Genomic DNA, 56,691 nt, shown 5'->3' with positions numbered 1-56,691 from the left:
CTTCGGTATACAGGGTTGGCGACTCTTCAGCGGCCGACAGCACGTACTCCTGGACGGTCTTCTGCTTGGCCTGCGGGTACTTGGCCAGGTAGCTTTCCGGGAACGCCGGGGCCTTCAGGCTGGAGCCGGCCTTGATCAGTGCGGCGACGCAGTCCGGGTTGTCCGAGCGGGCGGCTTCTTCCAGCGGCGTACCAACCGGGAAGGTGCCGTGCTGCTCGTGGTAGGCATCGATCGAGCTGCCTTTTTTCAGCAGCAGGGCGATGCGCTGGGCGGCTTGCGGGTCGGGCTGGCCGTTCATTTCAAAGGCGCGTTCGCAAACATGGTGCAGCGGCGTCGAGCCGGTCTGGGTGACCTGGTACGGATTGGCGCCGGCAGCGACCAGCAGCTTGATCACCTCCAGGTTCGAGGCACCCGGCCCGGTCAATGGGGTAAAGCCGTTCGGCCGGACGGCCTTGGCATCGGCGCCGGAATCCAGCAGCAGCTTGATCAGTTCGGGTGAGCCCTTGCGTGCTGCGGTGTTCAGCGGCGTGGCGGAATCGCCCTGGGCTAGCACGTTGACGTTGGCGCCGGCCTTGATCAGGCCCTTGACCATGCGCAGGTCAGCCTCGGAGGCCTTCGACTGTTCGGCCTGGTTGAGGACGAACAGCAGCAGGGTTTCGCCGTTTTCCTGGATTGGCGTGTTGACGTCACCGATCTTTGGCAGGAACAGCTCGAACGGCGCGACGATCTTGTAAGAGGCGGCCAGGAACATCGGCTGGCCTTTCGGGTCGGCACCCTGGTCGAGCAGGCCCTGGATCTTGGCCAGGCGCGCCGGGGTTTCGTCGTACTTGTACTCGCCAACTTCGTTGTACAGCTTCTGCGACAGCTCGGCGGCGTCGGCGAAGGCGGCAGCAGGCAGGGCGCAGGCGGCCAGGGCCAGGCCGAGAGCAGCGGTTTTGCGGGCAAAATTGATGCGCGACATCAACAGAATCCTTTCTTGAGGGGGATATACGGGCGCGCATCATCGCAAAATGGCTATTGTTTTGCCATCAGGCGGAGCCTTAGATCAGTTGCTTTGCAACCGGTCGCCGCGGGCGAAACGCCAGGTACGGATGATCTCCAGCCGGTCGATATCGGCCAGGTCGCCGGTGAACGGCGCGAACGGCGCAGCCAGGCGCACGATGCGCTGGGCAGCCTGGTCGAGCAGGGGCTGGCCGGAGGACTCCAGCACCAGCACTTCATACAGCGAGCCGTCGCGGTTGATCGACACCATCAGCCGCAAGCTGCCGTAGATCTGCTGGCGCCGGGCTTCGTCGGGGTAGTTGAGGTTGCCGATGCGCTCGACCTTCTTGCGCCACTCGTCCTTGTACCAGGCGCCCTTGTCGCGCATGGTCGAGGCGGCGTTGAGGCGGTGGATGCGCGGACGCTTGGCATACAACTGCTGCTCATGGGACAGCTCGGCCTCGAGGCTGGCGATCTGGCTGGACAGCTGTGAGCTGTCAAAATCCGGGGTCGCAGTCTGGGGTTTGGGCTGCGGCTTGGTTTCCTTGGGCCGGGTCTCGACTTTTTCCGGCTTCGGTGCCTTGGTCGCTACCACGGCTTTAGGCGGCGTCGGTTGCGGCTGCACTTCAGGCTTGGCTGCCGGAGGCGGTGTGACCTTGTTGATCTTGCTGTCCTGGAAGGGCGCCACTTCGGTGGTTTTCGGCACCGCTTTCTTGTCCAGGGTGCCACTGCCTTGCTGGTTGTCCTGGGCCAGGTAGTCAGCCTTCTGCGGCGCTTTTTCGCTCTTGAAGGTGGCCAGGGTAATTTCCATGGTCCGGCGGATTTCTTCGGGCTTGGCGAAGGTGAAACCGACGCCGAGGATCAGCACCAGGTGCAGCAGCGCCGCCAGGAACAGGGTAAAGCCCAGGCGATCCACCGGGCGTACGCGGGGTGGAGAGAAGTCGGCAGGGATGTCAGCAGGAAGCGTCATCAGGTATCCAGCAACTGCAAAAACCGGGGAAAACCGGCAGAGCAGGTGCCCAGGTCATAAAAAAACGACTGGCATGATACCCCACTCTGCGCGGTTGCTCCGCGTCGGCTGTCAGCGCGCCTTGAGCTTGCGATCAATGGCATCCATCAACTGCACGCCGATCTGGGTGCCGAAGGCATTGTCGATCTCGCGGATGCAGGTCGGGCTGGTGACGTTGATTTCGGTCAGGTGCTCGCCGATCACGTCCAGGCCGACGAACAGCAGGCCCTTCTCGCGCAGGGTCGGGCCGACCTGTTCGGCGATCCAGCGGTCGCGGTCGGTCAGCGGGCGGGCTTCGCCACGGCCGCCGGCGGCGAGGTTGCCACGGGTTTCGCCCGAAGCCGGGATGCGCGCCAGGCAGTAAGGCACCGGCTCGCCGTCGATCATCAGGATGCGCTTGTCGCCGTCCTTGATGGCCGGCAGGTAGCCTTGCGCCATGATTTGCTGGGTGCCGTTGCCGGTCAGGGTCTCGAGGATTACCGAGAGGTTCGGATCGCCCGGTCGATGGCGGAAGATCGAGGTGCCGCCCATGCCGTCCAGCGGCTTGAGGATGGTGTCGCCCTGCTGGTTGACGAATTCACGCAGGATGTCGGCGCGGCGGCTGACCAGGGTCGGCGGCGTGCACTGCGGGAACAGCGTGGCGAAGAGTTTTTCGTTGCAGTCGCGCAGGCTCTGCGGACGGTTGACCACCAGCACGCCGGCGGCTTCGGCCTGTTCCAGCAAGTAGGTGCTGTAGACGAATTCCATGTCGAACGGCGGATCCTTGCGCATCAGGATCACGTCCAGCTCGCTCAGGGCGCTGTCTTGTTCGGCTTCCAGCTCGAACCAGTGCTCCGGGTCGGCGAAGACTTTCAGCGGGCGCATGCGCGCGCGGGCTTGGCCGGCGCCCTGGTAGAGGTCCTGCTGCTCCATGTAGAACAGCGACCAGCCGCGCTCCTGGGCGGCCAGCAACATGGCCAGCGAACTATCCTTTTTATAGGAAATGCGCGCAATGGGGTCCATGACAATCCCGAGGCGAACGCTCATGGGCTAAATCCTCTCAGCGGCAATGGGCCGCATTGGCTCGAACGAAAAGTGGCGTCAGGGTGGCGCTCACAGCGCTGGCGGTCAAGGGAAAAACGCATCCTGGGCGGTGCTGCGGCGGGCGTCGGCGCGGGCCGATGGAATGCACCCCCCAGAGTGTGCTAAAAAGGCCTGGCACGTGGCCTGCACGGCCGTCTCCAGCTGCAAGCCACAAGGCATAAGCCACAAGAAAAAGCACGCCGCGTTCACCCTGCTTTTTCTTGCCGCTTGAAACTTGTAGCCTGCCGCTCATAGCGAGCAGCGATGGTAGAGCAATTATGGAACAGCCCGGCGCGGCATTGAAGGTGATGGTGATCGACGACTCCAAGACGATTCGCCGCACCGCCCAGATATTGCTCAGCGAAGCAGGATGTGAGGTCATCACGGCCATCGACGGTTTCGATGCCCTGGCCAAGATCATCGACCACCAGCCGCAGATCATTTTCGTCGACGTGCTGATGCCGCGTCTGGACGGCTACCAGACCTGCGCCCTGATCAAGCAGAACAGCACCTTCAAGGACACGCCGGTGATTCTCCTGTCGTCCCGCGATGGCCTGTTCGACAAGGCCCGTGGCCGCGTCGTCGGATCTGATCAATTTTTGACCAAGCCTTTCAGCAAGGAAGAACTGCTGGACGCAATCAAGGCCCATGTGCCCGGATTCGCCGCAGAAGAACAACACGCACCCTGACGCTGCGCCGCCGCAGGCGTCTATTCCTTCATGGGGAACAGCATGGCCCGAGTTCTGATCGTCGACGATTCGCCGACCGAAATGTACAAACTGACCGGTATGCTCGAAAAACACGGGCATGAAGTGCTCAAGGCCGAAAACGGCGCCGATGGCGTGGCCCTGGCCCGCCACGAAAAGCCCGATGCGGTACTGATGGACATCGTCATGCCCGGGGTCAACGGCTTCCAGGCCACTCGCCAGTTGAGCAAAGACCCGGAAACCGCGCACATCCCGGTGATCATCGTCACCACCAAGGACCAGGAGACCGACAAGGTCTGGGGCCAGCGCCAGGGCGCCAAGGACTACCTGACCAAGCCGGTGGACGAAGACACCCTGATCAAGAAACTCAACGACGTGCTCAAAGGTTGACCACCCGGCCCATGGGCGAGTCGCTGACGGCCTTCGAGCTGCTGCTGGACATCGACCGGCGCTGCCGGCTGCTGGCCGCCGACCTGCCGTTGCAGGAAACCCGCCTGCAGAGCTGGAGCGGCATCGGCTTTCGCATCGCCGAGCAATGGTTCGTCGCGCCCATGGGCGAAGTCGCCGAAGTGCTGCACGAGCCGCGCCTGAGCCGCATCCCCGGGGTCAAGCCGTGGGTCAGCGGGGTGGCCAACCTGCGTGGCCGGCTGCTGCCGGTGATGGACCTCTGCGGCTTTTTCGGCCTGGGCCTGTCGGCCCCGCGCAAGCAGCGGCGGGTGCTGGTGCTTGACCACGACGAGCTGTTTGCCGGCTTGCTGGTCGATGAAGTGCTGGGCTTGCAGCATTTTCCGCTGCACAGCCTCGACCTGTCGCCGCCAACGCCGTTGCTCAGCGCTGCCGCGCCCTTTGTTCAGGGGCATTTTCAGCGTGAGCGCAGCTGGGCGATCTTCAGCCCCTTCGCCCTGGCCCAGGCGCCGGGTTTCCTCGACGTCGCGCTGTAAAGGAATGCCACCTCCGTGACCACGACCAAGACGGCTCCATCGACCCAGGGTTCCCGCAGCAGCGCGCAGATCGCGGCGCTGTTCGTGGTGCTGATCCTGTCGATCATCCTGCTGTTCGCCAACTTCGCCTACCTCAACACCCAGGCCAACTACGACAAGCAGTACATCGGCCATGCCGGTGAACTGCGGGTGCTGTCCCAGCGCATCGCCAAGAACGCCACTGAAGCGGCGGCCGGCAAGGCCGTGGCTTTCCGCCTGTTGAGCGAGGCGCGCAACGACTTCGAGCAGCGCTGGGGCTACCTGAAAAAAGGCGATGCCAGCACCGGCCTGCCCGCCGCGCCGCCGGCGGTGCGCAAGGAAATGGACGCCGTGCTGCGCGACTGGGAAAACCTGCGCAAGAACAGCGACGCGATTCTTGCCAGTGAGCAGACCGTGCTGTCGTTGCACCAGGTCGCCGCGACCCTGGCTGAAACCGTGCCGCAGTTGCAGGTGGAGTACGAGAAGGTCGTCGAGATTCTGCTGCAGAGCGGCGCCCCGGCCAGTCAGGTCGCCGTGGCCCAGCGTCAGTCGCTGCTGGCCGAACGTATTCTCGGCTCGGTCAACACCGTACTGGCCGGGGATGAGACCGCCGTGCAGGCCGCGGATGCCTTCGGCCGCGACGCCAGCCGTTTTGGCCAGGTGCTCGAAGCCATGCTTGGCGGTAACGAGGCGATCCAGGTTACCCGCGTGCAGGACCCGGACGCCCGCGCGCGGCTGGCCGAGATCGCCGAGCTGTTTCAGTTCGTCGCCGGCTCCGTGGACGAAATCCTCGAAACCTCGCCTGAACTGTTCCGTGTGCGCGAAGCCGCCGGGAGCATCTTCGGCCTGTCGCAAACCCTGCTCGATGAAGCCTCGCGCCTGGCCACCGGTTTCGAGAACCTGGCCAACGGCCGAACCCTGGATACTGTCGGCGGCTACGTGCTGGGCTTGCTGGCGCTGGCCTCGATCATCCTTATCGGCCTGGTGATGGTGCGTACCACGCACCGGCAACTGCGCGAAACCGGCGAAAAGAATGAACGCAACCAGCAGGCAATCATGCGCCTGCTCGACGAAATCGAAGACCTCGCCGATGGCGACCTGACCGTGACGGTCTCGGTGACCGAGGACTTCACCGGCGCCATCGCCGATTCGATCAATTATTCCATTGACCAACTGCGCGACCTGGTGGCGACCATCAACCTCAGCGCCGAGGAAGTCGCCGCCGCCGTGCAGGACACCCAGAACACCGCGCGTCAGCTGGCCAAGGCCTCCGAGCACCAGGCCCAGCAGATCAGCGATGCCTCGGTGGCGGTGGGCGACATGGCCGAGTCCATCGACCGGGTGTCTACCCACGCCTATGAGTCGGCGAAGGTGGCCGAGCGTTCGGTCGCTATCGCCAACAAGGGCAACGAGGTGGTGCACAACACCATCAACGGCATGGACAACATCCGCGAACAAATCCAGGACACCGCCAAACGGATCAAGCGCCTGGGCGAGTCGTCCCAGGAGATCGGCGATATCGTCAGCCTGATCGACGACATTGCTGATCAGACCAACATCCTTGCCCTCAACGCGGCGATCCAGGCCTCGCTGGCCGGGGAAGCCGGGCGCGGCTTTGCCGTGGTTGCCGACGAAGTACAACGCTTGGCCGAGCGCTCGTCGTCGGCCACGCGCCAGATCGAAGCGCTGGTGCGCACCATCCAGGCCGACACCAACGAGGCGGTGATCTCCATGGAGCAGACCACTGCCGAAGTGGTGCGCGGTGCGCGTCTGGCCCAGGATGCCGGGGTCGCCCTGGCCGAAATCGAAGGCGTGTCGCAGACCCTCGCCGACCTGATTCACAGCATCTCCGATGCCGCCCAGCTGCAGACCTCTTCGGCCGGGCAGATCTCGCATACCATGGCGGTGATCCAGCAGATCACCTCGCAAACCTCGGCCGGCTCTACCGCCACCGCCGAGAGCATCGGCAACCTGGCGCGCATGGCCAGTGAAATGCGCCGCTCGGTGTCCGGCTTTACCCTGCCGCCGACGTCGCCGCGTTGAGGGCATCATGGTGATGGGAGCAGTTATGGCGGATCGGCACGATACGGTGGCGCTGGCCTGGGTCAAAGGGGCGATTGCCGATTGCCTGGGCCAGGCGCGCCTGACCCTTGAACACTTCGCCGCCGAGCCCGGGGACGAAGCCGTGCTCGACGGTTTCGTCGAACAGCTGCATCAGGTGCGTGGCTGCCTGCTGATGCTCGAACTCAGCGGCGCGGCCCTGCTCGCCGAAGAAATGGAACAACTGGGCCTGGCCTTGCGTCAGGGCCGCGCCAGCCAGCGCGGTGAAGCGCTGGGCGCGCTGTTTCGCGGCCTGGAGCAGCTGCCGCTGTACCTTGAGCGCCTGCGCAGCGCCCGCCGCGACCTGCCGCTGGTGGTGCTGCCGGTGCTCAACCAGTTGCGCGCCGAGCGCGGCGCCCAGGCCCTGGCGCAGGACAGCCTGCTAGCCAGCAGCCCCGCCGACGCCGAGGAGCTGGCCAACCTCGACCTGTACCTGGGCACCTGGCGCGATCGCCTGCAGGCCGGACCTGACCGCGATGCCTTGCGCTCCGTTGTCGCCGCCCTGTGCGAAGACCTCAAGCGGGTCAAGGAGCGCCTCGACCAGTTCGTGCGCGGGGATCGCCAGCAACTGGATGAACTGGAGCCGCTGCTGGCGCCGTTACGGCAGATCGCCGATACCCTGGCAGTGCTCGGCTTTGGTCAGCCGCGGCGGGTGATCATCGATCAGGTGCTGGTGCTGCAAAGCCTGGCCCAGGGCCAACGTGAGCCGGCCGATGCGTTGTTGATGGATACTGCCGGCGCGCTGCTGTATGTCGAGGCAACCCTGGCCGGGATGGTCGGGCCGCTGGAGCAGAACAGCCAGAGTCCGCTACCGGGCACCGATCTGGCCGAGATTCGCCAGCTGGTGCTGGAAGAAACCTTTGCCGTGATGCAGCAGGTCAAGGACCTGATCGGCGATTGCCTCGACGCCGGCTGGCAGCCCCAGCGCCTGCAGCCGCTGCCGGGCTTGCTGCAACAGGTTCGTGGCGCCCTGGCGATGCTGATGCTGCCGCGCGCAGCGGCGTTGATCGGTCATTGCGGCGACTATGTGCATGAGCAACTGCTGGGCAGTGAAACCCTGACAGATCCTGCTGCCCTGACCGAACTGGCCGAGGCCCTGAGCGCCTGCGAGTGCTACCTGCAATGGCTGATTGCCGACCCCCAGGCCAATCCCTCGCGGTTCCTCGAGGCGGCTCAGCACAGCCTTGCTGCCTTGGGTTATCGCCTTGAGCCAGAACCTGCGGCGCTGGTAGTGCCTGCTGTAGTGGCGCCCGAAGAAACGCCGATCGATGACGAGTTGCGCGAGATATTCCTTGAAGAAGCCAACGAGCTGTTGCCGTTGCTCGATGAAATGTGGGCGCGCTGGCAAGCCGACGGCGCCGATCGCGACGCCCTGATCGAACTGCGCCGGGGCCTGCACACCCTCAAGGGCAGTGGGCGCATGGTTCGAGCGCAGGTCCTGGCAGAGCTGGCCTGGGCGGCAGAGCATTTTCTCAATCGAGTGCTGGAAGGCCGGGTAGAGATTGGTGATGCACCGCTGGCGGCGTTGCAGCAGGCCCTGAACAAGCTGCCAGCACTGCTCGGTGAGTTCGCCCAGGCCCTGGCGCCGGCCCATCCCGAGGTCGAACAACTGGCCGCGCACCTGCACGCACTGGCCATGAACGATCCGCACAGCGAGACCGAGGCCGACGAAGCCATCGACCCGCAACTGCTGGAGATATTCCGCAACGAGGCCCTGGGGCACCTGGACAGCCTCGAAGCCTTCTTGCACGAGGCCGACAAGCACCTGCCGCTGCCGGTCAGCGACACCCTGCAGCGTGCCCTGCACACGCTCAAGGGCAGTGCGGCGATGGCCGGGGTAGTGCCGATTGCCGAGCTGGCCGGTGCCCTGGACTTGCTCGCGCGTGAGTTCAAGGCTCATCAGCTGGCCTTCGATCTGGAGGAAATCTACCTCCTGGAAACTGCAGAGCCGCTGCTGCGCCGTGGCGTGCAGCAGTTATCAAGCACGCCGCTGGCAGCGATAGCCGGGGCGGCGATGCTGATTGACGATGTTCACCAGGTGGTCGATGCACGCCTGCAAGCGTTGCTCGATGCGCCGAGCCAGGGCCTGCGGGTCAAGCGCGACCCGCAACTGATTGCCAGCTTCCTGGCCCAGGGCATGGACATCCTGCTCGACGCCGAGTCGTTGCTGCTGCGCTGGCAGGAGCACCCGGGCGAGCGCCAGGAACTCAATGCCCTGCTCGATGAACTGACCACCCTCGGCCAGAGCGCGCACCTGGCCGACCTGTGGCAGGTGGATGAACTGTGTGAGGCCCTGCTCGATCTTTATGGGGCAGTGGAAGAAAGCAGCCTGGCGGTCAGCCCGCGATTCTTTAACGAGGCCCAGAGCGCACATGAAGCGCTGATCGACATGCTCGACCAGATCGCCGCCGGCCAGGAAGTCGACCCGCGCCCGGAACGTCTGCAGGCCCTGCGTGAACTGCTCGACGAAGGCCTCGACCCGTCGGCCATGGGCCTGGTCAGCAGCCAGGGCGGAGCCGTCACCGAGCTTGCCAGCGCCACCGCCGAACTGGCGGCCCAGGCTCCGGACTTAGCCATGGTCGAGCTGTTCCTCGATGAAGCCAGCGACATTCTCGACAGCGCCGACCAGGCCCTGGCGCGCTGGCTGCTGGATACCGACAACGCCTCGGCACTGTCGTCACTGGCCCGTGACCTGCAGACCCTCAAGGGCGGCGCGCAGATGGCTGCCATGGGTGCGTTCGAAGTGCTGGCGCAGGAGCTTGAACTGCTTTACGAGGGCCTGGTGGACCGACGCTTCAGCGCCGGTGCCGAGCTGTTTGCCCTGCTCAAGCGCAGCCATCAGCAATTGGCGCAGATGCTCGAACAATTGCAGCAAGGCCAGGTGCCCGCCGCCCAGGTCGAGCTGCTGGCGGCGCTGTGCGAGTTTCGTCATGACGCACCGCCGCCAACGCCAGTGGACAAGCCAGTCGAAGCGCAGCAGGACGCTGGCGACAAAGAGTTGCTGGAGATCTTCCTCGAAGAAAGCCTCGACCTGGTCGAAAGCTCCAGTGCGGCCTTGCTGCGCTGGCAGGCCGAGCCGCGCAATGGCGTCGAGGTGGAAAACCTGCTGCGTGACCTGCACACCCTCAAGGGTGGTGCGCGAATGGTCGAGATCGCCCCGATCGGCGACCTGGCCCACGAACTGGAATTTCTCTACGAGCTGCTCGCCGCCGGCCAGTTGCAGCCCAGCCCGGCGCTGTTCAGCCTGCTGCAGAACTGCCATGACCGCCTGGCCCACATGCTCGACGCCGTGCGCCTGCAACAGCCGCTGCACGCGGCCACGGCGCTGATCGACTACATCCGCAATTTCAGCAGCGCAGCACTGGCCGACACCGCCGCCAGCCAGGCGCACCCGGACACGGCACCGCCGGAGCTGCCGGTGACCGCGCCTGAACGTGGCGCTGGCGATATGGTCAAGGTGGCCTCGGAACTGCTCGATGATCTGGGCAACCTGGCCGGGGAGAACTCGATCATCCGTGGCCGCATCGAGCAGCAGGTCAACGATGCGCAAGTGGCCCTTAACGAGATGGAAACTACCCTGGAGCGCATGCGCGACCAGTTGCGCCGCCTGGATACCGAAACCCAGGGGCGCATCCTCAGCCGCCAGGCCGATGGCGACGGCCAGGCCTACGACGACTTCGACCCGCTGGAGATGGACCGCCATTCGCAACTGCAGCAGTTGTCGCGGGCGCTGTTCGAGTCGGCCTCCGACCTGCTTGACCTCAAGGAAACCTTGAGCGTACGCGCCCATGACGCGCAGAGCCTGTTGCAGCAGCAGGCGCGGGTCAACAGCGAACTGCAGGAAGGCCTGATGCGCACGCGCATGGTGCCGTTCGAGCGCCTGGTGCCGCGTTTGCAGCGGGTGGTGCGGCAGGTGTCCAGCGAGCTTGGCAAGCAGGTCGAACTGGTGATCGGCAATGCCGAGGGCGAGATGGACCGCAGTGTGCTGGAACGCATGATGGCGCCGCTTGAGCATATGCTGCGCAACGCCGTCGACCATGGCCTGGAGTCGCGTGAGGCGCGCCTGGCGGCCGGGAAGCCGGAGCAGGGGCTGATCTCGCTGAACCTGCTGCATGAGGGCGCCGATATCGTCATCGAGATGACCGACGACGGTGCCGGGGTGCCGCTGGAGGCCGTGCGGCGCAAGGCGATCAAACGCGGCCTGCTCGACCCTGCCGCCGTGCTCAGCGACCACGAGATCATGCAGTTCATCCTCCAGCCGGGGTTTTCCACTGCCGAGAAGATCACCCAGATTTCCGGGCGCGGCCTGGGCATGGACGTGGTCCATGAAGAGGTCAAGCAGCTTGGCGGTTCGATGATGATCGAGTCGAACCCGGGCAAGGGCGCGCGCTTCCTGATTCGCCTGCCGTTCACCGTGTCGATCAACCGGGGCTTGATGGTTCACTACGGTGACGAGCAGTACGCGATTCCGCTGAACACCATCGAAGGTATTGTCCGCGTGCCACCGGCTGAACTGGAAGCGTGTTACCAGCTCGACCCGCCGCACTACCAGTACGCTGGACACCGCTATGAGCTGCGCTACCTGGGCGAATTGCTGCAGGGCGCGACGCAACCAAAACTTTTGGGCCAGAGCCTGCCGCTGCCGGTGTTGCTGGTGCATTCCCATGATCAGCAATATGCCGTGCAGGTCGATGGCCTGGCGGCCAGCCGCGAGATCGTGGTCAAGAGCCTTGGGCCGCAGTTTGCTGCGGTCCAGGGGTTGTCCGGGGCGACTTTGCTGGGTGATGGCCGGGTGGTGCTGATTCTCGACTTGCTCGGTCAGTTACGCGGTTTGCAGCAGCAGTTGGTCCTGCACCACCGTGGCAGCGATGGTCAGCGTCGGGAAAACCTCGGCAGCGTGCCGGCGAGGCCGCTGCTGGTGATGGTGGTGGATGATTCGGTCACCGTGCGCAAGGTTACCGGGCGCCTGCTCGAACGCCACGGCATGAACGTGCTGACCGCCAAGGACGGGGTCGACGCCATGGCCCTGCTGCAGGAGCATCGTCCGGACATTCTCCTGCTGGACATCGAGATGCCGCGCATGGACGGCTTTGAAGTCGCCACGCAGATTCGCCACGATCCCAAGCTCAAGGACTTGCCGATCATCATGATCACTTCGCGTACCGGCCAGAAACACCGCGACCGGGCCATGGCCATTGGCGTCAACGACTACCTGGGCAAACCCTATCAGGAATCGGTACTGCTGCAGAGCATTGCCCAATGGAGTCGCCGCGATGCTTGAGCAGCCCGCCCGGCATAACCGGCGCAGCAGCCTGACCGGCTTGCTGTTGTCCTTGAGCGACCGCTGTCTGGTGCTGCCCAATGTTGCCGTAGCCGAGCTGATCGGCTTTCAGCCCGGCAGCCCGGCGCTGGAGCCGCCTGAGTGGTTGCTTGGCTGGATCGACTGGCGTGGCCAGCGCTTGCCGCTGCTCAGCTTCGAGTCGGCCTGCGGTGGTCAGCTACAGGTTGGCGAACGGGCGCGGATCGTCGTGCTCAATGCTCTGGGCAGCAGCCCGTTGCGCTTTGTTGCCTTGCTGGTGCAGGGCATCCCGCGTTCGTGCAAGCTCGACAGCCAGCTCAATTATGTCGATGTACCGCTGGCAAGCCTGGAACTGGCGGCGGTGCAGGTAGGCGAGCAGGTGGCGCGGGTGCCGGACTTGCCCGCACTGGAGCAATTGTTGGTGGACGCAGGGGTGGTTTGAAACATTTGCCTGTGTAGGATGGAAGGCCTGTTTCTGGTCAGGAGGATCCTGCTGCATGTATCACGGTGAACGTTTCAATGCCTGGACCCATCTGGTCGGTGCCGTGCTGGCCTGCATCGGCGCCATCTGGTTGCTGGTGCTGGCAAGCCTGCAAGGCGACCCCTGGAAGATTGTCAGCCTGGCGATCTATGGCTTTACCCTGCTGTTGCTCTACAGCATCTCGACGCTTTATCACAGCGTACGCGGCAAGGCCAAAGTGATCATGCGCAAGCTCGATCACCTGTCGATCTACCTGTTGATTGCCGGCAGCTATACGCCGTTCTGCCTGGTCAGCCTGCGCGGCCCCTGGGGCTGGAGCCTGTTCGGGGTGGTCTGGGGGCTGGCGGTTATCGGCATGCTGCAAGAGATCAAGCCGCGCTCCGAAGCGCGGGTCCTGTCGATCATCATTTATGCACTGATGGGCTGGATCGTGCTGGTGGCGGTCAAGCCGCTGCTGGCCAGCCTCGGCGCCGCAGGCTTTGCCTGGCTGGCGGCCGGTGGTGCGTTCTACACCATCGGCATCATCTTCTTCGCCTACGACAGCCGCTTTCGCCATTGGCATGGCATCTGGCACCTGTTCGTGATTGCCGGCAGCCTGCTGCACTTCATCGCGGTGTTTTTCTACGTACTCTAGAAGTCGCCCCACAGCTGCTGGGCGACGGCCAGGGCCACCACCGGCGCGGTTTCGGTGCGCAGTACCCGCGGGCCCAGGCGCGCGGCATGGAAGCCGGCAGCCTTGGCCTGTTCGACTTCCGCTTCGCTGAGGCCACCCTCGGGGCCGATCAGAAAGGCCAGGGTGGCCGGCTGCTGATGGCTGACCATCGGTTCTGCGACCGGATGCAGGACCAGCTTGAGGTCCTGGTCGCAGGCCTTGAGCCAGTCGGCGAGCAGTTGCGGCGTGTGGATGATGGGCACGCTGGAGCGCCCGCACTGCTCGCAGGCGCTGATTGCCACCTGGCGCCAGTGAGCCAGGCGCTTGTCGGCGCGTTCATCCTTCAGGCGCACTTCGCAGCGCTCGCTGACGATCGGGGTGATGGCGCTGACGCCCAGCTCGGTGGCCTTCTGGATTGCCCAGTCCATGCGCTCGCCACGGGACAGGCCCTGGCCGAGGTGAACCTGCAGGCTTGAGTCGGCTTGCCCGGCGAAGGCTTCGTCGAGCTGCACACGCACGGATTTCTTGCCGACCTCGAGCAGGTGGCCGCGAAACTCCTGGCCACTGCCATCGAACAGTTGCACGGCGTCGCCGACGGCCATGCGCAGCACGCGGCCGATGTAGTGGGCCTGGGCTTCGGGCAGGTCGTGGGCGCCGAGGCTCAGGGGGGCGTCGATGAAGAAGCGGGACAGTCTCATGTACTAACTCTAGAAAATAGGTGGGCAGTTCGGGCGCCATCGCTGGCAAGCCAGCTCCCACAGGATCGGTGAACTCTGTGGGAGCTGGCTTGCCAGCGATGCTTTTTTCTAGCCCGGATCGCGGAAGTCGGGATGGAAATCAGCCGGCACCGCCACACTGACGCTGCTGCTGGTGGCAATGTCGATGCCCTCGGTGGCCACCTCGGCGAGGAAGTCGATCTGCTCCGGGGTGATCACGTACGGCGGCAGGAAGTACACCACGCTGCCCAGCGGGCGCAGCAGGGCGCCACGGCCCAAGGCGTGCTCGAAGACCTTCAGGCCACGGCGTTCCTGCCACGGGTAGGCGGTTTTGCTGGCCTTGTCCTGAACCATCTCGATGGCCAGGGCCATGCCGGTCTGGCGCACTTCGGCGACATGCGGGTGGTCGACCAGGTGCGCGGTGGCGGATGCCATGCGCTGCGAGAGGGCCTTGTTGGCCTCGATGACATTGTCCTGCGCGAAGATATCCAGGGTCGCCAGTGCCGCAGCGCAGGCCAGCGGGTTGCCGGTGTAGCTGTGCGAGTGGAGGAAGGCGCGCAGGGTCGGGTAATCGTCGTAGAAGGCGCTGTACACCTCGTTGGTGGTCAGGCAGGCGGCCAGCGGCAGGTAGCCGCCGGTCAGGGCCTTGGACAGGCACAGGAAGTCCGGGCGGATGCCGGCCTGTTCGCAGGCGAACATCGTCCCGGTGCGGCCAAAGCCCACGGCGATTTCGTCGTGGATCAGGTGCACGCCATAGCGGTCACAGGCCTCGCGCAGCAGCTTGAGGTACACCGGGTGGTACATGCGCATGCCGCCAGCGCCCTGGATCAACGGCTCGACGATGACCGCCGCGACCGTGGCGTGGTGTTCGGCCAGGGTCTGTTCCATGGCCGCGAACAGGTTGCGTGAGTGTTCCTCCCAGCCCATGCCTTCGGGGCGCAGGTAGCAGTCCGGGCTCGGCACCTTGATGGTGTCGAGCAGCAGTGCCTTGTAGGTCTCGGTGAACAGTGGCACATCGCCGACCGACATCGCCGCGATGGTTTCGCCGTGGTAGCTGTTGCTCAGGGTGACGAAGCGCTTTTTCTCCGGCTGACCCTTGTTCAGCCAGTAGTGGAAGCTCATTTTCAGCGCCACTTCGATGCAGGACGAACCGTTATCGGCGTAGAACACCCGATCCAGGCCTTCAGGGGTGATCTGCACCAGACGCTCGGACAACTCGATCACCGGCTGATGACTGAAACCGGCGAGGATCACGTGCTCGAGCTGGTCGACCTGGTCCTTGATACGCTGGTTGATGCGTGGGTTGGCATGGCCGAAGACGTTGACCCACCAGGAGCTGACGGCATCGAGATAGCGCTTGCCTTCGAAGTCTTCCAGCCACACGCCTTCGCCACGCTTGATCGGAATCAGCGGCAGTTTTTCGTGGTCTTTCATCTGGGTGCAGGGGTGCCACAGGACCTTGAGGTCACGTTGCATCCACTGTTGGTTGAGGCCCATTTCGATTCTCCTGGCGACGGCGGCTCGGACATGCCGCGCAAGCCTATGCAATGCGTCGGTCGAGAACAACCCATGCGCTGCAATCTGGGTGCGGGCGTTGCTGGCGGGGGCGCTTGGCGTGGCGTATCCTTCGGCTATTCTTTCTGGGGGGATCCCCCCAAACACTTCTGCTTTTATCCGGAGTTCGCCAAATGTCTGCTGGTTGGCTGCGCGCCTGTGCGCTGGTAATGATAGGACTGTTCAGCGGCGCTGCGCTGGCCAAGGACAAGGCCCCGACGGCAATCGTCGTCGGTGGCGGTCTGGCCGGCCTGACAGCCGCCTATGAGTTGCAGAACAAGGGCTGGCAGGTGACCCTGCTGGAAGCCAAGACCGGCATGGGCGGGCGCTCGGGCCTGGCGACCAGCGAATGGATCGGCAACAGCAAGGCCCAGCCGGTGCTCAACCAGTACCTGGACACCTTCAAACTCAGCACCTTGCCGGCACCGGAGTTCGTGCGGACCCCGGGTTACCTGATCGACGGCGAGTATTTCAGCGCTGCCGACCTCACCACCAAGCAACCGGCCACCGCCGAGGCGCTCAAGCGTTATGAGAAGACCCTCGACGACCTGGCGCGTTCGATCGACGATCCGCTGAACCCGGCGGCCAACAGCACCCTGTTTGCCCTCGACCAGCTCAACGTCTCCGGCTGGCTCGACAAGCTGCAGTTGCCGGCCACCGCACGCCAGTTGGTCAATCAGCAGATCCGTACCCGCTACGACGAGCCGTCGCGCCTGTCGCTGCTCTATTTCGCCCAGCAGACCCGCGTCTACCGTGGTGTCAGCGACCGTGACCTGCGCGCCGCGCGCCTGCCAGGCGGCAGCCCGGTACTGGCCCAGGCCTTCGTCAAGCAACTCAAGACCATCAAGACCCAATCGCCGGTCAGCGCCATCATCCAGGACAAGGACGGCGTCACCGTCAAGGTCGGTAGCGTTGGTTACCAGGCCGATTACGTGGTGCTGGCCGTGCCGCTGCGCGCCCTGTCGAAGATCCAGATGACCCCGGGCCTGGACACCAAGCACCTGGCCGCTCTCAAGGGCACCAACTACGGCTGGCGCGACCAGCTGATGCTCAAGTTCAAGACGCCGGTATGGGAAAGCCGCGCGCGGATGTCCGGCGAGATCTACAGCAACACTGGCCTGGGCATGCTCTGGATCGAGCCTGCGCTCAAGGGTGGCGCCAACGTGGTGATCAACCTGTCCGGCGACAACGCGCGTCTGCTGCAAGCCTTTGGCGACAAACAGATGGTCGACCAGGTGCTGATCCGCCTGCACGCCTTCTACCCGCAGGCCCGTGGCGCCTTCACCGGCTACGAAGTGCGCCGTTACAGCACCGACGTCGGTACCGGCGGCGCGTATCTCGCCTATGGCCCGGGCCAGATCAGCAAGTACTGGCGCCTGTGGGAGCGTCCTGTGCAGCGTATTGCCTTTGCTGGCGAACACACCGATGCGATGCACCCGGGGACCCTCGAAGGCGCCCTGCGCAGTGGCCAGCGTGCTGCCAGCCAGGTCCAGGATCTGGCGGCCGGCAAGTCGTTCGAACCGGCCAAGGCTGTTGCCGCTACGGCCGCTGCAGGCACCGCTGCTGCGGCGGCGAGCAAGGGCAACTTCTTCAGCAACCTGTTCAGCGGTTCTTCCGACAAGACGGCCAAGGCCGAGGAGCCGGTGAAGAAGGAAGAGGGCAAGCCTGGCTTCTTCAAGCGCATGTTCGGTGGCGATGACAAACCGGCCCCTGCGGCCAAGCCTGCCGACGTGGCACCGACCTCAGCCCCGGTAGATGCACCAGCACCTGCGGTGGCACCGGTAGCCAAGGAAGAGCCGGCCAAGGCGCCGGTGAAAGCGGCCCCGGCCAAACCTGCGGCCAAGCAGGCACCGGCGAAAAAGCCGGTGGCCAAGGCCCAGCAGCCGAAGAAGACTGCAGCCAAGGCTGCGCCCGCGAAGAAAGCCGCCGCCAAGGCGGAGCCGGTGAAAAAGCCGCTGGCCAATACCCAGGCCAAGGCGCAGTAATGCGCTGACTTCATCGCCGGCAAGGCCGGCTCCCACAGGGTTAAGCACACACCGAACCCGTGGGAGCCGGCCTTGCCGGCGACGGGCCGCGCGGCGGCCCCCAGACCCAACGGGGCTTCCCTTCCCACGTGGTTAATGTTTCCTTAATGGCTCCGCTTCATACTAAAGATCGTATTTCTCGATATTTCAAAGCGAAATTTTCCGCTTTAAATCGATAGATAACTCGTTAGTCTTGAGCACAGTTCTTACAGGGAAACACGGCAATGCAACTGCGCAATTCACCTTCTCGTTATGGCTTTGTCAGCATCGTCCTGCACTGGGGTGTTGCTCTGGCTGTATTCGGCCTGTTCGGCCTGGGCCTGTGGATGATGGGCCTGGACTACTACAGCCCATGGCGCAAAGACGCTCCCGACCTGCACAAAAGCATCGGTCTGGTACTGCTGGGTGTAATGCTGCTGCGTGTGCTCTGGCGCTTTATCAGCCCGCCGCCACCGGCACCGGTCAGCCACGGCTCGCTTACCCGCCTGGCCTCCAAGGCCGGCCACGGCCTACTGTACCTGGGGCTGTTCGCGGTGATGATTGCCGGCTACCTGATTTCTACCGCCGATGGCGTCGGCATCCCGGTGTTCGGTCTTTTCGAAGTGCCAGCGCTGGTCAGCAACCTGCCCGACCAGGCCGACGTCGCCGGCGAGATCCATTTCTACCTGGCCTGGGGGCTGGTGATTTTTGCCGGACTGCACGGCCTGGCAGCCCTGAAACACCACTTTATCGACCGTGACGCGACCCTGATCCGCATGCTGGGCCGCAAAGCTTGATGTTCAACCTCAACTCCAAAGGGATATAGACGCATGTTGAAAAAGACTTTTGCCGCTCTGGCGCTCGGTACCGCACTGCTCTCGGCCGGCCAAGCCATGGCAGCAGACTACAAGATCGACAAGGAAGGCCAGCACGCCTTCGTTGACTGGAAGATCAGCCACCTGGGTTACAGCTTCATCCACGGTACCTTCAAGGATTTCGATGGTTCCTTCAGCTGGGATGCCACCAAGCCTGAAGCCAGCAAGATCGCTGTCGACCTGAAAACCGCTAGCCTGTGGTCGAACCACGCCGAGCGTGACAAGCACATCGCCAGCAAAGACTTCCTCGATGTGAGCAAATTCCCAGAAGCCAAGTTCGTCTCCACCAGCGTCAAATCGACCGGCGAGAAAACCGCTGACGTGACCGGCGACCTGACCCTGCACGGCGTGACCAAGCCGGTGATCTTCAAGGCCACCTTCAACGGTGAAGGCAAGGATCCATGGGGCGGCGAGCGCGCTGGCTTCAACGCCACGACCAAGCTGAACCTGAACGATTTCGGCATCAAGGGCCCGGGTCCTTCTTCGCAGACCCTGGATCTGGACATCTCGATCGAAGGCATCAAGCAGAAGTAATTGCTGCGCAACAAACAAAAACGCCGCCCCTAGGGGCGGCGTTTTTGTTGGCGCGCTCGCTGAATCAGCGGTTACGCGTCAGCAGCGCAGGCTTCTCGCCACGCGGACGGCTTGGCAGCTGTTCGAGCTGTTCGGCAGTCGGGAAGCGGTCGATCTTCGACTCTTTGTGCACAATCTTTGGTTGCGGCTGGCCTTCACGCGGATTACGTACGGCCGGCTCTTTGCTCGATTGTTCGTCCCGAGCCGGGCGGCGATTGCGACCGCCACCGTCACGGCTGCCACCACCATTACGGGCACCACCACCGCGCTTCTCGCCGTTGGCCGAAGCACCGCCGCCGCTGCGCGGGGCGTTGTTGCTGCGCGGCTGGCCGCCGCGTGGCTGGCCACCGGTACCGGCGCCCGCCTGGGCAGGTGCGCCCGGGCGACGGTTGCGGCCCTGGTTGCCTTTGTTCTGGTAAGGGCTGACGTAGTCGGCGCGGTTACCGAAGTTATCCACTTCGTCATCCAGAAACTCTTCCGGATCACGATTGGCTTGCACCGGCGCAGTGCCTGGCTGGGAGGACTGGGCCTGACGCGGCTTGTTGTCGCGAGGCTTGCGCTCCTGGCGGCCACCAGCGGATTTCTCCGCAGTTTTTTCCTTGTCCTTGTCGCGGCCTTTGTCTTTGCCCTGATCCTTGCCCTTGTCCTTGCGACCGCCGCTGCCGGCATTGCTGCCATCGGCACGCTGGCCACGGCCACCGCGAGGATTGTTTTGCGGGCGTTCACGGGTTTCGGGTTTTTCTGCTTCGACTTTGGACGCGTCAAAACCCATCAGGTCGCCATCAGGGATCTTCTGGCGGGTGACGCGCTCGATGCTCTTGAGCAGCTTTTCTTCATCCGGGGCGACCAGCGAGATGGCCTCGCCCGAACGACCGGCACGGCCGGTACGGCCGATACGGTGGACGTAGTCTTCCTCGACGTTGGGCAGCTCGAAGTTGACCACGTGCGGCAGCTGGTCGATGTCCAGGCCTCGGGCGGCGATGTCGGTGGCGACCATGATGCGCACGGTGCCGGCCTTGAAGTCGGCCAGGGCCTTGGTGCGCGCGTTCTGGCTCTTGTTGCCGTGGATTGCGGCGGCGGTCAGGCCGTGCTTTTCCAGGTACTCGGCCAGGCGGTTGGCGCCATGCTTGGTACGGGTGAAGACCAGAACCTGTTCCCAGGCACCCGTGGTGATCAGGTGAGCCAGCAAGGCGCGCTTGTGGCTTGCCGGCAGGCGGTAGACGCGCTGCTCGATACGCTCGACGGTGGTATTGGGCGGCGTGACTTCGATGCGCTCGGGGTTGTGCAGCAGCTTGTCGGCAAGGTCCGTGATGTCCTTGGAGAAGGTTGCCGAGAACAGCAGGTTCTGGCGCTTGGCCGGCAGGCGGGCAAGGACCTTCTTCACGTCGTGGATGAAGCCCATGTCGAGCATGCGGTCGGCTTCGTCCAGCACCAGGGTTTCGACGTGGGACAGATCAACGCTGCCCTGACCGGCCAGGTCGAGCAGACGGCCCGGGCAGGCCACCAGCACGTCAACGCCCTTGGCCATGGCCTGAACCTGCGGGTTCATGCCGACACCACCGAAGATGCAGGCGCTGACGAATTTGAGGTCGCGGGCGTAGACCTTGAAGCTGTCGTGAACCTGGGCGGCCAGTTCGCGCGTCGGGGTCAGCACCAGGACCCGCGGCTGGCGTGGGCCATGACGCTGGGACTTGTCCGGGTGACCACCGGGGAACAGGCGTTCAAGGATCGGCAGGGCGAAGCCGCCGGTTTTACCAGTACCTGTCTGGGCGGCAACCATCAGGTCGCGGCCTTGCAACACGGCGGGAATGGCCCGCTGTTGCACCGGAGTGGGCTGGGTGTAGCCCGCTGCCTCGATAGCGCGGACTAGAGCCTCGGAGAGACCGAGGGAAGCAAAGGACATGAGTAATCCTGTTCTAATGGGGGCTGAGCCCGATGGGATAATCTTGCCTGGCGCGACGGGCATCAGGTGATGCTATCGCGTCCGGTCCAGCAGGGTCTTCAATGCGCATCCGGGGCGGCGGGCGGGCTCTTGGCCGCGCTGTCCTGCCGGTCGGGATGCCTTTTGCAAGGCCGAGCGTCCGGGCGTAAGCCTGGCGGGAAGGCCCGAGTATAACAGAGCATTCAGCGCGTGCTGCGTTCCTGCTGCTCAACGGCGGGTTGAAAGTTTTCCCCGGCACTGGCGTAGCGTGCGTGCAACTCGGCATAGGCAGGCTCGCGCTTGAAGCGCCGCAGTTCGGCGGCAAAGCGCTGGGCCAGCAGGTCCATGCCGACATTGCGGCGTACTGCCAGGTACTGGCTCTGGCGGCTGATCACCAGCGGTAGCTCACTGATCTGCTGCTCCAGGCCCAGGTTGCGCACCAGGTAGCGACCCACCCGGCGGTCGGTGATCAGCAGGTCGATGCGCCCACGCTGCAGTTTGCCGAAGTTGGCCTCGTGGGTGGGTGCGGGCTCGCGGGTGAACAGCGGCGAATCGATGAACGCCGCGCCGTAGCTGTAGCCGGGCGAGGTACCGACCGTCAGGCCGCGCAGGTCTTCCAGGCGCTTGATCTTGTGTGGGCGGTCGTTGGCGTAGAACAGGGTGAATTCGACGTCGGACAGCGGCTCGCTGGGGTAGAACAGCTGGCTGTCGCGCTGTTCGGTCTGGAAGATGTCCAGTACGCCATCGGCCAGGCCCTGCTCGATCATGGCCAGGCAGCGCTTCCAGGGCAGGAACTGCCATTCCACCTCGACCCCCAGGCGCTTGAACACCTCGGCGGTCACCTCGTAGTCGATGCCTTTGGCCTGGCCGTCCTCAAGGTACACATAGGGCGCCCAGGGTTCGGTGACGATACGCAGCTTCTCGCCGTGGGCAAAGGCACTCAGGCAAGTGAGAAACAGGGCGGTCAACAGGCGGGTGAAATCGGGCATGGCTGGAGATTACGACGTGTGCACGGCTATGGCTAGTAGCCGTGCATGTCGATCCAGCCGGGTTGTCAGCGCTGTGATCGCTTTAACAGGGAGTCACGCACGGTGCCATGCTTGCGGCCCAGCGACAGGCGCATGCCTGGGTGCGCGAACCACTGGTGCAGGGTGTCGGGGCAAATCGGCCGTGGATGGCGGGCCTTGGCGTTGTCGAGGGCTTTTTCCCACCAGGCCGAAGCGCACGCGCGATCGAACTCGTTGGGGTAGTCGTAGCAGCCGTTGAGCAATTCGCGCATGAACTGGCGCTGTTCGGCCGGCAGAGTCAGGCTCAGTGCCTTGTAGCCCAGGCGTTGCAAGGTCGGCGGCTTGGGCAACTGAGCGTTGACCCGGGCGACATCGGCAAGTGCCTCGGCGCTCAACGGTGCTTGCTGGTGCTTGGCCAGCCAGGCCTGGACCTTGGCTCGGAACAGCCGCTTGCGGCTCCAGTAGTGATGGATGAGGTCGGTGCACTGGTTGACCTGCATATGCCGGTAGGCTGCGACAGCCAGGCAGAACTCTTCCAGGGTGTAGGCACCCTTGGCATGGGGATAGTACTCGTCCATCAAGGCGATGGAGCGATCGAGCAGCGGCGCGTCTTCCTGCACCAGGCCGATGACTCCGGAGTTCAGCAGCGGCATGTGCTGGTCTGCCAGGTCGCGCTCCTTGAGCATGGATGCCAGGGTCTGGAACAGCGGGCAGTGCGGATCATCGCCGTAGGTGCTGCCGATGGCGTTGCACAGCAGAGTGCCTGGCTTGACCCGGCGAAACAGTTCGATGGGCGACTGATGGAAAAAGGTGTCGGTATCGATCAATACGGCCATGGGCGCGCTGGCCAGCACCTGGCGCAGCACCACGTGCTTGCTGCGAAAGTGATACCCATAGGGCTGGTTCCAGGCTTCACGGGTTGCCTGGTCCAGTAGATGAACGGTTACCGGCAGGTGCTGGTAAGGTTCGGGATTGTCGCTGTAGACCTGGATGTCGAGTGCTTCCCCCGGGGTCTTGCGCAGGTTGGCCAGGGCGCTGACGATACTGAACTGGGCTTCCTGATGATAGGTAGGTGGCCCGAAGACCAGGTAAACGAGTTGCGGTCGAGCAGGGGTAAGTCCTTGGCGCATGTAGGCACGAAAATCCGTCAGGGGGAAGAATGCAGAAAAGGCCCTTAGCGTAAGCGAAAGGCCTTTTCAGAATTCTGAAGCAATTGTTACCAGTGGTGTAGCGGGTCGATCAGCGGGGCAACTTGAGGTTGTTCCAGATCGCCAGGCTCGGATCGGCCTGGTTCAGGGTATAGAAGTGCAGCCCTGGTGCGCCGCCTTGCAGCAATTGCTCGCACATGCGGGTGATGATTTCTTCACCGTAGGCCTGAATGCTCTTCACATCATCGCCATAGGCTTCCAGCTGCTTGCGGATCCAGCGCGGGATCTCGGCGCCGCAGGCGTCGGAGAAGCGCGCCAGCTTGCTGTAGTTGGTGATCGGCATGATCCCCGGTACTACAGGAATATCCACACCCATCTGCTGCACGCGCTCGACGAAGTAGAAGTAGCTGTCGGCGTTGAAGAAGTACTGGGTGATGGCGCTGTTGGCACCGGCGTTGGCCTTGCGCACGAAGTTCTTCAGGTCATCTTCGAAGTTGCGCGCCTGAGGGTGCATCTCCGGGTAGGCGGCGATTTCGATATGGAAGTGATCGCCGCTTTCCTGGCGGATGAACTCGACCAGTTCGTTGGCGTAGCGCAGCTCACCGCTGGCCATGCCCATGCCCGACGGCAGGTCGCCGCGCAAGGCGACGATACGCTGGATGCCGGCTGCCTGGTACTGGGTCAGCAGCGAGCGCAGGTCGTCCTTGCTGTCACCGACGCACGACAGGTGCGGCGCCGCCGGGACTTTCACTTCGCTTTCCAGCTGCAGCACGGTGTTGAGTGTGCGGTCGCGGGTCGAGCCACCGGCACCGTAGGTGCAGGAGAAGAAATCCGGGTTGTAGCTGGCCAGCTGGCGGGCAGTGGCGAGCAGTTTTTCATGTCCAGCATCGGTCTTGGTCGGGAAGAACTCGAAGCTGTAACGACGTTCCTGAGACATAGAAGATTCTCTTCAGCGGCAAGCTACAAGCCGCAAGCGACAAGCAGAAGCGGCGCGAACCGCTTGCAGCTTGCCGCTTGCAGCTACCAACTATCAGTAACGGTAGGCGTGTGGCTTGAACGGCCCTTCAATAGTCACGCCGATGTACTCGGCCTGTTGCGGGGTCAGTTGGGTCACTACGCCACCGAAGCCGCGGACCATTTCCAGGGCCACTTCTTCGTCGAGTTTCTTCGGCAGGACTTCAACGGTCAGGCGCTCGGCTTTCTGAGCGGCTGGCAGGTCGGCATACTTCTGCTCGAACAGGAAGATCTGCGCCAGGACCTGGTTGGCGAACGAGCCGTCCATGATCCGGCTTGGGTGGCCGGTAGCGTTGCCCAGGTTCACCAGGCGGCCTTCGGCCAGCAGGATCAGGTAGTCGTCGTTCTGTGGGTCGAAGTCGCCATGGCCGGTACGGTGAATCTTGTGTACCTGTGGTTTGACTTCTTCCCAGGCCCAGTTCTTGCGCATGAAAGCGGTGTCGATTTCATTGTCGAAGTGGCCGATGTTGCAGACCACGGCGCGCTTCTTCAGGGCCTTGAGCATATTGGCGTCGCAGACGTTGACGTTACCGGTGGTGGTCACGATCAGGTCGATCTTGCCCAGCAGGGCCTTGTCGATGCTCGCTTCGGTACCGTTGTTGATACCGTCGATGAACGGCGAGACCAGCTCGAAACCGTCCATGCAGGCTTGCATGGCGCAGATCGGGTCGACTTCCGAAACCTTGACGATCATGCCTTCCTGACGCAGCGACTGGGCCGAGCCCTTGCCCACGTCACCGTAACCGATGACCAGCGCCTGCTTGCCCGACAGCAGGTGGTCGGTGCCGCGCTTGATGGCGTCGTTGAGGCTGTGACGGCAGCCGTATTTGTTGTCGTTCTTGCTCTTGGTGACCGAGTCGTTGACGTTGATCGCCGGGACTTTCAGCTCGCCCTTGGCCAGCATGTCGAGCAGGCGGTGCACGCCGGTGGTGGTCTCTTCGGTGACGCCATGGACGCGATCCAGAACAGCCGGGTACTTCTTGTGCAGCAGCTCGGTGAGGTCGCCGCCGTCGTCGAGGATCATGTTGGCGTCCCATGGCTGGCCATCCTTGAGGATGGTCTGCTCCAGGCACCACTCGTACTCTTCTTCGGTTTCGCCTTTCCAGGCGAAGACAGGGATGCCGGCAGCGGCGATGGAGGCAGCGGCCTGGTCTTGAGTCGAGAAGATGTTGCAGGACGACCAGCGCACTTCGGCACCCAGGGCAACCAGGGTTTCGATCAGCACGGCAGTCTGGATGGTCATGTGGATGCAGCCGAGAATTTTCGCACCCTTGAGCGGTTGCTCTTCCAGGTACTTGCGGCGCAGGCCCATCAGCGCAGGCATTTCCGATTCAGCAATGATGGTCTCGCGACGGCCCCAGGCGGCCAGGGAGATATCGGCGACTTTGTAATCGGTAAAACCAGCAGGCGTGTTTACAGCGCTCATTGAGAGCCTCCATTCGTAGTGTGCGAATGGGCGCCGTTGTGCGTTTAGTGTCCGCAGGCAGGCCTTGCGGACAACGCCCCATCCGAGCCTGACAGGTTTAACCTGCTGCAGCGCCCCTCGGACAGGTGGCGGGAACGGTGGCCAATGCGGCCACCGTCGAATAATGCCGGGCGATTATAGCCGGGCTTTTCGAGCTTCCCAAGCGATAAAGACAAATCAAAGACTCAGTCTGTCGGCTCCGTCACCACCAGGTCCAGGTGCAGGCTCAGGTGGGCCAGTGGCTCGCAGTCCTGGGCCAGTACCGCGACCTGCCAGGTGAGTTTGAATTCGCCAGGCTGGTCGCTGCGCAGTTGCCAGTGGTAATCGTCGACCTCGCGGCTCGACGGTTGCAGAGGGGCAGAGGCTTCGGGAAGTGCCAGGCGCAGGCTGCGCTGTTCGGTCAGCTCGATAGCCAGCGGCGGCACGCTGGCAGGGCTGTGGCTGAAGAGTATTTCCTCGCCGAGCAGCGCCACCGGGACCACGCGCAGCAGCAGCGTTTTCCCGGCCTCGACGGTCAGTCGCGGCGACTCGACAAGCAAGGGGGCATCCGTTTCCGGGCGGGAGTGCAGGATGCAGAGGTGGCGGGGATCGAGATCGGCGGGCGAGTCGGGGTCAGTGGGTAGCGGGTCGAGATCGGCAAGCAGGCCCTTGGCATCGACGATCAGCAAAACGTGTTCGGGTTTCTCCGTGGTCATGATGAGCTCCTTCCATGAGCACCAATTGGGGCGGACTTTGATGTGCGCCGCCGGCTGGCCGGCGGCGCTTGCCCTGGATCAGTTGGTGATGGTGATGAACGGATCCCATTCGAAGTAGCCACAGCACTTGCAATCACGATCGACGATCATGAACTTGAAGTGGTAAGTGACCTGGCCTTGCGCGAGCAGGTCGCCGCGCCAGTAGTAGTTGTCGTTGACCTGGCATGTCGGCACGGTCTTGTTGTTGGCGTTAGGCACGGCCGTTTGCACTTTGGCCTTCAGTGCGCGAGGGTCTTCCAGCAGTTGGTGATTCGGGTCGGTGGAAACGAACCCATAAAGGATCACCGACTGCTCGAAACCAAACGAAATGCTCGTTTCACGCCAGCGGATAACGTCACCCACACGGCCCTTAAGGTGCAACTCGCCACCGGCCTGGCCGGCGATGACGTTGTCCTGGTAGGTAACCATGTAGATATGTTCCGGCGGGATGAACGTGGGCTTGTTCGGGTCCTTGCTCGGATTGGGGAATTTCTTGAGGATGGTTTCGGTGTCGAAATTGATGCTGACGTCGATGACTCTGGACATGAGTGGATTCCTTTTCACTGTTCGAGTAGGTCAATGGTGAGCCTCAGTTGCTCTCCACTGGCACTGCCCGGAGCTTCGCTGCCTGCGATGCCGGTTCTGCCGCGCCGTATGCCAAGTTCCGGTTGTCCGACTACCTGGAGTGATCTGCGGATCACATGCTCAGGCTAGACGCATCAAACGGGGTGTCAAAGGGCAACCAGTGGAATTTCCATGGCTACTGACCAATGGTCGTATTGGTCGATTCCACCCGAATGGGACTACCATGTAGAGCGAGGGCCGGAGGGCTGTGTTGCCCTTCGCTGCCCGACTTTCAGAGGCTATGCAGGTCAGGAGTACAGATGAATTTCCACACCCGCAAATGGGTCAAGCCCGAAGACCTCAACCCTAATGGCACCCTGTTCGGCGGCAGCCTGCTGCGCTGGATCGACGAAGAGGCGGCGATCTACGCGATCGTGCAGCTGGGCAACCAGCGCGTGGTGACCAAGTACATCTCCGAGATCAACTTCGTCAGCGCCTCGCGCCAGGGCGACATCATCGAGCTGGGCATCACCGCCACCGAGTTCGGCCGCACCTCGGTCACCCTCAAGTGCGAAGTGCGCAACAAGATCACCCGCAAGAGCATCCTCACGGTCGACCGCATGGTCTTCGTCAACCTGGGTGAGGACGGCTTGCCGGCGCCGCACGGGCGCACCGAGATCAAGTACATCAAGGATCAGTTCGATACCGCGGTAGAGTAACAACAGCATCGCGGGTCAAGTCGGGTCGCCGCACCGCCGCTCCCACCTAGATCCCTGTGGGAGCTGGCTTGCCAGCGATAGCGGCCTCAAGGCTGCTCGGTAACCCCACGCACCACCCGCCCGATCGTCAGGCCCTGCAACAGGATCGACGACAGCACCACGATGTAGGTAATGCTCAGCAACAGGTCGCGCTCGGTACCGGTTGGCAGCGACAGGGCCAGGGCCACCGACACGCCACCGCGCAAGCCACCCCAGGTCAGGACCCGCACGGTGCCACGCGGCACCGGGCGCCAGCGGCGCAGCATGACGATGGCCGGGGCCACGGTCAGCAGGCGCGACAACAGGATCGCCACCGCCAGCACGCCGGCGGCCGCCAGGTGCATCCACGAGAACGGCAGCAGTAGCAGCTCCAGGCCGATCAGGGCGAACAGCAGGGCGTTGAGCATGTCGTCGATCAGTTCCCAGAAACCGTCCATGTAACGACGGGTCATGTCGTTCATTGCCAGGTTGCGGCCAAGGTTGCCGATGATCAGGCCGGCGACCACCATGGCGATCGGCGCCGAAACGTGCAGCTCGTAGGCCATGGCCGAACCGCCGATGACCAGTGCCAGGGTCAGCATGACCTCGACCTGGTACTGCTCGATGCTCTTGATCATGCGGTAGGTGATGTAGCCCACCAGGCCGCCGAACACGATGCCGCCAATGGCTTCGCGGGCGAACAGGATCGCGGTGTCAGCCACCGTTGGTGTTTCGCCGAGTTGGGCGATGCCCAGCAGCACGGTGAACACCACAACGGCGGTACCGTCGTTGAACAGCGACTCACCGACGATGGTGGTCTTCAGTGGCTTGGAAGCATTGGCAGTACGTAGCGCGCCGAGTACCGCAATCGGGTCGGTCGGCGAGATCAGGGCACCGAACAGCAGGCAGTAGAGCAGGCTCACGTGCCAGCCGAACAGGGCGAAAATCCAGTGGGCGAGAAAACCGATGACCACAGTGGCGATCAACACGCCGACGGTCGCCAGCAGGCCAATCGGCCAGCGATAGCTGCGCAGGTCGGCAAGGTTTACATGCAAGGCGCCAGCGAACAGCAGGAACGACAGCATCCAGTGCATCAGCAGATCGTTGAAATCGATCTGGTTCATCAGGCCTTGCACGCGTTCTTCCAGGCCGGGGTAACCGATCACGCTCAGGCCTTGCAGCAGCAGCGAGAACAGCAATGCGGTCACCATCACGCCGATGGTCGGGGGCAGGCCGATAAAGCGGTAATTTACATAGGTGAGGAGGGTGGTCAAACAGATAAACGCAGCAACGAGCTCAAGCATCCTAGGTCCTGTAGTGGCTTCCAAGTCGACACCCGATAACCTCGGGCATTTCTTTGATGACCTGCCGAGGGCTTCGGGACACACTTTTGACTGGATGCGTTGACCGCGTTCAGCCGATTTCGTTTCCAGCACCCGGCGCCGAAGTGGTTATATAGCGGCTGGCCATTGATGACCTCTCCTGTCTTGCCAAGGACCTTTGCGTGCTCGCCACTTCACTGGTACTGGTCGCCGCGCTGCTGCACGCGACCTGGAACACCCTGATCAAATTCAGCGGCGAACGCCTGCTGGTGATTGCCAGCATGGACGTGGTAGCGCTGGTGTTTGCCGTTGCCATGGTGGCGTTCGTCCAGGTGCCGCCGGCTGAAGTCTGGCCGTGGATGCTGGCGTCGGCGCTGTTTGAACTCTTCTATCGTTTTCTGCTGATTCAAGCCTATCGGGTCGGCGACCTGGGGCTGGTCTACCCGCTGATGCGCGGCTTGTCGCCGCTGGTGGTGCTGGCGCTGACCCTGACGTTTGCCGGCGAATCCCTGAGCAGCCAGCAGATTATCGGCATCCTGCTGATCCCCTGTGGCATGGTGTGTCTGCTCTGGCAGGGCGGCGGCGGTGACCGATTGCCCTGGTCGATGCTGCCGGTGGTGGCACTGATTGGCCTGTGCATCGGTTGCTACACCTGGCTCGACGGTCAGGCAATCCGCCTGTGGTCGCAGCCGCTGGACTATCTTGTATGGCTGACCCTGGTCAGTGCCTGGCCGTTTCCGCTGCTGGCAGGGGTGGCCCGACGCGCGCCGTTCATGCTGTTCTGGCGTCTGCAGTGGCGGTTGGGGCTGGCGGTGGGTTTTTGCGTGTTGTTCAGCTACGCCCTGGTGCTCTGGGCCATGCAGTTGGGCTCGGTGGCCGAGGCCGCGGCGCTGCGCGAGGTCAGCGTAATCCTGGTGGTGCTGTTCGGCATGCGCTACCTCAAAGAACCTTTTGGCGGGCCGAGGCTCTTAGCCTGTGCGCTGGTGCTGATCGGCATGCTGATCATGAAACTCTGATAATTCTACTGACAAGGACCTGGCCATGACCGTTGCCTTCTGGTGTGTACTGATTGCGTTGTTCCTGCCCATTGTGTGTACCAGCATCGCCAAGGTTGGCAGCGGGCGCTTCAACCTGCGCCAGAACCACGACCCGCGGGCTTTCCTCGACAAGCTCGAAGGCTTTCCGCGTCGGGCCCACGCGGCGCAATTGAACAGTTTCGAAGCTTTCCCGGCGTTCGCCGCAGCAGTGATCATCGCCGACATCGTCGGCAATGCCGAGCAGGTGACCCAGGACGTGCTGGCGGTGCTCTACATCACCAGCCGCCTGCTCTACATCATCTGCTACCTGGCCGACTGGGCCGCCCTGCGTTCGCTGGTGTGGTTCGTTGGCCTGGGCCTGATCGCGTCGTTCTTCTTCGTCTCGATCTGAACCGTATCATGGCACCTGGGGCACGGCCGGCAGGGCTGTGCCCTTGGGCCACAACAGCCAAATCTGACCCTGCTGCTTCATGTCACCGGCCAGCTTGCCAGCTTCACTGCCGGTGCCCCAGAACAGATCGGCGCGCACCTCTCCGGTGATCGCCCCGCCGGTGTCCTGGGCGGCGACCGGGCGCACTACCGGGGCCCCGTCAGGGCGGGTGGTGGACAGCCACAGCAGACTCCCCAGCGGAATCACCTTGCGATCGATGGCTACGCTGTAACCTGCGGTCAGCGGCACGTTGAGCGAGCCTCGTGGGCCTTCGTTGCTGTCCGGGCGAGTGCTGAAGAATACGTAGCTGGGATTGCTCGCCAACAGCTCCGGTACCCGCGTAGGGTTGCTCTGTGCCCAGGCATGGATGCTGCCCATGGTCACTTCTTCTTTTTTCAACTGCCCCTGTTCCACCAGCCAGCGGCCGATCGGGCGATAGGGGTGGCCGTTCTGGTCGGCGTAACCGATGCGCAGCTGGCGGCCGTCTTCCAGTTGAATGCGGCCCGAACCCTGGATCTGCAGGAACTGCAGGTCCATCGGGTCGGTCAACCAGGCCAGTACCGGTGCCTTGGCGCCCTGGGCATTGATGGTTTCTGCGGTGTCATAGGGTTTGAGCACCCGGCCTTCAAGGCGGCCGCGCAGGCGCTTGCCCTTGAGCTCGGGATAGACGCTGTCCAGGGCTACAACGATCATGTCGTCCGGTACGCCATAGATGGGCACATTGGCGCTGTCGGTCTGGGCCAGGCTGCCGGGGTAGACCGGCTCGTAGTAGCCAGTGATCAGGCCATTGGCGTTGTTCTCGGCCGAACGCATGCTGTAGACGTCCAGCTGCGCCTGGAGAAAACTGCGTACTTCAGCCGGGCTTGAAGGAACGGCTGCCGCTGCCGTGCAGGTGTTGGCCCAGACTGCATCGCGCTTGAGTCGCTCGCAGGCACTGCGCCAGGATTCGAAGCCGGCTACCAGGTCGCTATCGCTGACCTGTGGCAGGTCTTTCCAGGTAGCGCCGACATAGGTGGCCAGCGGGTGTGGCTTTGGTTTTTCCGGCGCGCTGCCGTTGCAGCCGGCCAGCAGGGCCAGCACTGACAGGGTCCAGCCAAGGTGGCGCAAAGGAAGTTTCATCAACGAGGTTCCTCGGCGGTTTGCGGGGCTTCCAGCGTATTTTGCAAACCGTAGTTTTAATAAGGGTATTGGTCTTTGCCGGTGAGGCGAGGATACTGGCCGCCTTTTTCCGTGAGCCGAAGTGATCAAGATGCTCAAGCGACTTTCTGTGGTACTGCTGGCGTGTTTGACCCTGAGTGCCTGTGGCGGGGTCGATCCCAACTCGCCATTGGGCCAGCGCAAGACGATCTTCAAACAGATGCTCAAGACCAGCGAAGACCTGGGCGGCATGCTGCGCGGGCGCCTGGCGTTCGACGGGCAGAAGTTCGCCGATGGCGCGGTCAAGCTCGATAACCTGTCCCGTGAACCGTGGAAGCACTTCCCGCAGGTTCGCGAAGAGGATGATACCAGCGCCCGCACCGATGTCTGGGAGAAGCAGGCGCGCTTCCAGGACCTGGCACGGCAGATGGAAGCCACCACCGCCGAACTGGTGGCGGTGACCCGTGCCCAGCCGCTCAAGGCCGCGCAGCTGACCGAGCCGATGAACAAGGTCGAGGCGGCGTGCAAAGCCTGTCATACCGAGTTTCGAAATCACTGAGTGATCAAGGGGCGCGGGGCGCCCCATCGCTGGCAACGCCAGCTCCCACAGGGTGCACGGCAAGTCACATTGTGGGAGTTGGCTTTGCCGACGATGGGCTGCGTAGCAGCCCCAATGTTCCCGCCTGCTGTTACTTCTCCAACTCATCCAGGGCGTGCTGCAGCTCCTGCTTGGACTCGGCCAGCTTGTCCTTGCGCTTGTTGATCTTCTCGGCATCGCCTTTCTTCATGGCCTTGTCCAGGTCCTTGGTACGCTGGTTCACTTCGTGGCGGGCGTCGAGGACTTTCTGCTCGCGCTCCTTGCGCAGGCCGGCGTCGGTGCAGTGCTCATTCACTTCGCTCAGCGCCTTTTCCAGACCAGCTTGCTGATCGCTGTTGCCATGGGCGCGAGCCTGTTCGATCTGCTCGCTGATGGCTTGCTTCTTGGCTGCGCAACCGGTCAGGCCTGGCTGTTGTTCGGCAGCCAGCAGGGGCGTGGCCAGGAGTGAACAGGCGGTGAACAGGGCAAGCGGGGAAAGCAGTTTCATTGGGGGCTCCGTTGTCGCGGGCTTGGCAGAATCCATGATGCTGCCTTGATCCGGGAAAATTAGAAACCCTCGATTGTGTGTCTGCGCAATTGTTCGGCCACTATTTGCACCTCCGGGGAGCGGAAAAAAGCCAATAGCTGCGCACTGCGACCCGGGCCTATGCCTGGTTCTGCCAACCACTGCTCGGCATCGCGCTGGAGCAGATCTGCCCAGGTGAGCGTTGGCTTTAACGGGATTGCGGCCGGTACGCCCAAAGCGCTGAGCCAGCGCGCAAAGGGTTGCTGGCGGGCCTGGTCGAAGGCATGCAGCAAGTGCTGGCGGCTGCTTTCGCCAAGTCCAGGTACCGACTGCAAGTCTTCGTCCTGCAGGTCCAGCCAGTCGCCCAGGCCTCGCACATGACCACTGTCGATCAGTTTTTCCCAGGTGCCCGGTCCCAGTCGCGGCATGTTCAGGCCTTGCTTGCCACTGAGCCAGTTGAGGCGGGCGATGAACTGGCGGCGGCAGCCATCGCTAGGTTGCCAGCAACTGAGCGGGTGGTACCGGGCAGGGTCCGGAACCGCGAGGTCCATGCGCTGAACACTGCGCAGTACTACCTCATCCAGGCGCGGGATGGTCAGCCCGGCCAGGCTGATGGCAACCTGGTCGCCGGGGCGGATGTCCAGCTGCTGCCAGCGCTGAAAGGAACCGAGGCTGACCTGGCGGATCTGCCGGTCATCCAGTTGCACCGGCTCGATTTGCAGCACCGGGGTGATGCGCCCGGTGCGACCGATAGTGAACTGCACGCCACGGACTTCGGCCAGGGCCTGGGCAAAGGGGTACTTCCAGGCCGTTATCCAGTATGGGTCGCGTGCTTGCCAGCGGGTGCCGTCCGGGCGCTTGCCCTGACGCAGCACAACGCCGTCGCTGGCGAAGGGTAGTGGGCTGCGGTACCAATGCTCACGCCATCTGGCTGCATCGGCAAAGGTGCTCAAGGGTTCGCTGTACCGCTCGCTGTATTCGAAGCCCAATGCACTCAAGCCCTTGAGCCGCTCGCGCTGGTCGGCCGGCCCCAGCGGCCAGGCCCAGACAAACAATCCGACCACAGCGCCCTGTTCGGCACTGATGCGTTTGCGCGCGAGCAGGCCGGCGACATTGCCGCGGGCGTTGAGGCTGCCGGCGTTGGCTTGCACGTGGCCGTCCAGGCGCCAGAACAGTTCGCCCTGGAACACCAGGTCGAGGGGCTCGGGAAGCTGCTGGTTGAGTGTGGCCAGAGCCGGTATGTGCCGGCTCCAGTCATGGCCATGGACGCCATCGCCACGGCTGATCAGTTGCACCAGCTTGCCGCCGCGATAGACCAGGGTGGCGGCCACACCGTCGACCTTGGGCTGAATCCACAGGTCTTGCTTGTCATGCAGCCAGGCTTTGACTGCGGCATCGTCGGCCAGCTTGCCCAGGCCGGTATGGGGAATCGGGTGGCGCAGAGGGCCGACGGCGTGTTTCAGTGGGTTGCCCTGCGACTTTGTCGGCGAGGGGAAGCAGCTTTGCAGATGCGTCAGGCGCGTACGGCTCTGGTCATAAAGTTCGTCAGCGACCAGCGAGACCCCCTGGCGATGATAGTGGTCGTCCCAGTCGGCAAGGGTTTGCTGGAGCTGGCGGACTTCTGCCCGGGCCTGAACGGGCGTCCAGGCGGGGCAGGTCTGCGCGTGTGCCGGGAGCAGCCAAAAGAAGAGCAGAAGGGACAACAGGGACTTGTGCAGCATGGCGAGCATCCTTGCTCGTGATGGAATGCATAGCCTAGAAAAGTTTGGTGGCGTTAGCAGTCCTCAACTGTCAGGTCATGTTGCGTACTTCATCGCGGGGCAAGCCCGCTCCTACAAAAAAGCCCCAGCCGAGTGACCGGCTGGGGCTTTTTTTACAACTTCAGCTTTTACAGACCGGCAGCGGCGCGCAGGGCGTCGACGCGGTCGGTGCGTTCCCAGGTGAAGGTGGTGAAGGTGTCGTCGCCGACGGTCTTCTGTTGCGGGATACGGCCGAAGTGACCGTAGGCAGCAGTCTCCTGGTACATCGGGTGCAGCAGGTCGAGCATGGTGGTGATTGCGTACGGACGCAGGTCGAAGCACTCGCGAACCAACTGGACGATCTTGTCGTCGGAGATCTTGCCGGTACCGAAGGTGTTCAGCGAGATCGAAGTCGGCTGAGCGACGCCGATGGCGTAGGAAACCTGGATCTCGCAACGCTCGGCCAGGCCGGCGGCGACGATGTTCTTGGCCACGTAGCGACCGGCATAGGCGGCAGAACGGTCAACCTTGGACGGGTCCTTGCCGGAGAACGCGCCACCACCGTGACGGGCCATGCCGCCGTAGCTGTCGACGATGATCTTGCGGCCGGTCAGGCCGCAGTCGCCTACCGGGCCACCGATGATGAACTGGCCGGTCGGGTTGATGTGGAACTGAGTGTCCTTGTGCAGCAGTTCAGCCGGCAGGGTGTGCTTGACGATCAGCTCCATCACCGCTTCCTGCAGGTCTTTTTGCGACACTTCAGGGTTGTGCTGGGTCGACAGCACCACGGCATCGATACCGACTACCTTGCCGCCTTCGTAACGGCAGGTAACCTGCGACTTGGCATCCGGGCGCAGCCACGGCAGCAGGCCGGACTTGCGCGCTTCGGCCTGGCGCTCGACCAGGCGGTGCGAGAAGCAGATCGGTGCTGGCATCAGCACGTCGGTCTCGTTGCTGGCGTAACCGAACATCAGGCCCTGATCGCCGGCGCCCTGGTCTTCAGGCTTGCTGCGGTCAACGCCCTGGGCGATGTCTACCGACTGCTTGCCGATGATGTTCATGACCGCGCAGGTCGCGCCGTCAAAGCCGACGTCGGAACTGTTGTAACCGATGTCGACGATCACTTTACGAACGATGTCTTCCAGATCGACCCAGGCCGAGGTGGTGACTTCGCCAGCGATGATCGCTACGCCGGTTTTCACCAGGGTTTCGCAGGCCACGCGGGCGAACTTGTCCTGGGTGATGATGGCGTCCAGCACCGCATCCGAAATCTGGTCGGCGATTTTGTCCGGATGCCCTTCAGACACGGACTCGGAGGTGAAAAGGGAGTATTCGCTCATCTCGACGGGTTCCTAAAATTTACCGATGGTGATGTCGCCAGCCGGTCGCTGAAAATGGCGGACCTGAATCTGGAAACCATTACGTAAGCCCACATAGAGGCTGTCCCCGGGAGCCAGTCCCGCAGCGCTGGCCCAACGGGCCAGGTCGTCCTGCTCGAAGCCCAGCCAGATATCGCCACAGGCCTCTCTGGCCCAGCTCTGGTCGTGGCTGCACAACTCTGTTACCAACAGGCTGCCGCCTGGTTTCACACGGTTGGCCAACTGCCGCAGGGCTTCGGCCGGGGCGCTGAAATGGTGCAGGACCATGTTCAGCACTACGCAGTCGGCTTCCACATCCGTTGCACTGAGTGCATCGGCCAACTGCAGGTTCACATTAGCCAGACCTTCGCGCACGCAGACCCGGCGGGCCAGGTCAAGCATGGTCGGGCTGTTGTCCAGGGCGGTGACCCGGGTAAAGCGCCGGGCCAGCTCGGGAAGAAATTCGCCATCGCCGGGGCCCACTTCAAGGGCATCGGCGCCGGCTTCAAAACTGAGTTTGTCGAGCAAGGCCAACAGGCTTTCGCGGTACTGCGGCAAGCCGGCAATCAAGTCCTGCTGTGCGCGAAACTTCTCTTCGACTCGCAGGAAAAAGTCCTGGCTGGTGGCCGCCCGACGTTGTTGCACCTGAGCGATACGGGCCTGGACATCATCGGCCAGGGTCAGCCCGTCGACCTCCTCAAGCAATGCCGCATGCAGCTTGCCACCGAGGCTGAGGCCGTCGGGCAGGGCGCGGCGGTAGAAGATCGCATTGCCTTCGCGGCGGGTCGCCACCAATCCGGCCTGGGCCAGCACCTTGAGGTGGTGGCTCATGCCCGACTGGCCAATGGCGAAGATCTGCGCCAGTTCCAGCACGCCGAACGAATCGCTGGCCAGTGCGCGCAATACGTTCAGGCGCAGCGGGTCGCCGCCGGCTTTGCACAGGGCAGCCAGCGCATCGCTTTGCTCTTGGCGGATCGACGGCACGGGTAGGTTCATGGAGCGGCAGTCTAGTCAGGCAACGATAACGTCGCAAGGTCAATATCAAAAAGTTTTGATATTGCGCGATAGGCGGGGCAATTCGTCGCAGGCTGTGCGACCGATCCGGCTGTTTGCCCGGGTTAACGCCTGATTCTTCTCTCATTCACAGGAAAATCATGCTGCATCGACCATCCGTCATTGCCCCCGGGTACGTGCCTGGGCGAAAATGGCCGCCTTTTTTCGTTTCGTAACTAATTCAACACCCAGGAGATAAGCGATGCCCAGCCGTCGTGAGCGTGCCAACGCCATTCGTGCCCTCAGCATGGATGCCGTGCAAAAGGCCAACAGCGGCCACCCCGGTGCCCCTATGGGCATGGCGGATATCGCCGAGGTTCTTTGGCGTGATTATCTGAAGCACAACCCGACCAACCCGAGCTTCGCTGACCGTGACCGCTTCGTGCTGTCCAACGGCCACGGTTCGATGCTGATCTACTCGCTGCTGCACCTGACCGGCTACGACCTGTCGATCGACGACCTGAAGAGCTTCCGTCAGCTGCACAGCCGTACCCCGGGCCACCCGGAGCTCGGTTACACCCCGGGCGTCGAGACCACCACCGGGCCACTGGGTCAGGGCCTGGCCAACGCCGTTGGTTTCGCCCTGGCTGAAAAAGTCCTGGCTGGCCAGTTCAACCGCAAGAACCACAACATCGTCGACCACCACACCTATGTGTTCCTGGGTGATGGTTGCATGATGGAAGGCATTTCCCACGAAGTCGCTTCCCTGGCCGGTACCCTGGGCCTGGGCAAGCTGATCGCCTTCTACGATGACAACGGCATCTCCATCGACGGCGAAGTCGAAGGCTGGTTCACCGATGACACCCCGAAGCGTTTCGAAGCCTACAACTGGCAGGTGATCCGCAATGTCGACGGCCATGACGCCGACGAGATCCGCACCGCCATCGATACCGCGCGCAAGAGCGAGCAGCCGACCCTGATCTGCTGCAAGACCATCATCGGTTTCGGTTCGCCGAACAAGCAGGGCAAGGAAGATTGCCACGGTGCTCCGCTGGGCAACGACGAAATCGCCCTGGCGCGCAAAGCGCTGAACTGGAACCACGGCCCGTTCGAAATCCCGGCTGACATCTACGCCGAGTGGGACGCCAAGGAAGCCGGCAAGGCCGTTGAAGCCGAGTGGGACCAGCGTTTCGCGGCCTACTCCGCGGCTCACCCTGAGCTTGCCAACGAACTGGTGCGTCGCCTGAGCGGTGACCTACCGGCTGATTTTGCCGAGAAAGCAGCGGCCTACATCGCTGAAGTCGCGGCCAAGGGCGAAACCATTGCCAGCCGTAAAGCCAGCCAGAACGCCCTGAACGCCTTTGGCCCGCTGCTGCCTGAACTGCTCGGCGGTTCGGCTGACCTGGCCGGTTCCAACCTGACCCTGTGGAAAGGCTGCAAAGGCGTCAGCGCCGAAGACGCCAGCGGCAACTACATGTTCTACGGCGTGCGCGAGTTCGGCATGACCGCAATCATGAACGGTGTTGCCCTGCACGGCGGTCTGGTGCCTTACGGCGCCACCTTCCTGATGTTCATGGAATATGCCCGCAACGCAGTGCGCATGTCGGCGCTGATGAAGCAGCGGGTCATCCACGTCTACACCCACGACTCCATCGGTCTGGGCGAAGACGGTCCGACCCACCAGCCGATCGAGCAACTGACCAGCCTGCGCAGCACGCCGAACCTGGACACCTGGCGCCCAGCCGATGCCGTCGAGTCGGCGGTATCCTGGAAGTTCGCCCTGGAGCGTAAAGACGGCCCGTCGGCGCTGATCTTCTCGCGTCAGAACCTGCAGCACCAGGAGCGTGATGCCGAGCAGATCGCCAACATCAGCCGCGGTGGCTACGTCCTCAAAGACTGCGCAGGCGAGCCTGAGCTGATCCTGATCGCCACCGGTTCCGAAGTCGGCCTGGCGGTTCAGGCCTTCGACAAGCTGACCGAGCAAGGCCGCAAGGTACGCGTGGTGTCCATGCCGTCGACCAGCGTGTTCGATGCCCAGGAGGCTGGCTACAAGCAGTCGGTGCTGCCGCTGGAAGTCGGCGCGCGTATCGCCATCGAAGCGGCCCATGCCGACTTCTGGTACAAGTACGTCGGCCTCGAAGGCCGCGTCATCGGCATGACCACCTACGGCGAGTCGGCACCTGCGTCGGCCTTGTTCGAAGAGTTCGGTTTCACCCTGGAAAACATCCTGGGTACTGCTGAAGAGCTGCTGGAAGACTGATCCCGTTTCCCTGTGGGACTGGCGTCGGCTTCATCGCTGGCAAGCCAGCTCCCACAGGGGCTGCGGTGATCCCTGTGGGAGCTGGCTTGCCAGCGATTGAAGTCAACTCGATTCCCGCAGGTTGCAGATAACGCTTCTGTTCCGTGAGCATCCCATGCCCCAAACGCGTCCTTACAAAGTTGCACTCAACGGCTACGGCCGTATTGGTCGTTGCGTCTTGCGCGCACTCTTTGAGCGGGGGGCGAAGGCGGGCTTCGAGATCGTTGCACTGAATGACCTGGCCGACCAGGCCAGTATCGAATACCTGACACGCTTCGACTCCACCCACGGGCGTTTCCCCGGTGAGGTGAAGGTCGACGGCGATTGTCTGCATATCAATGGCGACTGCGTGAAAGTATTGCGCAGTGCCACCCCGGAAGGGGTCGACTGGGCGGCGCTCGACGTCGATCTGGTGCTGGAGTGTTCCGGTGCCTACAACACCCGCGCCGATGCCCAGCGTTTTCTCGACGCCGGTGCGCCGCGGGTGCTGTTCTCCCAACCCATGGCCAGTGAGGCAGATGTCGACGCCACAGTGGTCTACGGGATCAACCAGGATTGCCTGGATGGCACCGAGAGGCTGGTCTCCAACGCCTCCTGCACCACCAACTGCGGCGTGCCGCTGCTGCGCGTGCTGGACCAGGCCTTTGGCCTGGAGTACGTGTCGATCACCACCATCCACTCGGCGATGAACGACCAGCCGGTCATCGACGCCTATCACCACGAAGACCTGCGCCGTACCCGTTCGGCGTTCCAGTCGGTGATCCCGGTGTCCACGGGCCTGGCCCGCGGCATCGAACGGCTGCTGCCGGAACTTGCCGGGCGAATTCAGGCCAAAGCCGTACGCGTGCCGACCGTTAACGTGTCGTGCCTGGACATCACCCTGCAGACCGCCCGCGACACCACTGCGGCCGAGGTCAACCGGGTGCTGCGCGAAGCCGCCCTGAGCGGCCCGCTGCGAGGTCTGCTGGCCTACACTGAACTGCCGCACGCCAGCTGTGATTTCAACCATGACCCGCATTCGGCGATTGTCGATGCCAGCCAGACCCGCGTTTCCGGCCCCCGGCTGGTCAACCTGCTGGCCTGGTTCGACAACGAATGGGGTTTTGCCAACCGTATGCTCGACGTTGCCGATCACTTTCTGCACGTCGTCAATCAAACCCGCTCCACTTGTAAACAGCCCTGAAGGACTGCATTCATGACCGTGTTGAAGATGACCGACCTCGATCTGCAAGGTAAGCGCGTACTGATCCGCGAAGACCTCAACGTGCCTGTGAAGGACGGTGTGGTTGCCAGCGATGCGCGCATCCTCGCTTCGCTGCCGACCATCAAGCTGGCCCTGGAAAAGGGCGCGGCCGTGATGGTCTGCTCGCACTTGGGCCGCCCGAGCGAAGGCGAATTCTCCGCCGAGAACAGCCTCAAGCCGGTCGCCGAGTACCTGAGCAAGGCCCTGGGCCGCGACGTGCCGCTGGTTGCCGACTACCTCGACGGTGTCGAAATCAAGGCCGGTGATATCGTCCTGTTCGAGAACGTGCGCTTCAACAAGGGCGAGAAGAAGAACGCCGACGAGCTGGCGCAGAAGTACGCCGCCCTGTGCGACGTGTTCGTGATGGATGCCTTCGGTACCGCTCACCGCGCTGAAGGCTCGACTCACGGTGTCGCCAAGTTCGCCAAGGTGGCTGCTGCTGGCCCGCTGCTGGCCGCCGAACTGGATGCCCTGGGCAAGGCCCTGAAAGCCCCGGCCAAGCCGATGGCGGCCATCGTTGCCGGCTCCAAGGTCTCGACCAAGCTGGACGTGCTCAACAGCCTGAGCCAGATCTGCGACCTGCTGATCGTCGGCGGCGGCATCGCCAACACCTTCCTGGCCGCTGCCGGTCACCCGGTTGGCAAGTCGCTGTACGAGCCAGACCTGATCGACACTGCCAAGGCCATTGCCGCCAAGGTCAACGTGCCGCTGCCGGTGGACGTAGTCGTGGCCAAGGAATTCGCTGAAAGCGCTGAAGCGACCGTCAAGCTGGTTGCCGACGTTGCCGAAGACGACATGATCCTGGACATTGGCCCGCAAACCGCAGCCAACTTCGCCGAGCTGCTGAAGTCGTCGAAGACCATCCTGTGGAACGGCCCGGTTGGCGTGTTTGAATTCGACCAGTTCGGCAACGGCACCAAGGTGCTGGCCCAGGCCATCGCCGACAGCACTGCGTTCTCCATCGCCGGTGGTGGCGATACCCTGGCAGCCATCGACAAATATGGCGTAGCCGAGCAAATCTCCTACATTTCTACCGGTGGCGGTGCATTCCTAGAGTTCGTAGAAGGTAAAGTGCTGCCGGCCGTTGAAATGCTGGAACAGCGGGCCAAGGCCTGATCCATTCGGCCTGGCAAAGGGAGCGACCCGATGGTCAAGCAATTGCCTGTGATTATCCTGGCCGGGCTGCTCGGCGCTTGCTCCAGTAACCCGGAGCAGGCGACGCCAAAGCCCGGCGCGCCGAAAGGTGGCTGTTATCAGTCTGAATGGCAGGCCGAGACGGTACCGGTGATCAACAAAAGGCTGGGCCCGGATGGCCTGGAGAAATACGACGACGAACATCAGCACCGGGCCCCGGGGTGCCCTTGATCGGTTCAGGGCAACCTACCGGCCGGTTTGTGGTCTGCTAGAGGATATTGGATGAAAGCGGTAGTGGCCTTGATGGCCCTGGCAGTACTCGGTGGTTGTGCAAGCCTCAAGCCTGCGCCGGTGCCGACCGACAACTGGACCCGTTGGGTCTGTGACAGCCAGGCTGAAGTACTCTGGCGCTTTGCCGATAGCAGCCAGCAGGATGTGGACGTGCGCCTTGGTGGCGGCGACCAGGTCTACCGGCTCAAGCCGGAGCCCAGTGGCTCGGGTGCGTTGTACAGCGATGGAGTGCTGGCGTTCCACAGCAAGGGTGATGAAGGCCTGGTGTACTGGGTCGCCACCGATGATTTGATAGGGCGGGGCTGCAAGGCGCCGTGACTGGCCGGGCCGCTCGAAGGCCCACACTACTTGAATAGCAACCGCCGCTGCGGCAGGCTTGCACGAAAAACGACGCTTGTCGGGAGAGAGATACACAATGGCACTCATTAGCATGCGCCAGATGCTGGACCACGCCGCTGAATTCGGCTACGGCGTTCCAGCTTTCAACGTCAACAACCTCGAGCAGATGCGCGCCATCATGGAAGCTGCCGACAAGACCGACTCCCCGGTGATTGTCCAGGCCTCGGCCGGTGCCCGCAAATACGCTGGCGCGCCGTTCCTGCGCCACCTGATTCTGGCGGCCATCGAAGAGTTCCCGCACATTCCGGTGTGCATGCACCAGGACCACGGCACCAGCCCTGACGTCTGCCAGCGCTCGATCCAGCTGGGCTTCAGCTCGGTAATGATGGACGGTTCGCTGGGTGAAGACGGCAAGACCCCAACCGACTACGATTACAACGTTCGCGTTACTCAGCAAACCGTTGCCATGGCTCACGCCTGCGGCGTTTCGGTTGAAGGCGAGCTGGGCTGCCTGGGTTCGCTGGAAACCGGCATGGCCGGTGAAGAAGACGGTATCGGCGCCGAAGGCGTGCTGGATCACAGCCAGATGTTGACCGATCCGGAAGAAGCCGCCGACTTCGTCAAGAAGACCCAGGTCGACGCCCTGGCCATCGCCATCGGTACCAGCCACGGTGCCTACAAGTTCACCAAGCCGCCTACCGGCGACGTGCTGGCGATCGACCGCATCAAGGAAATCCACAAGCGCATCCCCAACACCCACCTGGTGATGCACGGTTCGTCCTCGGTACCGCAAGAGTGGCTGGCGATCATCAACCAGTACGGCGGCGACATCAAGGAAACCTACGGCGTACCGGTTGAAGAAATCGTCGAAGGCATCAAGTTCGGCGTACGCAAGGTCAACATCGACACCGACCTGCGCCTGGCCTCCACGGGTGCCATGCGTCGCCTGATGGCCACTAACCCGAGCGAGTTCGACCCACGCAAGTTCTTCGGCGAAACCGTCAAGGCCATGCGCGACGTCTGCATCGCCCGTTACGAAGCCTTCGGCACCGCGGGTAACGCTTCGAAGATCAAGCCGATCTCCCTGGAAGCGATGTTCCAGCGTTACGCCAAGGGCGAGCTGGCCGCCAAGGTCAACTAAGCCTGAACAGAAAAACCCGCAGCGATGCGGGTTTTTTTGTGCCTGCGCGCCAAGGAAGCAATGCGCATGGCCTGGATGGATAGACCGTTAGTCGGCTAACAGGCCTTTCCATGCATGATGGCAATGTGCTGACTTCAGATTTATGGCAGCCGGGTCTAGAGTTACGCACAGATTTCAGCCGAAGTCCGGCATTGGTGTCCTAAGAGAAGCAGCATGGATTGCGCGCAACCTCAGTCACACGATAGCGGCTCAGTACTGCTGGTCGTTGATGATTACCCGGAAAATCTGATCAGCATGCGGGCCTTGCTGGCCCGCCAGGATTGGCAAGTACTCACCGCGAGCTCGGGGATGGAAGCCCTGAGCGCGCTGCTCGAACATGAAGTGGACCTGGTGCTGCTGGATGTGCAGATGCCGGGCATGGATGGTTTCGAGGTTGCGCGCCTGATGCGCGGCAGCCAGCGCACGCGGCTGACGCCGATCATCTTCCTCACGGCCAACGAGCAGTCCCAGGCCGCCGTGCTCAAGGGGTATGCCAGTGGGGCGGTGGACTACCTGTTCAAACCCTTCGACCCACAGATCCTCAAGCCCAAGGTTCAGGTCTTGCTCGAGCAGCAGCGCAACCGACGCTCGTTGCAGCGCTTGAGCCGCGACCTGGAAGCGGCGCGGGCTTTCAATGCATCGGTGCTCAACAATGCCGCCGAAGGCATCCTGGTGGTGGGTGAAAACGGCGAGATTACTTTTGCCAATCCGGCCATCTCACAGTTGCTCGAAGCGTCGGTAGAGGTGCTGCAAGGCGCCAACCTGCTGGATTTCGTGCAATCGCCGGGGATGACGTTGTGGAGCGATTCGGCTTTCTACCAGGCCTACCTGGATCGGCAGATCTTCCGCTTGCACGACGCCCTGCTGCGCACGGCGGGTGGCCAGCCGGTGCCGGTGGCTCTGTCGTGCTCGCCGTTGACCGATGGCCAGCGCGCCATGGTGGTCACGGTGCTGGACATGTCGGTGGTGCGCAACCTGCACCAGCAACTGGAGTTCCAGGCGGTCACCGACCCCCTGACCGGGCTGCTCAACCGCCGTGGCTTCTATCAGGCTGCCGAAAGCGCCCTGGTGCGCAACGAGCGCAGCGACAAGACCCAGGCCCTGATGTACCTGGATCTGGATGGCTTCAAGCGCATCAATGATTTTCTCGGCCATGAGGCCGGCGACCGGGTGCTGCATTGGGTGGCTGAACAGCTCAAGGATTGCCTGGGCACCAGTGCGATCCTCGCGCGTATGGGCGGTGACGAGTTCACCGCGCTGTTCGATGCCCTGGAATACCCTGAGCAGGCCGCGCGCTTTGCCGAGCGGGTGATCGAGCGCATGTCGATCTGCCAGCAGATCGAGGGCATGGAAGTGACCCTGGGTGTGAGCATCGGTATTGCCACCTACCCCGATTGCGGCGCCAACCTCGACGGCCTGTTGCGCGCGGCCGACGCTGCGATGTATGCGGCCAAGCAGGCTGGGCGCCAGCAGTACCGCTATTACGACCAGGACCTCAACGGCAGGGCACGCTCACGCCTGATGCTCGAAGACTCGGTGCGCGGTGCCATTGAACACAAGGATTTCAGCCTGGTCTACCAGCCTCAGGTCGCCTTTGCCGACGGGCGTCTGCGCGGCTTCGAGGCGCTATTGCGCTGGCAGCATCCCAGCGTCGGCGATGTACCGCCAGGGTTGTTTCTGCCCTTGCTGGAAGAGGCGCGATTGATTTCGCGCCTGGCCAGCTGGATCTACGCCCAAGGCGTGGCGCAGCGGCGTGACTGGCAGGAATGCTTCGAGCCGGGCCTGGTGCTGGGGATCAGCCTCAGCCGCGTGCAGTTTGCCATGCCCAACCTGGTCGAGGAGCTCGGACGGGTGATTGCCAGCCAGGGCCTTGACCCGGCGCAGCTTGAGGTCGAGGTTGCCGAGACTTCGTTGATGGTTAACAACGATGTGGCCTTGAAGCAGTTGCACAAGCTGCGTGAGCTGGGCGTGCGTATCGCCCTCGACGATTTCGGTGCTGGCGATTGCTCGCTGCGCATGTTGCGCGACCTGCCGATCGACACCCTCAAGCTCGACCGCCATCTGGTCGCCCGGTTGCCCGGGTCGCAAGCGGACGCGGCTCTGGTTCGCTGTGTGGTTGACCTGTGCCGACAGTACGCGATCAGCGTCATCGCCGAAGGCGTCGAAACCCGCGAGCAGGCGCAGTGGCTGCAGGCCAACGGTTGTGAGTATGTGCAGGGGTTTCTGGTGGCGCGGCCCATGACGCCAGGGGACGCCGGGGCGTTTCCGGGCTTTTTTGACTGGCAGCGGGTGTAGTTCGGTACACTGGGCGTTTTATCGTCAACCGTTTTGGCCATGACCGCACTCAAGTACCTGCAAGCCTACCCGCCCGCCCTGCAAGACCAGGTTCGCCAGTTGATTGCCAGCAATCGCCTGGGCGACTACCTGCAGCAGCGCTATCCGGACAGGCACGCGGTGCAGAGCGACAAGGCGCTGTACACCTATGCCCAGGCGCTCAAGCAGGAGCACCTGCGCAACGCGCCGAACCTCGACAAGGTGCTGTTCGACAACCGCCTTGACCTCACCCATCGCGCGCTCGGGCTGCATACGGCCGTTTCGCGGGTACAGGGCGGCAAGTTGAAGGCCAAGAAGGAAATTCGTATCGCCTCGTTGTTCAAGGAGGCGGCGCCGCAGTTTTTGAAGATGATCGTGGTACACGAGCTGGCGCACCTGAAAGAGTCCGATCACAACAAGGCGTTCTACCAGCTCTGCGAATACATGCAGCCGGGCTACCATCAACTGGAATTCGACCTGCGGGTTTACCTGACCTACCGCGAGCTGCCCGCCAGCCTGTAGGCCCTGAGGATTTGCCAATGGAAGTGAGCAAGACCAAGAGCAGTTTCTACCGCCGGCTGTATGTCGCCTGGCTGATCGACAGCCAGACCGCCAGCACTGTCCCGGCCTTGATGGAAGCCACCGGCATGCCCCGGCGTACCGCCCAGGACACCATTGCCGCCCTGGCTGACCTGGATATCGTCTGTGAGTTCGAGCAGCAGGCAGGGGCGCGCAATCATGCCGGGCACTACCGGATTCGCGACTGGGGAGCGATCGACAAGCAGTGGATCATTCAGCATTTGCGCAGTGTTCGTGAGGTGCTTGGCTATCCCTGAGGGCCCCATCGCTGGCAAGCCAGCCCCCACAAGGTTCTGTGTGACTCCTGTGGGAGCTGGCTTGCCAGCGATGGGCTGCGCAGCAGCCCTGAATTTCAGCCGCGACGCATACCGATATGCGGGATATCGTCTTCCAGGTATTCCTCTCCCGCCACCTTGAAACCATGGCGCGCATAGTAGTCCTGCAAGTGCGCCTGGGCTGACAGGTACACCGGCACTTCAGGCCAGTAATGCTCTGCGTACTTGAGCCCATGCTCCATCAGTTCATGGCCCAGGCCGCGGCCGCGTGCTTCGGGGGCGATCAGTACCCGGCCAATGACCACGTCACCACCCTGGGCTTGCGGGTCCAGCAAACGCAAGTAAGCCAGCAGGTTGTCACCTTCCCAGGCCATCAGGTGGCAGGTATCGCCCTCCAGGTCCTGGCCGTCGACTTCCTGGTAGGCGCATTTCTGTTCGACCACGAAGACTTCGGTGCGCAGTCGCAGAATGGCATAGAGTTGTTCCTTGCCAATGTCACTGTGGTGTTTGCAGATCCAGTCGATAGCCATGGACGTCTCTCAAGTGGTTGATACCCCTGATCATGGCAGACAGCCGCGCGAGGGTCTAATTGCGCCAGGTCAATACAGGCTCGAAGTCGACCGGAATAGAGGCCATTTGATATCATTTGCCTCTGCCCGAGTACTTCTTCTTTGTGTAACCTGCAATGGCTGATTGGCACTGAACATTCTCAAGCAGTTGAAATCAACGGCGCGAACCAGGGGTTCGCTAAAGGATTTGAGCATGCGGCCATTGCTTCGAGTCTTGGCTTTGCTGGGAATACTGCTACTGGCGAGCACGACGGCGCAGGCCGCCACACTGCGCCTGGTTGCCGACAGCTGGCCACCTTTCACCGATGCCAACATGGCCAACGGTGGCCTTGCCACGGCCATTGTCACCACCGCCCTGACCCGTGCCGGTTATACCAGCCAGTACCAGCAGGTGCCCTGGGCGCGGGCGCTGCTGGGGGTGGGGGACGGGCGCTACGATGTGCTGGTCAATGCCTGGTACAACGACTCGCGAACCGAAATCGGCCAGTTCTCCGCTGGCTACCTGACCAACCGTATCCGCCTGCTCAAACGCAAGGGCGATGCGGTGCGCTTCAATGCCCTCAGCGACCTGTACCCGTTCCCCGTCGCCGTGGTGCGCGATTACGCCTACTCACCCGAGTTCGACAGCGACGCTAACTTGCAGAAAATTCCGGTACGCAGTTTTTCCGTCGCCGTCGGCATGCTGGCCGCCGGCCGCGTGCGCCTGGCGCTGGAAGATGAGTTTGTTGCCGGTTACTACCTCAAGCGCGAACCGAAAGAGGTGCGTGAAGCTGTGGAGTTCTTTGACAGGCCCGTCAGCGAGAACAGCCTGCATATTCTCGTCAGCCTGAAGAACCCCGAGCACCAGCAGATCGTCGCCGGCTTCGATCGTGCCATCGCCCAGATGAAAGCCGATGGCAGCTACGCCCGGTTGCTCAAGCAGCACGGCATGTAATCAGGCCGGCGTGCTGTCCTTGATCAGGTGCGCGGCGAGGGTGCGCAGCGGCCCCAACTGCCGGCAGATCAGCGCCAGCTGGGTTTGCACCAGACGCTGGTTTTCGTCGAGCTCTTCGGGCATCTGCTCAAGGTCGTTGGCCAGGGCTTCTTCGGCATCGCTGTGGATCGCCACCGGCAGTTTGCTGGCCAGGCCTTCGGCAATCTCATCCAGGCTGCTGGCCAGGCTCGCCCCGGCGCCATCGATCAACTGCTCGCGAACCGCGGCATCCAGCGCGCTGTCGCGGTGTGCGCCCAGGCCCGAGAGATAGCTGAGCAAGGTGTGCGAGAGCACCAAAAAGCGAAAACCGACATCCGCCTCCTTACGAAAATGCCCAGGCTCCATGAGCATGTTGGCCAGGGTGGTCGACAGCGCTGCATCGGCGTTGTGGGCGTTGCGCCGGGCCAGGCGGTAGGCCAGGTCGTCGCTCTTGCCCTGGGCGTACTGCTGCATGATCTGGCGCAGGTAGGTGCTGTTGCAGCTCAGGGTGTTGGCCAGCACCTTGTTCAGGCGGCGGCCCTGCCAGTCCGGGAGGAACAGGAACACCGCCAGGATGGCGATCAGGCTGCCCACCAGGGTATCGAACAGCCGTGGCAGGAACAGCCCGTAGCCATCGCCGATCTGGTTGAAGCAGAACAGCACCATCAGGGTGATCGCCGCCGTGGCCAGGGTGTAGCGGGTGGTGCGGTTGACGAAGAACACCACCCCGGCGGCCACGGCGAACAGCGACTGGACAACCGGGCTTGGGAACAGGTCGAACAGCGCCCAGCCGACGGTCAGGCCGATGGCGGTGCCGATGATCCTTTGTACCAGCTTGCGCCGCGTGGCGCCGTAGTTGGGCTGGCAGACGAACAGGGTGGTGAGGATGATCCAGTAACCCTGGGTCGGGTGAATCAAATGCACCATGCCATAGCCGATCGACAGTGCCAGGGGTAGGCGCAGGGCGTGGCGGAACAGCAGCGAGGTCGGTGTCAGTTGCTGGCGCAGGCGGCTCCAGACGTCCTTGAAGTTACGCGGCGAACGGTCGAGCAGGCTGCTGTCGCTGGCATCGGCGAGGTTGTCGGGGTTGCTGGCGTCGCTGAGCAGGCGGTCAAGAGTCGCCAGGTTCGCCGCCAGTGCGCGCAGCGAACGCAGTAGGCCACGCCAGGCCGGGTTGCTCTGGATGCGCAGGTGCTCGAGCGAAGCGTGCAGGTCTTCCAGGGCCTGGGCGAAACTGGTGTCGTAGGTGAACGGCTGGCGCAGCTGGATGGATTCGGACAGTTGCTGGCAAGCCACGCCCTGTTGGCGCAGCAGGCGCTGGCAGCGGAACAGCACATCGCTGTGGAAGAAGGCTTCGGTCAGGGCGTTGTACGGGTAGTGCGAAGAACTGGCGCGCTCGTGGATGTCCTGGGCGAGGAAGTACAGCTTCAGGTAGCGGCTGACCTTCGACCCCGGCCGGCCATTGCCGACCCGGTGCAGGATGATCTCCTTGGCTGCGTTGAGCGCGGCCACCACCCGGCCGTTCTGCTGCGCCAGCTCCAGGCGGCGGGCTTCGACGTCCAACTGGCGAATCGGCTCGAACAGGGTGGCCTTGAGCTTGAGGTAACGGCCCAGTTCGCGGAACAGCCGGGCCAGGCTCTGCTGCACCGGCTGGTTGGAGAACAACGCCTGCCACAGCACCGAGAGCAGGCCGTACCAGGCGGCGCCGGCCACCAGCAGCAGCGGCTCATGCCAGAAATCGGTGACTTCGCCGCCGCGCTGGTCGACGCCGATCATGGTATAGACCGACAGGATCAGGGTCGCCGAGGCAATCGCGCCGTAGCGTTCACCGAGGGCGCCGAGCATGGTCAGGGCGAAGCTGGCCAGGGCCAGGGCGCAGCCGAAGATGATCGGGTAGGGGAACAGTAGTTCCACCGACAGCGCGGCGATGGTGAAACACACCAGGGTGACTGCCAGGGCATTCAGGCGCCCTTGCCAGCTGTCGTCGGTCTCGGCCAGGGCGCTGGCGATAATCCCCAGGAACAGCGGAATCAGCAGGCTCATTTCGTCCTTGTACCAGCACAGCAGCATGCTGCCGGTCAGGGCGATAAGAACGCGGATGGCGTAGCTGAACTTGTCCAGGGCCCAGAGGCGGCGCAACGATTGGCTGAACGAGGAGGATGACATGTCGGGTGGGCAGGCCTTGGGCGATGATCGAAATTGAGCCAATCAGATGGCAGCAGTGTTACCGCTGCCATCTGACCAGCAAAATTTGTTCCTTGATGCGCTGATTCTACCGCGAAGGTTAGACGAACTGCGCGGCCGCGTACGCCGAGGCCCAGGCCCACTGGAAGTTGAAGCCGCCCAGGTGGCCGCTGACGTCGAGCACTTCGCCAATAAAGTACAGGCCCGGGCTTTTCAGTGATTCCATGGTTTTCGACGAGACCTCGCGGGTATCGACGCCGCCCAGGGTCACCTCGGCCGTGCGGTAGCCTTCGGTGCCGGCCGGCACCACCTGCCAGGCCCCGAGCTTGTCGCTGACCTGGGCCAGTTCCGCCGGGGTGTACTGCTTCATCGGCTTGGAGACGAACCAGTGCTCGGCCAGCAGGTTGGCCATCTTCTTGGTGAAGATCTCCCCGAGCAGGGTCTTGAGCTCGCTGTTGGGGCGCTCGGCCTGTTGCTGTTGCAGCCAGCTCAGGGCGTCGTGCTCTGGCAGCAGGTTGATCTCTAGCGTGTCGCCGGCCTGCCAGAACGAAGAAATCTGCAGGATCGCCGGGCCGCTCAGGCCGCGGTGGGTGAACAGCAGGTTTTCCCGGAAGGCGGTGCCGTTGCAGCTGGCCACGCAGTCCACCGAGGTACCGGACAGTTCAGTGCAGATCGCCTTGAGCTGTGGTTCGGTGATGGTAAACGGTACCAGGCCCGCGCGGGTCGGCAGCAGGGTGTGGCCGAACTGGCGGGCGACCTGGTAGCCGAAACCGGTGGCGCCCAGGGTCGGGATCGACAGACCGCCGGTGGCGATCACCAGTGACTGGCAGCGGAACTGTCCGGCGCTGGTTTCCAGCAGGTAGCCGCTGTCGAGTTTTTCGATCTGCTCGATGCGGGTATCCATGCGCAGCTCGGCGCCGGCGCTGGCGCATTCGTCGAGGAGCATGCCGAGGATGTCGCTGGACTTGTTATCGCAGAACAGCTGGCCGAGCTTCTTCTCGTGGTAGGGCACGCTGTGCTTGCCGACCATCTCGATGAAGTCCCACTGGGTGTAGCGGGCCAGGGCCGACTTGCAGAAGTGCGGGTTGTGCGAGAGGAAATTGCCCGGCTCGGTGTACATGTTGGTGAAGTTGCAGCGGCCACCGCCGGACATGAGGATTTTCTTGCCCGGTTTGTTGGCGTGGTCGAGCAACAGCACCTGACGGCCGCGTTTGGCGGCGCTCAAGGCGCACATCAGGCCGGCGGCGCCAGCGCCGATGATGATCACTTCGGTGGAACGCACTGCAAAATCCTCGAAATTCGATGGTGAAGCTATCGCGGGGCAAGCCCGCTCCTACAGCGATGGTGTGTAGGAGCGGGCTTGCCCCGCGAAAAGGTAATTAGACGATCCGCACCCGCAACGACCGCCCCTTGATCTTGCCGCTGTTGAGCCGCTGCAGCGCCTGCTTGGCCACCGCCCGCTCGACGGCGACAAATGCCTGGAAATCAAAAATGGCAATCTTGCCGACCTGCGTGCCCGGCAACCCGGCGTCACCGGTCAAGGCACCGAGGATATCGCCAGGGCGCAGCTTGTCCTTGCGCCCGGCAGCAATGCACAGGGTGCTCATGGTCGGCAGCAGCGGTGCACCATTCTGGGCCTTGAGGCTGTCCAGCTGTTCCCAGCGCAGGGCGGCCTTCTGCATGTCTTCGATGGCCTGGGCGCGATGACCTTCAGCCGGGGCCACCAGGCTCACCGCCAGGCCCTTCTCGCCAGCCCGGCCGGTACGGCCGACGCGGTGCACGTGGATCTCGGCATCGCGGGCCAGCTCGACGTTGATGACCATATCCAGGGCATCGATATCCAGGCCGCGTGCGGCGACATCGGTGGCCACCAGCACCGACAGGCTGCGGTTGGCGAACAGGGTAAGGACCTGGTCACGGTCGCGCTGCTCCAGGTCGCCATGCAGGGCCTGGGCGGCAATGCCCTTGGCCTGCAGGTGCTCGACCAGCTCCTGGCACTGCTGCTTGGTGAAGCAGAACGCCACGCACGACTGCGGACGGAAATGGTCGAGCAGCTTGCTCACCGCTTCCATGCGCTGGTCCGGGTTGATCTCGTAGAAGCGCTGCTCGATCTGGCTGTCGGCGTGCTGCGACTCGACCTTGACGGTCTGCGGGTCGCGCATGAAGGCCGAGGCCAGCTGCTTGATGCCGGCTGGGTAGGTGGCGGAGAACAGCAGGGTCTGGCGACGCTTCGGGGTCTGGCCGATGATGTCGGCAATGGCGTCGTAGAAGCCCATGTCGAGCATGCGGTCGGCTTCATCGAGCACCAGGGTGTTGAGGCCATCGAGCACCAGGGTGCCCTTGCTCAGGTGCTGCTGCACGCGGCCCGGGGTGCCAACGATGATGTGCGCGCCGTGCTCCAGCGAGGCGATCTGCGGGCCGAGGGACACGCCACCGCACAGGGTGAGGATCTTGATGTTGTCTTCGCTGCGGGCCAGGCGGCGCAGTTCTTTGGCCACCTGGTCGGCCAGCTCGCGGGTCGGGCACAGCACCAGCGCCTGGCAACCGAAGTAGCGCGGGTTGAGCGGGTTGAGCAGGCCGATGCCGAAGGCGGCAGTCTTGCCGCTGCCGGTCTTGGCCTGGGCGATCAGGTCCATGCCCTTGAGCATCACCGGCAGGCTCTGGGCCTGGATCGGGGTCATCTGGGCGTAGCCGAGGGCGTCCAGGTTGGCCAGCATGGCGGCGGACAGCGGCAAAGTGGCGAAGGCGGTGGCAATGGTGGTCACGAGACTGGCCTGCAAAACAAAATGTCGCGCAGTGTACCAGCCTCATGGCCTTTAGCCCTAAGGCTCGATCTCCGGTTCCGGACGAGGGGCACGCCTTCCGTCAGCCCTGGACAGCTGCATGAAGATCGCCGCCGCCAGCATGGCCATCAGGCCGATGGTCACGAAGGTCAGCTGGAACGCCCCGAGGGTACTCTCCACGCCCTCGGCGCTGCCCGCTGCGGTAAAGCCGCCAAGCAGGGCGCCGGCGCAGGCCACGCCGAGGCTCAGCGACAATTGCGCGACCACCGACAGCAGGCTGTTGCCACTGCTGGCGTTGTTGTCGTCCAGATCGATCAGGGTCACGGTGTTCATCGCCGTGAACTGCATCGAGTTGACCGCGCCCAGCAGGCCCAACTGCAACAGCAACAGGGCGTAAGGCGTCTGCTCGTCGACCAGGCCCAGGCTGGCCAGCAGCAGGCCTAGCAGCAGGGTGTTGCCGGTGAGAATGTTGCGGTAGCCAAAGCGCTCGATCAGCGGCCGGGCAATCGACTTGGCGACCATCGCTGCAGCGGCCAGCGGGATCATGCTCATGCCGGCCTGGGACGGTGAATAGCCCAGCGCCACCTGCAGCAACAGCGGCACCAGAAACGGCAGCGCGCCGCTGCCCAGGCGGGCGAACAGGTTGCCGAGGATGCCTACCGAAAAGGTCCGGGTGTGGAACAGTTTTGGCGAAAACAGCGGGTTGTCGATGCTACCCGCACGTAGCCAGTAGGCGGCCAGGCAGGCCATGCCGGCGAACAGCAGCAACATCACCCGCAGGTGCGGCAAATGCAGCTCGCCCAGGCCTTCCATGGCAATGGTGATCAGTACCATCGCCGCGCCGAACAGCACGAAGCCGATGCCGTCGAAGCGGGTACGTTCCGAGCCGCGCAGGTCGGGGATGAACTTCCACACCGCATAACAGCCGATGGCGCCAACGGGCAGGTTGAGCAGGAAGATCCAGTGCCAGCTGAGAATCTCCACCAGCCAGCCGCCCATGGTCGGGCCCAGCAGTGGGCCGAGCAGACCGGGGATGGTGATGAAGCTCATGATCCGCACCAGCTCCGAACGCGGGTAAGCGCGCAGTACGACCAAGCGCCCGACCGGCAGCATCAATGCCCCGCCCAGGCCCTGGATCACCCGCGCCGCCACCAGCATGCCGAGGCTGCTGGCCAGGGCGCAGAGCAGTGAACCGAGGCTGAACAGCAGGATCGCGCCAAAGAAGATGCGTTTGGTACCGAAGCGGTCGGCGATCCAGCCTGAAGCCGGGATCAGCAGGGCCACGGTGAGCATGTAGGCGATGATCACCGACTGCATGCGCAATGGGTCCTCGGCCAGGTCGCGGGCCATGGCCGGCAGGGCGGTGTTGAGGATGGTGCCGTCGAGCGACTGCATGAAGAAGGCGATGGCCACTACCCAGGGGATCCAGCGGGCGGTGGTCGGGTCCAGCGGGGCGCGGTTGGGCATGGGCATCTCTACAAGGTCGAGGGCCTCATCGCCGGCAAGCCGGCTCCCACAGGGACAAGTTCACACAGATCCGTGTGGGAGCTGGCTTGCCAGCGATCGGGGTTATCACAGTGTCAACGTCAGGCGTTTGACCAAAGCTCCCGGCAAATGGCTCGAACTGGTCTGGCGCTGCCCGTAGGTGCTGGTCGACAGAATCAACTCGCGCTCTGCGGTCAACGCTTCCAGCTGCGACCCCAGCAAGCTGTAGACGCTGTCGTCAAAGCGCATGGTGCTCACCGGCGCCTGGATCTCGCCGTTCTCGACCCAGAAGGTGGCAAAGCGGGTCAGGCCGGTCATGCGCGCGGCGGGCAGGTCCGAGTAGTTCAGGTACCAGAGGTTGCTGATGTACAGGCCGGTGCCCAGGCGGGCGAGGATTTCGCTGTGCGCAAGCAAACCCGGCGCCATGCTCAGGGCGCACGGCGACTCGTAGCTATCGGCACCGTTGGCCGCCAGTTCGAACTCGGCGGCGCTGCGGGCGCAGATCAGCCGGTCAAGGGCCTGGCCCTGATCGATCAGGCGCAAGTCGCTGCGCAGCAAGCCTTCGTCAGAGAACGACGGGCTCAGCGAACCGCTGACCTGCTCGGCAATGCTGGTCAACGGGCTCAGGCTGGCATCGCCGCTGTACAGGCGTTGCAGCGGGCTGTTCTTGGTGGCGATGGCCTGGGCCGAGAAGCCCCCCCAGCAGAGCATGCCCATGATTTCGTCCAGTGCCGCCGGTGCCAGGTAGGCGCGGTACTGGCCGGGGGCGAGCTTTTTCAGCGGGCGGCCGAGGTAGTCAAGCTGTTCGCGGGTCTGCTGCAGGCGCACGGCGAAGGCTTCGTGGTCCCAGGTTTGCCCGGCATAGTTGGCTTTGACCGCTTCGCCGTTGCTGTGGAACAGGCTCCAGTCGAAGTTGAAGCTGTTGGCCTGGTGCCAGCCAAAGGCCCCGAACGAGCTGGCGAAGCCCCGGCAGATCGGGCCCGCGGCGTAGATGCCAACCAGGTCCAGATCACCCGCGCCTTGCTCGATCTGCGCCAGTACCTCGGCGCTGTCAGGCAGCGGTTGATCCTGCACGCTATGGCTTTGCCAGGCGCTGTCGTTGAGTTGCAGGTAAGGGTCGGGTTCGAGCAGCGACAGGGTCTGGCGCAGTTGCTCCAGAGCCTGTTGCAAGCGCAGTTGGTCGACTTCGGCGTCGTTGCCGAGGGTGAACTGCAACTCGGCCTGACGCCCGTCGGCGATCAGCTTGAGCACGCAACTGGCCTGTTGCACTTCACCGGCCTGGCGTACCTTGGCGTGGTTGAAACGGATGAACTGCGAGTGTTCGCCGCTGTAGCTGAGGGTGAAATGCTCGGGGGCGCGTACTGCGTCGCGCAGGCTGGCGACCAAGTGCTGGAAGCTTTGCAGTGGATTGGCAGCCATCAGGCGTCTCCTCCGAATACGTCGATCTGGCTGAATATGCAGGCGGGGGAGGCGTGGCCTACCCGTACCACCTGGTTCGGCTCGCCCTTGCCGCAGTTCGGTGTACCCAGTACCTGCAAGGTGCTGGCGTCACCGACGGCGCTGAGGTTGCTCCAGAACTGTGCGGAGATCCCGCGGTAATTGGGGTTCTTGACCACACCCTTGAGCTCGCCGTTTTCGATCAACTGACCCCACTCGCAACCGAACTGGAACTTGTTGCGCGCATCGTCGATCGACCATGAGCGGTTGGTACGCATGAGGATGCCCTGCTCGATGCCGCCGATCAGTTGCTCAAGGGTCTTGTCCCCCGGCTCGATGTTGAGGTTGGCCATGCGGTCGATTGGCGCGCGGTTCCAGCCGCAGGCGCGGCTGTTGGCCACCCCTTCAAGGCCTGAGCGGAACTGCGACAGGGCGCCACCCAACGGGCGAATCAGCAGGCCGTCCTTGATCAGGTACTGCTTGTGCGCGGCGCTGCCGTCATCGTCATGGCTGTAGCTGGCGAGCTCCTCGCGGATCGACGGATCGAAGGTTACGTTGAGCAGTTTAGAGCCGTATTGCAGGCTGCCGAAGTCGCTGGCCTTGACGAAACTGGTGCCGGCGTAATTGCGCTCGTCGCCGAGGATGCGGTCCATTTCCAGCGGGTGGCCGATGGATTCATGGATCTGCAGCATCATCTGGTCGGGCATCAGCAGCAGGTCGCGCACACCGCTCGGGGTGTTCGGCGCCAGCAGCAGTTGCAGGGCCTGGTCAGCGACCTTGGCCCCGGCACCGACCAGGCCGCAACGCTCAATCACGTCCAGGCCGCCCTGCTGGCCGAAGTTGTCCCGGCCCAGGGTGCGGGTCTGGCTGTCCTGACCGTCGAAGGCGGTGGTGCTGAAGCCTGGGTAGATAAAACGCTGGGCCTGGCGCAGTTCGGCGCCGGCGGTG

The 56,691-nt window shown here is 63.2% G+C and carries 49 protein-coding genes and 1 riboswitch (2 of these 50 only partly in view); of the genes, 24 read left to right on the top strand and 25 right to left on the bottom strand.

From position 1 onward, the window contains the following. The 3 genes from ABM562_RS01245 to gshB all read right to left on the bottom strand — a co-directional run. Window positions 1-961 carry the 5' portion of an ankyrin repeat domain-containing protein gene (locus ABM562_RS01245; protein ID WP_115089248.1) on the bottom strand. Its footprint begins 23 nt before the window's first position, so only the first 961 of its 984 coding nucleotides appear in the window; its start codon is at window positions 959-961; its stop codon lies beyond the left edge, outside the window. Between the two features lie 84 nt (window positions 962-1,045). Continuing rightward, the gene (locus tag ABM562_RS01240; protein WP_134064604.1) at window positions 1,046-1,951 is read right to left on the bottom strand and encodes an energy transducer TonB; all 906 of its coding nucleotides are present in this window, start codon (window positions 1,949-1,951) and stop codon (window positions 1,046-1,048) included. A gap of 111 nt (window positions 1,952-2,062) precedes the next feature. Further along, window positions 2,063-3,016 (bottom strand): glutathione synthase, encoded by a 954-nt coding sequence (gshB, locus tag ABM562_RS01235; protein ID WP_115089246.1) that lies wholly within the window; start codon window positions 3,014-3,016, stop codon window positions 2,063-2,065. Between the two features lie 314 nt (window positions 3,017-3,330). On the opposite strand from gshB, the gene pilG reads away from it, so the two are divergent. Genes pilG through trhA form a run of 7 tightly spaced genes read left to right on the top strand, consistent with a single transcriptional unit; the run spans window position 3,331 to window position 13,232 of the window. Then, window positions 3,331-3,741 (top strand): twitching motility response regulator PilG, encoded by a 411-nt coding sequence (gene pilG / locus ABM562_RS01230; protein WP_010221498.1) that lies wholly within the window; start codon window positions 3,331-3,333, stop codon window positions 3,739-3,741. A gap of 42 nt (window positions 3,742-3,783) precedes the next feature. Beyond that, window positions 3,784-4,149 carry a twitching motility response regulator PilH gene (gene pilH / locus ABM562_RS01225; protein WP_045193983.1) on the top strand — a complete coding sequence of 122 codons (366 nt, stop codon included), beginning with the start codon at window positions 3,784-3,786 and terminating at the stop codon, window positions 4,147-4,149. Continuing rightward, window positions 4,146-4,700: a chemotaxis protein CheW gene (locus ABM562_RS01220; protein WP_115089245.1), complete on the top strand. Its 555-nt coding sequence runs from the start codon at window positions 4,146-4,148 to the stop codon at window positions 4,698-4,700. The genes pilH and ABM562_RS01220 overlap by 4 nt, the downstream gene beginning before the upstream one ends. Window positions 4,701-4,715: 15 nt before the next feature. After that, on the top strand, window positions 4,716-6,761 hold the full coding sequence (locus tag ABM562_RS01215; protein ID WP_115089244.1) for a methyl-accepting chemotaxis protein: 2,046 nt from the start codon (window positions 4,716-4,718) through the stop codon (window positions 6,759-6,761). Window positions 6,762-6,786: 25 nt separating this feature from the next. After that, complete coding sequence (locus tag ABM562_RS01210) at window positions 6,787-12,099, top strand: Hpt domain-containing protein (protein WP_460420529.1); 5,313 nt, start codon at window positions 6,787-6,789, stop codon at window positions 12,097-12,099. After that, complete coding sequence (locus ABM562_RS01205; protein ID WP_115089242.1) at window positions 12,092-12,559, top strand: chemotaxis protein CheW; 468 nt, start codon at window positions 12,092-12,094, stop codon at window positions 12,557-12,559. Before ABM562_RS01210 ends, ABM562_RS01205 begins: the two co-directional genes overlap by 8 nt. A gap of 55 nt (window positions 12,560-12,614) precedes the next feature. Then, entirely contained in the window at window positions 12,615-13,232 is a 618-nt protein-coding gene (trhA, locus tag ABM562_RS01200; RefSeq protein ID WP_460420527.1) for a PAQR family membrane homeostasis protein TrhA, read from the top strand. On the opposite strand, the gene ABM562_RS01195 is transcribed toward trhA, so the two are convergent. Together ABM562_RS01195 and ABM562_RS01190 are read right to left on the bottom strand one after the other, a co-directional pair. Beyond that, window positions 13,229-13,948, bottom strand: coding sequence for a 16S rRNA (uracil(1498)-N(3))-methyltransferase (locus tag ABM562_RS01195; RefSeq protein ID WP_115089240.1), 720 nt, complete (start codon window positions 13,946-13,948; stop codon window positions 13,229-13,231). The genes trhA and ABM562_RS01195 overlap by 4 nt on opposite strands. A gap of 108 nt (window positions 13,949-14,056) precedes the next feature. Continuing rightward, window positions 14,057-15,463: an adenosylmethionine--8-amino-7-oxononanoate transaminase gene (locus ABM562_RS01190; protein ID WP_115089239.1), complete on the bottom strand. Its 1,407-nt coding sequence runs from the start codon at window positions 15,461-15,463 to the stop codon at window positions 14,057-14,059. Window positions 15,464-15,654: 191 nt separating this feature from the next. Here ABM562_RS01190 and ABM562_RS01185 point away from each other — a divergent pair, with 191 nt between their 5' ends. The 3 genes from ABM562_RS01185 (at window position 15,655) to ABM562_RS01175 (ending at window position 18,932) form a co-directional block, all read left to right on the top strand. After that, a complete protein-coding gene (locus ABM562_RS01185) occupies window positions 15,655-17,505 on the top strand; it encodes a flavin monoamine oxidase family protein (protein ID WP_115089238.1) in 1,851 nt (616 codons plus the stop codon). 263 nt (window positions 17,506-17,768) lie between these two features. Then, window positions 17,769-18,320: a cytochrome b gene (locus tag ABM562_RS01180; protein ID WP_134064596.1), complete on the top strand. Its 552-nt coding sequence runs from the start codon at window positions 17,769-17,771 to the stop codon at window positions 18,318-18,320. A 33-nt stretch (window positions 18,321-18,353) separates the two neighbouring features. Beyond that, complete coding sequence (locus ABM562_RS01175; RefSeq protein WP_115089236.1) at window positions 18,354-18,932, top strand: YceI family protein; 579 nt, start codon at window positions 18,354-18,356, stop codon at window positions 18,930-18,932. Between the two features lie 64 nt (window positions 18,933-18,996). On the opposite strand, the gene ABM562_RS01170 is transcribed toward ABM562_RS01175, so the two are convergent. From ABM562_RS01170 to ABM562_RS01140, 7 genes are all read right to left on the bottom strand, one after another. After that, complete coding sequence (locus tag ABM562_RS01170; RefSeq protein WP_115089235.1) at window positions 18,997-20,874, bottom strand: DEAD/DEAH box helicase; 1,878 nt, start codon at window positions 20,872-20,874, stop codon at window positions 18,997-18,999. A gap of 221 nt (window positions 20,875-21,095) precedes the next feature. After that, window positions 21,096-21,881, bottom strand: a complete 786-nt coding sequence (locus tag ABM562_RS01165) for a substrate-binding periplasmic protein (RefSeq protein ID WP_346617682.1) — start codon at window positions 21,879-21,881, stop codon at window positions 21,096-21,098. A gap of 65 nt (window positions 21,882-21,946) precedes the next feature. Then, entirely contained in the window at window positions 21,947-23,029 is a 1,083-nt protein-coding gene (locus ABM562_RS01160; RefSeq protein WP_460420523.1) for a hypothetical protein, read from the bottom strand. A gap of 109 nt (window positions 23,030-23,138) precedes the next feature. Then, window positions 23,139-23,984 (bottom strand): methylenetetrahydrofolate reductase [NAD(P)H], encoded by an 846-nt coding sequence (gene metF, locus ABM562_RS01155; RefSeq protein ID WP_115089232.1) that lies wholly within the window; start codon window positions 23,982-23,984, stop codon window positions 23,139-23,141. Between the two features lie 93 nt (window positions 23,985-24,077). After that, the gene (gene ahcY / locus ABM562_RS01150; RefSeq protein ID WP_460420521.1) at window positions 24,078-25,487 is read right to left on the bottom strand and encodes an adenosylhomocysteinase; all 1,410 of its coding nucleotides are present in this window, start codon (window positions 25,485-25,487) and stop codon (window positions 24,078-24,080) included. 21 nt (window positions 25,488-25,508) lie between these two features. Continuing rightward, a riboswitch (S-adenosyl-L-homocysteine riboswitch) is annotated at window positions 25,509-25,612 on the bottom strand. A gap of 99 nt (window positions 25,613-25,711) precedes the next feature. Continuing rightward, complete coding sequence (locus tag ABM562_RS01145; protein ID WP_115089230.1) at window positions 25,712-26,221, bottom strand: hypothetical protein; 510 nt, start codon at window positions 26,219-26,221, stop codon at window positions 25,712-25,714. A 78-nt stretch (window positions 26,222-26,299) separates the two neighbouring features. After that, window positions 26,300-26,806, bottom strand: coding sequence for an inclusion body family protein (locus ABM562_RS01140; RefSeq protein ID WP_115089229.1), 507 nt, complete (start codon window positions 26,804-26,806; stop codon window positions 26,300-26,302). Between the two features lie 338 nt (window positions 26,807-27,144). Between ABM562_RS01140 and ABM562_RS01135 the strand changes: the two genes are divergently transcribed. Beyond that, window positions 27,145-27,543, top strand: coding sequence for an acyl-CoA thioesterase (locus ABM562_RS01135; RefSeq protein ID WP_115089228.1), 399 nt, complete (start codon window positions 27,145-27,147; stop codon window positions 27,541-27,543). 86 nt (window positions 27,544-27,629) lie between these two features. Here the strand turns inward: ABM562_RS01135 and ABM562_RS01130 are convergent, their stop codons facing one another. Then, entirely contained in the window at window positions 27,630-28,865 is a 1,236-nt protein-coding gene (locus ABM562_RS01130) for a cation:proton antiporter (RefSeq protein ID WP_115089227.1), read from the bottom strand. Between the two features lie 200 nt (window positions 28,866-29,065). On the opposite strand from ABM562_RS01130, the gene ABM562_RS01125 reads away from it, so the two are divergent. Both ABM562_RS01125 and ABM562_RS01120 read left to right on the top strand, forming a co-directional pair. Further along, the gene (locus tag ABM562_RS01125) at window positions 29,066-29,899 is read left to right on the top strand and encodes an EamA family transporter (protein WP_346617680.1); all 834 of its coding nucleotides are present in this window, start codon (window positions 29,066-29,068) and stop codon (window positions 29,897-29,899) included. Between the two features lie 25 nt (window positions 29,900-29,924). Continuing rightward, complete coding sequence (locus tag ABM562_RS01120) at window positions 29,925-30,311, top strand: MAPEG family protein (protein ID WP_115089225.1); 387 nt, start codon at window positions 29,925-29,927, stop codon at window positions 30,309-30,311. A 6-nt stretch (window positions 30,312-30,317) separates the two neighbouring features. Here the strand turns inward: ABM562_RS01120 and mltA are convergent, their stop codons facing one another. After that, a complete protein-coding gene (gene mltA, locus ABM562_RS01115) occupies window positions 30,318-31,469 on the bottom strand; it encodes a murein transglycosylase A (RefSeq protein WP_115089224.1) in 1,152 nt (383 codons plus the stop codon). 130 nt (window positions 31,470-31,599) lie between these two features. Here mltA and ABM562_RS01110 point away from each other — a divergent pair, with 130 nt between their 5' ends. Next, window positions 31,600-32,046, top strand: a complete 447-nt coding sequence (locus tag ABM562_RS01110; RefSeq protein WP_115089518.1) for a c-type cytochrome — start codon at window positions 31,600-31,602, stop codon at window positions 32,044-32,046. A 130-nt stretch (window positions 32,047-32,176) separates the two neighbouring features. Here ABM562_RS01110 and ABM562_RS01105 read toward each other — a convergent pair whose 3' ends face one another. The 4 genes from ABM562_RS01105 to ABM562_RS01090 form a co-directional block, all read right to left on the bottom strand. Beyond that, complete coding sequence (locus ABM562_RS01105) at window positions 32,177-32,572, bottom strand: DUF1090 domain-containing protein (RefSeq protein WP_115089223.1); 396 nt, start codon at window positions 32,570-32,572, stop codon at window positions 32,177-32,179. 59 nt (window positions 32,573-32,631) lie between these two features. Beyond that, window positions 32,632-34,311 (bottom strand): NAD-dependent DNA ligase LigB, encoded by a 1,680-nt coding sequence (ligB, locus tag ABM562_RS01100; protein WP_460420516.1) that lies wholly within the window; start codon window positions 34,309-34,311, stop codon window positions 32,632-32,634. 167 nt (window positions 34,312-34,478) lie between these two features. Then, window positions 34,479-35,669, bottom strand: a complete 1,191-nt coding sequence (metK, locus tag ABM562_RS01095) for a methionine adenosyltransferase (RefSeq protein WP_038997515.1) — start codon at window positions 35,667-35,669, stop codon at window positions 34,479-34,481. A 12-nt stretch (window positions 35,670-35,681) separates the two neighbouring features. Further along, complete coding sequence (locus ABM562_RS01090; RefSeq protein WP_460420514.1) at window positions 35,682-36,683, bottom strand: ArsR/SmtB family transcription factor; 1,002 nt, start codon at window positions 36,681-36,683, stop codon at window positions 35,682-35,684. Window positions 36,684-36,942: 259 nt separating this feature from the next. Between ABM562_RS01090 and tkt the strand changes: the two genes are divergently transcribed. From tkt to ABM562_RS01045, 9 genes are all read left to right on the top strand, one after another. Continuing rightward, on the top strand, window positions 36,943-38,940 hold the full coding sequence (gene tkt / locus ABM562_RS01085) for a transketolase (RefSeq protein WP_115089220.1): 1,998 nt from the start codon (window positions 36,943-36,945) through the stop codon (window positions 38,938-38,940). 154 nt (window positions 38,941-39,094) lie between these two features. After that, window positions 39,095-40,162 (top strand): erythrose-4-phosphate dehydrogenase, encoded by a 1,068-nt coding sequence (gene epd / locus ABM562_RS01080; protein ID WP_115089219.1) that lies wholly within the window; start codon window positions 39,095-39,097, stop codon window positions 40,160-40,162. 12 nt (window positions 40,163-40,174) lie between these two features. Continuing rightward, the gene (locus ABM562_RS01075; protein ID WP_115089218.1) at window positions 40,175-41,338 is read left to right on the top strand and encodes a phosphoglycerate kinase; all 1,164 of its coding nucleotides are present in this window, start codon (window positions 40,175-40,177) and stop codon (window positions 41,336-41,338) included. Between the two features lie 30 nt (window positions 41,339-41,368). Beyond that, entirely contained in the window at window positions 41,369-41,587 is a 219-nt protein-coding gene (locus ABM562_RS01070) for a hypothetical protein (protein WP_115089217.1), read from the top strand. Between the two features lie 51 nt (window positions 41,588-41,638). Continuing rightward, complete coding sequence (locus ABM562_RS01065; RefSeq protein ID WP_460420511.1) at window positions 41,639-41,965, top strand: MliC family protein; 327 nt, start codon at window positions 41,639-41,641, stop codon at window positions 41,963-41,965. A gap of 97 nt (window positions 41,966-42,062) precedes the next feature. Then, window positions 42,063-43,127, top strand: coding sequence for a class II fructose-bisphosphate aldolase (fba, locus tag ABM562_RS01060; RefSeq protein WP_115089213.1), 1,065 nt, complete (start codon window positions 42,063-42,065; stop codon window positions 43,125-43,127). Between the two features lie 213 nt (window positions 43,128-43,340). Further along, the gene (locus tag ABM562_RS01055; protein ID WP_460420509.1) at window positions 43,341-45,461 is read left to right on the top strand and encodes a putative bifunctional diguanylate cyclase/phosphodiesterase; all 2,121 of its coding nucleotides are present in this window, start codon (window positions 43,341-43,343) and stop codon (window positions 45,459-45,461) included. A 39-nt stretch (window positions 45,462-45,500) separates the two neighbouring features. Further along, complete coding sequence (locus ABM562_RS01050; protein WP_115089209.1) at window positions 45,501-46,001, top strand: M48 metallopeptidase family protein; 501 nt, start codon at window positions 45,501-45,503, stop codon at window positions 45,999-46,001. A 17-nt stretch (window positions 46,002-46,018) separates the two neighbouring features. After that, complete coding sequence (locus ABM562_RS01045) at window positions 46,019-46,315, top strand: winged helix-turn-helix domain-containing protein (RefSeq protein WP_115089207.1); 297 nt, start codon at window positions 46,019-46,021, stop codon at window positions 46,313-46,315. A 95-nt stretch (window positions 46,316-46,410) separates the two neighbouring features. Here the strand turns inward: ABM562_RS01045 and ABM562_RS01040 are convergent, their stop codons facing one another. Next, window positions 46,411-46,863: a GNAT family N-acetyltransferase gene (locus ABM562_RS01040; RefSeq protein ID WP_115089205.1), complete on the bottom strand. Its 453-nt coding sequence runs from the start codon at window positions 46,861-46,863 to the stop codon at window positions 46,411-46,413. 232 nt (window positions 46,864-47,095) lie between these two features. On the opposite strand from ABM562_RS01040, the gene ABM562_RS01035 reads away from it, so the two are divergent. Next, window positions 47,096-47,836, top strand: a complete 741-nt coding sequence (locus tag ABM562_RS01035) for a substrate-binding periplasmic protein (protein WP_233673554.1) — start codon at window positions 47,096-47,098, stop codon at window positions 47,834-47,836. Here the strand turns inward: ABM562_RS01035 and yccS are convergent, their stop codons facing one another. From yccS to ABM562_RS01005, 6 genes are all read right to left on the bottom strand, one after another. Further along, window positions 47,837-50,020 (bottom strand): YccS family putative transporter, encoded by a 2,184-nt coding sequence (gene yccS, locus ABM562_RS01030; protein WP_233673553.1) that lies wholly within the window; start codon window positions 50,018-50,020, stop codon window positions 47,837-47,839. A 118-nt stretch (window positions 50,021-50,138) separates the two neighbouring features. Continuing rightward, entirely contained in the window at window positions 50,139-51,320 is a 1,182-nt protein-coding gene (locus tag ABM562_RS01025) for a BaiN/RdsA family NAD(P)/FAD-dependent oxidoreductase (RefSeq protein WP_115089200.1), read from the bottom strand. A gap of 97 nt (window positions 51,321-51,417) precedes the next feature. Next, a complete protein-coding gene (dbpA, locus tag ABM562_RS01020; RefSeq protein ID WP_233673590.1) occupies window positions 51,418-52,755 on the bottom strand; it encodes an ATP-dependent RNA helicase DbpA in 1,338 nt (445 codons plus the stop codon). Between the two features lie 105 nt (window positions 52,756-52,860). Then, window positions 52,861-54,288 (bottom strand): multidrug transporter subunit MdtD, encoded by a 1,428-nt coding sequence (gene mdtD, locus ABM562_RS01015; protein ID WP_115089195.1) that lies wholly within the window; start codon window positions 54,286-54,288, stop codon window positions 52,861-52,863. Between the two features lie 105 nt (window positions 54,289-54,393). Then, window positions 54,394-55,725, bottom strand: coding sequence for a TldD/PmbA family protein (locus ABM562_RS01010; protein ID WP_460420504.1), 1,332 nt, complete (start codon window positions 55,723-55,725; stop codon window positions 54,394-54,396). Further along, a protein-coding gene (locus ABM562_RS01005) for a TldD/PmbA family protein (RefSeq protein WP_233673551.1) crosses the window boundary here: on the bottom strand, window positions 55,725-56,691 show its 3' portion. The gene runs 476 nt beyond the window's last position; 967 of the gene's 1,443 nt are visible here — the last part of the coding sequence; the start codon falls outside the window, past its right edge; its stop codon occupies window positions 55,725-55,727. Before ABM562_RS01005 ends, ABM562_RS01010 begins: the two co-directional genes overlap by 1 nt.

The sequence above is a fragment of the Pseudomonas sp. ZL2 genome (assembly GCF_054788455.1).
The sequence above is the reverse complement of the archived record's forward strand: the minus strand, read 5'-3'. Positions and strand labels throughout refer to the sequence as shown.

Excerpts from the sequence above, each read along its gene's own strand:
- ABM562_RS01240 (WP_134064604.1), bottom strand. The coding sequence starts at position 1,951 with ATGACGCTTCCTGCTGACATCCCTGCCGACTTCTCTCCACCCCGCGTA.
- ABM562_RS01130 (WP_115089227.1), bottom strand. The coding sequence starts at position 28,865 with ATGCTTGAGCTCGTTGCTGCGTTTATCTGTTTGACCACCCTCCTCACC.
- tkt (WP_115089220.1), top strand. The coding sequence starts at position 36,943 with ATGCCCAGCCGTCGTGAGCGTGCCAACGCCATTCGTGCCCTCAGCATG.
- yccS (WP_233673553.1), bottom strand. The coding sequence starts at position 50,020 with ATGTCATCCTCCTCGTTCAGCCAATCGTTGCGCCGCCTCTGGGCCCTG.
- ABM562_RS01160 (WP_460420523.1), bottom strand. The coding sequence starts at position 23,029 with ATGCGCCAAGGACTTACCCCTGCTCGACCGCAACTCGTTTACCTGGTC.
- ABM562_RS01075 (WP_115089218.1), top strand. The coding sequence starts at position 40,175 with ATGACCGTGTTGAAGATGACCGACCTCGATCTGCAAGGTAAGCGCGTA.
- metF (WP_115089232.1), bottom strand. The coding sequence starts at position 23,984 with ATGTCTCAGGAACGTCGTTACAGCTTCGAGTTCTTCCCGACCAAGACC.
- ABM562_RS01055 (WP_460420509.1), top strand. The coding sequence starts at position 43,341 with ATGGATTGCGCGCAACCTCAGTCACACGATAGCGGCTCAGTACTGCTG.
- ABM562_RS01140 (WP_115089229.1), bottom strand. The coding sequence starts at position 26,806 with ATGTCCAGAGTCATCGACGTCAGCATCAATTTCGACACCGAAACCATC.
- ABM562_RS01145 (WP_115089230.1), bottom strand. The coding sequence starts at position 26,221 with ATGACCACGGAGAAACCCGAACACGTTTTGCTGATCGTCGATGCCAAG.
- ABM562_RS01195 (WP_115089240.1), bottom strand. The coding sequence starts at position 13,948 with ATGAGACTGTCCCGCTTCTTCATCGACGCCCCCCTGAGCCTCGGCGCC.
- mdtD (WP_115089195.1), bottom strand. The coding sequence starts at position 54,288 with ATGCCCAACCGCGCCCCGCTGGACCCGACCACCGCCCGCTGGATCCCC.
- ABM562_RS01210 (WP_460420529.1), top strand. The coding sequence starts at position 6,787 with ATGGCGGATCGGCACGATACGGTGGCGCTGGCCTGGGTCAAAGGGGCG.
- dbpA (WP_233673590.1), bottom strand. The coding sequence starts at position 52,755 with ATGCTGGCCAACCTGGACGCCCTCGGCTACGCCCAGATGACCCCGATC.
- ABM562_RS01165 (WP_346617682.1), bottom strand. The coding sequence starts at position 21,881 with ATGCCCGATTTCACCCGCCTGTTGACCGCCCTGTTTCTCACTTGCCTG.
- ligB (WP_460420516.1), bottom strand. The coding sequence starts at position 34,311 with ATGCTGCACAAGTCCCTGTTGTCCCTTCTGCTCTTCTTTTGGCTGCTC.
- ahcY (WP_460420521.1), bottom strand. The coding sequence starts at position 25,487 with ATGAGCGCTGTAAACACGCCTGCTGGTTTTACCGATTACAAAGTCGCC.
- ABM562_RS01190 (WP_115089239.1), bottom strand. The coding sequence starts at position 15,463 with ATGGGCCTCAACCAACAGTGGATGCAACGTGACCTCAAGGTCCTGTGG.
- ABM562_RS01170 (WP_115089235.1), bottom strand. The coding sequence starts at position 20,874 with ATGTCCTTTGCTTCCCTCGGTCTCTCCGAGGCTCTAGTCCGCGCTATC.
- metK (WP_038997515.1), bottom strand. The coding sequence starts at position 35,669 with ATGAGCGAATACTCCCTTTTCACCTCCGAGTCCGTGTCTGAAGGGCAT.
- ABM562_RS01065 (WP_460420511.1), top strand. The coding sequence starts at position 41,639 with ATGAAAGCGGTAGTGGCCTTGATGGCCCTGGCAGTACTCGGTGGTTGT.
- pilG (WP_010221498.1), top strand. The coding sequence starts at position 3,331 with ATGGAACAGCCCGGCGCGGCATTGAAGGTGATGGTGATCGACGACTCC.
- ABM562_RS01135 (WP_115089228.1), top strand. The coding sequence starts at position 27,145 with ATGAATTTCCACACCCGCAAATGGGTCAAGCCCGAAGACCTCAACCCT.
- ABM562_RS01105 (WP_115089223.1), bottom strand. The coding sequence starts at position 32,572 with ATGAAACTGCTTTCCCCGCTTGCCCTGTTCACCGCCTGTTCACTCCTG.
- pilH (WP_045193983.1), top strand. The coding sequence starts at position 3,784 with ATGGCCCGAGTTCTGATCGTCGACGATTCGCCGACCGAAATGTACAAA.
- ABM562_RS01010 (WP_460420504.1), bottom strand. The coding sequence starts at position 55,725 with ATGGCTGCCAATCCACTGCAAAGCTTCCAGCACTTGGTCGCCAGCCTG.
- ABM562_RS01185 (WP_115089238.1), top strand. The coding sequence starts at position 15,655 with ATGTCTGCTGGTTGGCTGCGCGCCTGTGCGCTGGTAATGATAGGACTG.
- fba (WP_115089213.1), top strand. The coding sequence starts at position 42,063 with ATGGCACTCATTAGCATGCGCCAGATGCTGGACCACGCCGCTGAATTC.
- mltA (WP_115089224.1), bottom strand. The coding sequence starts at position 31,469 with ATGAAACTTCCTTTGCGCCACCTTGGCTGGACCCTGTCAGTGCTGGCC.
- ABM562_RS01045 (WP_115089207.1), top strand. The coding sequence starts at position 46,019 with ATGGAAGTGAGCAAGACCAAGAGCAGTTTCTACCGCCGGCTGTATGTC.
- trhA (WP_460420527.1), top strand. The coding sequence starts at position 12,615 with ATGTATCACGGTGAACGTTTCAATGCCTGGACCCATCTGGTCGGTGCC.
- ABM562_RS01050 (WP_115089209.1), top strand. The coding sequence starts at position 45,501 with ATGACCGCACTCAAGTACCTGCAAGCCTACCCGCCCGCCCTGCAAGAC.
- ABM562_RS01040 (WP_115089205.1), bottom strand. The coding sequence starts at position 46,863 with ATGGCTATCGACTGGATCTGCAAACACCACAGTGACATTGGCAAGGAA.
- ABM562_RS01090 (WP_460420514.1), bottom strand. The coding sequence starts at position 36,683 with ATGAACCTACCCGTGCCGTCGATCCGCCAAGAGCAAAGCGATGCGCTG.
- epd (WP_115089219.1), top strand. The coding sequence starts at position 39,095 with ATGCCCCAAACGCGTCCTTACAAAGTTGCACTCAACGGCTACGGCCGT.
- ABM562_RS01205 (WP_115089242.1), top strand. The coding sequence starts at position 12,092 with ATGCTTGAGCAGCCCGCCCGGCATAACCGGCGCAGCAGCCTGACCGGC.
- ABM562_RS01070 (WP_115089217.1), top strand. The coding sequence starts at position 41,369 with ATGGTCAAGCAATTGCCTGTGATTATCCTGGCCGGGCTGCTCGGCGCT.
- ABM562_RS01110 (WP_115089518.1), top strand. The coding sequence starts at position 31,600 with ATGCTCAAGCGACTTTCTGTGGTACTGCTGGCGTGTTTGACCCTGAGT.
- ABM562_RS01175 (WP_115089236.1), top strand. The coding sequence starts at position 18,354 with ATGTTGAAAAAGACTTTTGCCGCTCTGGCGCTCGGTACCGCACTGCTC.
- ABM562_RS01035 (WP_233673554.1), top strand. The coding sequence starts at position 47,096 with ATGCGGCCATTGCTTCGAGTCTTGGCTTTGCTGGGAATACTGCTACTG.
- gshB (WP_115089246.1), bottom strand. The coding sequence starts at position 3,016 with ATGAGCGTTCGCCTCGGGATTGTCATGGACCCCATTGCGCGCATTTCC.
- ABM562_RS01120 (WP_115089225.1), top strand. The coding sequence starts at position 29,925 with ATGACCGTTGCCTTCTGGTGTGTACTGATTGCGTTGTTCCTGCCCATT.
- ABM562_RS01180 (WP_134064596.1), top strand. The coding sequence starts at position 17,769 with ATGCAACTGCGCAATTCACCTTCTCGTTATGGCTTTGTCAGCATCGTC.